Below are 46,108 nucleotides of genomic sequence, written 5' to 3' on the forward strand. Positions count from 1 at the left end.
GGCTGCCCCGGGCCGCCGCTGACGGCCGGCCTGCCGCCGGGCTGACGGTGCCGGTCCGCCGGGCGATCCCGGGTCAGCCGCTGATCCGCCGCACCATCACCGTGTTGTCCTTACGGGTGCACGGTTCACCGTCCGGACTGGTCTGCGGGCGTTCGTACTCCGCGCAGCGCAGCACCTCCCACTCGCCGTCCGGCAGCTTCAGCTCCGCCAGCACCTCCTCGGTGGTGGGGAAGTGCACCTCGTGCGTGGGCCGTTCGGTCACGAAAGACGGCCAGTCCGCGTGGCCGACGATCAGCAGCACCCCGTCGGGCGCGACCTTCTCCGTCGCGGTGCGCAGGATGCGTTCCCTCGGCAGCTCGCCCCTGCTGTGCAGGAACTGCGCGGAGATCAGGTCGAAGGGTCCGCTGGGGAAGGTTTCGCCCAGATCGTCCCAACGCAACTCGACCCGCTCGGTGACACCGGCCTCCGCGACGTGTTCCGCCGCGCGGTCGAGCGCCACCCGGGAGATGTCGGTGCCGGTGACCCGCCAGCCGCGCTGGGCGAGCCAGATCGTGTCGGCGCCCTCGCCGCAGCCCAGGTCCAGCGCCCTGCCGGGGGGCAGGTCGGCGGCCTCGCGGACCAGTTCGTCGTTCGGGTTTCCGCTCCACATCCGCTCGTTCTCGGAGTAGCGGGCGTCCCACGCCTCCGCCTCGGTCTGGGGCTCCTGCTCGGACTGAGTGTCCTCGGTCATGCGTACTCCCTCGCGCTGCGTCGCTTGTCCTGTCCTCGGCCCTAGTGGAACCCGCATCCCGGAGCGACCGGAAACAGCGTTGCTATCTCGGCAACATGCTCTGTCGCATAGGTAAGTTTGTGGACATGTCGGGAGATCACATACGCGATCGTGGAGGCGCGAGCTCGGCTGGGAGTCATCGCCCGTGAGGTGAGCGCGACACGTGAGCCCGCTGTCATCGCGGACCACGGCAACATCATCGCGATGCCGGTCAGTCCCGCCGACGCGGCCGAGCTGGACGAGATGAGAGCTCTGGCGGCGTACCGGGAGCGGCGGGCCCGTGGTGAGTCAGCGGCTGTATCCCGTGAGGAGGCGTTTCGCCGGATCCTCGGCGATGACCCCGCATGATGTTGCATGTCGTTCGGGAGCCGGAAGCACTGTCCCAGGCCGAACGGCATGCCCAGACGGACCCTCCGGGGTGCGGCAGGTTCTCGCCGCTGTCGATCTACTCGTCAGCGAGCCCGAAGGGGGCTTTCGGCAGTGTTGACCTGTTACGCATTCACGTAGGGGCGTATCGCGTCCTGCACGAGATCACCGGGAGTCGGCGGCAGATCGGTGTGATCCATCTCGGCCGCCTGAGCTGACGGTCAGCGGTCCAGCGGACGGCCGGCAGCCCGGTCCACATCATGGACGGGGCGGACAGCGCATACGTGTTGTATCTAAGATGTACGCATGTCTTCCCCGTCCGCCACGACCGAGCCCCAGCCCGACCTCCGCCCCGCCGACGAACCGCAGGCCGCGCCCGCCAAGCAGCCGCCCGCCGCCGAGCGGGTGTACGCACACGTCAAGCAGGCCGTCCTGGAGCGCCGGTACGAGGGCGGCATGCTGCTCACCGAGGGCGAGTTGGCCGAGGCCGTCGGAGTCTCCCGTACACCCGTGCGGGAGGCGCTGCTGCGGCTCGAGGTGGAGGGACTGCTCACCCTCTACCCGAAGAAGGGCGCGCTCGTGCGGCCGGTCTCCGCGCAGGAGATCGCCGACGTGGTGGAGACCCGGCAGCTCGTCGAGGACCACGCCGTGCGGAAAGCCGCCGCGCACGTCCCGGCCGGACTGCCCGACCGGCTGGAGGAGATCCTCGCCGAACAGCGCGCCATGGCCGAGGCCGGCGACCTGACTCGGATGGCGGTCAGCGACCGCTGCTTCCACGCCGAGATCGTACGAGCCACCGGCAACGCCATCCTCGTACGCCTCTACGACCAACTGCGCGACAGGCAGTTGCGGATGGGTGTCGCCGTCATGCACGCCCATCCGGAGCGGGTCGCCAAGAACATCACCGAGCACGCCGCCATCCTCGACGCCATCCGCGCGGGCGACGCCGAGGCCGCGGCCGCCGCGGTGCGCCGACACGTCGGTCGGGTACGGGACCTCGTGCGCGGTGATCTGCCGTGAGCGGTATACGCGCCGGTGGTGGCTCCGCCACCGCCGAGGGCGAGTCCGGGCTGGGCGGCGGCCGTGCCGTGCTGGTGTGGAGCATCGGGGTCGCCGTCTACTTCGTCGCGATCACCTTCCGTACGAGCCTGGGCGTCGCCGGAATCGACGCCGTCGAGCGCTTCGAGGTCAACGCCTCCGCGCTGTCCACCTTCTCGCTGCTCCAACTGCTCGTCTACGCCGGCATGCAGATCCCCGTCGGCCTGCTCGTCGACCGGCTGGGCACCAAGAAGGTGCTGGCGCTCGGCGCGACGCTCTTCACCCTCGGGCAGTTCGGCTTCGCGCTCGCCGAGTCGTACCCGCTGGCGCTGGCCTGTCGCGCCCTGCTCGGCTGCGGCGACGCGATGACCTTCATCAGCGTGCTGCGCCTCGGCACCCGCTGGTTCCCCGCCCGGCGCGGCCCGTTGGTCGCCCAACTGGCCGGGTTGGTCGGGATGGCGGGCAACCTGGTGACCACGCTGCTGTTCGCCCGCCTGCTCAGCTCCCTCGGCTGGACCCCCGCCTTCGCCGGCAGCGCGCTGGCCGGCGTGCTGGTGCTCGTGCTCCTGCTGCTCTTCCTCCGGGACCACCCCGAGGGCCACGCCCCCGAGCCACCGCCCCGGATGGGCCGGGCCTACGTACGCCGGCAGATCCTGGAGGCCTGGCGGGAGCCGGGCACCCGGCTGGGCATGTGGGTGCACTTCACGACGCAGTTCCCCGGCATGGTGTTCCTGCTGCTGTGGGGCATGCCGTATCTGGTGGACGCGCAGGGCATGTCCCGCGGGCACGCGGGGGAGTTGCTGACCCTGGTGGTCCTCTCGCACATGGCGATCGGGCTGGTCTACGGGCAGATCATCGCCCGGCACCGGGCCGCCCGCGGCCCGATCGTGCTGGGCACCGTCGCGGCTAGCGCCACCGTCTGGACCGCCGTGCTGGCCTGGCCCGGACACGCGCCGCTGTGGCTGCTCCTGCTGCTGTGCGGGTCACTCGGCGCCTGCGGTCCCGCCTCCATGATCGGCTTCGACTACTCCCGGCCGGCCAATCCGCCGGAACGGCAGGGCACCGCCTCCGGCATCGTCAACATGGGCGGCTTCACCGCCTCCATGACCACCATGCTGACCGTCGGCGTGCTGCTCGACCTGACCGGGGACAACTACCGGATCGCCTTCACCGTGATCTTCGTGATCCAACTGCTGGGCGTCAGCCAGATCCTGCGGCTGCGCCCTCGCGCGCACCGGCGGGAGGACGAACGGGTCGTCGCCAGCCGGGTGGAGACGGTGCACGTGCCGGCCTGACGCCGTACGGGCGGTGCGGTGTCGGTCGTACGGCCGGCCCCCGCCGCCCCCGCGGCCCGTGCTGCCCCTGTGGCCCCGCCGTCCCCGCGGCCCGTGGGCGCCGCTGGTGGCGTACGAACCGCGCGGCACCGGCACCCCCACACAGCTAGCACGGGCTACGGCACCACCGAGAAGGCGCGCAGGATCGCCTCGCCCAACTCGCCGTCGCCCTCCACCTTGACCCGCTCGCTCACCGCGTCCGGCCGCACCCGGCCGCAGGCCAGCCGTACGTACGTGTCCCAGTCCAACGACAGCGTGACCACCGGGCCGAGGGAGGGGCTGCCGTCCACCGAGCCCCTGCCCTCCTGGTCCACCCGGACCGTGCGCAGGAACTCCACCGGCCCGCTCACGTCGAGCACCACCGCCGAACCCTTCGGCGCCCGCGCCCCCTTGGCGACCACCTTCGGGAGGCCCTCCACCAGCACGTCCCGAGCCACCAGCGCTCCCGGGGAGTCGAGATTGCCCGGGGCACGCAGCGCTCGACGGATGTCCTGCTCGTGCACCCAGACGTCGAACGCCCGCAGCAGCAGCTGCCGTTCCAGCGTGATGTCGTCCTCCCCGGGGAGCACGTGCCGCGCCTCGGCGTCCGGCTGCCGCTTCTCGTTCCGCAGCTGCCGCCCGCGCCGGATGATGGTGTACTCGAGTTCGCTGGTCATCTCCGGCCCGGTGTGGTGCCGGCGCACGTCCACCTGGATCTCCATGTGGCGGCTGTACTCGTCCTTGACGTGATAGATGTCGCTCGGCAGCGTGTGGATGGGACGCGGGTCACCCAGCAGCTCGCACTCGATCCCGATGACGTGCGAGACGACATCCCGGACCGACCACCCGGGGCAGTCGGTCGCGCGGTTCCACTCGCCCTCGGAAAGCGGGCTCACCAGCTCGGATATGGATTCGATGGACTGCTTCCAGGCATCGACGTAGGGCTGAAGGCTTGGGTGGTCGGACACTGGACCCCTCGGCAGTACGGTCGTTCGGCGGGCTGGCTGCTCTCAAGTTACGTGGCGTACGGGCGCCCTGGCAGTGGTTTCACAGGACGATGCTATGTCCTTCGGATCCTGGGACCCACCGGATGGTGGTACGGTTCGCGCCGCTTCGTCGAATCCGCGCAACTCGTGGGCGACCGACCCGCTTTCCGGCCGCTTCCCAGAGCGCCGGCGCCGGCGGCCGGGAGCCGTTACTCGCCTCCGCCGTCCTTCCCGTCCGCCTCATCCTCGGAGCGCTCCATCAGCCGGTCCACGCACACCGCCACCGCGATCAGCACCGCCGGGTCCGAGTCCTCCCGCTCGACCTGCACGGCGTACGTGTCCCGCAGCCGGAACCACTTGCGCGAGACCCGGGCCAGCCGCTCGCCCTCGTACTCGATGTCGTACTCCTTGCCGACCAGGTCACCGCGGATCTCCAACTCCTCGCCGGTGGCCAGCTCCGCGCGGTAGACCGTGCGCATCGGGGTGAAACGCTTCTCCCGTACGGTCACCATCACCTTGCCGTCCCGCTCCACCCGCATGGTGTCCCGCAGGCTGATGGCCTTCTTCCGGATGACCGCGAGGACGTTGCCCGCTCGGTCCTTCAGCTCGAAGGTCTCGCGCAGACGCAGGGCCTTGCCGTCGATGAGGTAGGCGCGTTCGCCGTTCTCGTCCTCCACCCAGAAGTCGTCGCCGATGCCGAACACCCGTTCCCGGACCAGATAGCGCATACTCATGCCCGCAGCCCTTCCCCGGCCGGGCCCTGTTCTCACCGGGGCGGGACCGACGGCGACCGCGTGGTTCGGCGGACGGGCGGCGGCATGGAGTCGGTGATACGGCCCGTCGCGTCTTCCTCTTGAGGCGCTCAGTTCCGTGGCGTGATGTTCGCGTTGAGGCGGAAGAGGTTCGCCGGGTCGTACGTCGCTTTGACGCTGGTGAGCCGTTCGTAGTTGGCCCCGTAGCCCTGGCGCAGGAGCTGCTCGCCCTCCTCGAGAAAGCCGGGGAAGTTGAGGTAGACGCCGCCGGTGGAGAACGAGGCCAGATCAGCGGCGGTGTTCCGCGCCCAGGCCGTGTTCGCGTCCGAGCCGCTTGGTTCCTCCCAGTTTCCTTCGATTCCGAGCAGGTAGGACGCGCCGCGGTTGGCGAAGGCGGTATCCCGCTCACCCACAGCTGCCATCGCGCCCCCCTGATACCAGACGTCGATGGTGGAGGCGGGGGACGGTGCCGTGGCGACATGTGAGGTCAGCTGCTCGATCAGTTCGTCGCTGAGCCGGGGCACGTTCACGGACTTCCAGTAGTAGTGCCAGCCGTCCGGGTAGTCGTCGTTCAGGACGGTCTGCGCCGCGACGTACGTGGTGACGCCGCTGAAGTCACAGATCGGTTCGGCGACTCGGCGAAGCGGTAGCAGGGCTTGCTCCCCTTCAGTCGGATCACCGGGGAACAGCGCCAACAGCGCCACGAAGGGCTCTCCGTGCGATTCCGGCGGGAAGTCCGCGGTTTGCGGAATCCGGCCGAGCACCGCGACCGGGCCCGCCTGCTCGGGCGCCTCGGACACGTACTGTTCGCCGGCTCGCAGCACGGCCTCGGCACGGTCCACGGGATGGAACACGAAGCAGAAGTACACCTCCGGCCCCACGGGATGCAGGCGGTACTCGAAGGAGGTCACGACGCCGAAGTTGCCACCACCGCCGCGTATCGCCCAGAAGAGGTCAGCGTGCTCGCTCTCGCTGGCGGTGAGCACCGTCCCAGCGGCTGTGACCACCCGCGCCGATATGAGATTGTCGCAGCTCAGCCCGTACTTGCGGCGGAGCCAGCCGATGCCTCCGGACAACGTGAGACCGGCGATGCCCGTAGCGGAGACCACCCCCATGGGGGTGGCGAGCCCGTGGCGTTGCGTCGCCTGGTCGAGGTCGGCGAGTGTGCAACCGCCCTGTGCGCGCGCAGTACGCCTCGCAGGAGCCACGTCCACGCCCGTCATCCGCGACAGGTCGATCACCAGCCCGCCGTCGCAGACGGCGTGGCCGGCCACGCCGTGGCCGCCTCCGCGCACCGCGAGCGGCAGTCCGTGGTCGCGGGAGAAGTTCACCGCGGCGACCACGTCCTCCTCGCTGGCGCACCGCACCAGCAGCGCGGGATGTCGGTCGACGACACCGTTCCAGAGTTTCCGGGCCGGTTCGTAGCCCGGGTCCCGGGGCCGGATGAGCTGTCCGCGCAACCTCGTGGCCAACTCGTCCTCGATCGAGCTGGGAACCTCGATTCCCCTGCCGTGTCGGCTCTCCTCCAGGACCGGTGTGCTGTCGCGAGGACCGTGTCGCACGTTCATGGCGATCGCCTCCCACACTCCAGCGTCACACTTGACGGAAAGAGGCGCCACCGACGGCGGCGCCCCCTGAACGTGCCGTGCGCACATGTTCGCTTCGTGTGTCGAGAAGCCTGTCACCGGGCTACACGAACCGGGACGTGCGGAGGCGTCGACCGGAAGTCGCGGACCGTATCCGTCCTCATCGGGCTCTACCTTGTGACCATGGACACCACGACCAACGCACCCGTCGACTGGAACGCCGAACTGCGCGACCAGCTCGAGTGGCACTGGGCCAACCAACTCCGCCCGCGACTCGACGGGTTGACCGACGACGAGTACTTCTGGGAGCCGGTCGCCGAATGCTGGAACCTCCGCCCGCGTGGTGAGAGCGACGCGCCGATCAGCGTCGGCGGCGGCGCGTACACGATCGACTACGGCTTTCCGGAGCCGACGCCCGTGCCGGTGACCACCATCGCCTGGCGGCTCGGCCACCTGGTGGTCGGCGTGTTCGGCGCGCGGAACGCCGCGCACTTCGGCGGGCCGCCCATGGACTACGAGAGCCATGTCTACGCGGGCACGGCGGCGGAAGCCCTGGAGCAGCTGGATCAGGGGTACGCCCGATGGATCGAGGGGGTGCGCGGGCTCGGGGAGAGCGGGCTGGCGAGGCAGTGCGGCGAGGTGGGCCCGTTCTCGGAGCGTACGATGGCCGCGCTCGTGCTGCATATCCACCGCGAGATCGTGCACCACGGAGCCGAGATCGCCCTGCTGCGGGATCTGTACCTGCGGGAGTGAGCGCGCGCCCGTGTCACGGGGAGCCGACGAGCGCGTCGGGTGCCGGGACCTGACCGGATACGTCCGCCGTTGGGCGGCGCCGCGCGGGTGTGTTCCCGGCGTGGACGCCGCGCCGTACGCTTCCGGGTTGTCCCCGCCGTCGGCCGTGACGGGTCACAGGTCCGGGCGGTACTCCATCTCCCGCTCGTCGGCCACGCTGTGCGTGTGCACGAAGCCGGCCTTGCGGTAGAAGGCTTCGGCGCGTTCGTTGTTCCGGTGTACGAGCAGCCGCACCCGGCTCACGCCCTCCTCGGCCATCGCCCAGCCGACGGCGGCCCGGACCAGATCCCGCGCCACAGTGCCACCCCGGGCCTCGGCGCGTACGAAGACCGCGACGAGATGCGCCTGGCGCCGCTCGACGCGCTGTCCCATGAAGTCCTGTGTGCCGGCTTCCTCCAGGATGACGGTCGCCGTGCCCGCCCAGTCGCCCGTCGGCTTCTCGGCCACGAACTGGCGGTTGGGGCCGCGCTCGGATCCGTTGGCGGTGCGTTCCCGCCAGTACGCCTCCGGCCGAGCCAGGGCCCGTTCGTGGGTCTCCATGAAGGCGACGGAGGCCATCGGGTCCGTCAGCGAGGCCAGGCGCAGCTCCCTCGCGGCCGGCCACTCGTCCGCCCGCACCGGCCTGATCAGACAGTCGCCGCTGGTGCCGTTCTCGTCGTTCGTGCCGCTCATGCCGCTCATGGTTCGGTCCGTGAGGCGCCCGCGCAACCGGATTGCGACGCGCACGGCGGGTCTCGCCGAGGTCGGAGAGGCGGTGCCTAGTCCACACACCCCAGTCTCTCCCCGCGCATCCGCGCGAGGTCCACGCAGTCGTGCAGACACTCCGTCAACCGACGGGTGGTGAACCGTAGTTCCCGCGCGGTGAGCGTGGTTTCCTCGGTGAGCAGGTGTCGGGTGAGCCACAGCACCTGCTCCGCGTTCCCGAGCATGCTGGCCTCGACGGTGTCGGCCATGGTGGACAGCAGTCCGCTCGGATCGTCGGTGCTGAGGTACGCGGGCTTGCCGCTGTCCGTACGCCACGGGAGCCGGCGGAGGCCGGCGAGGGCTTGGGGGGCTTCGCTCAAGGGGCACGCTCCATCGTGTCGTGGGACCCGGGGTCTTCGCGGTGTCGCGTCGCCGGGGCGCCTTGACACAAGCATACCGAAGTCTACCGAAGTATGCTCAAGATGCGAAGAATGCCGAGGCGTACTGAACTCGTGTGCATGAGCATCGATCGGACCCGGGCCATGTGGCCACAGATCGCCACCGCGATCACCGGGCGCATCAAGGACGGGACCTATCCACCGGGCAGCAAGATCCCGAGTGTGGTGCAGCTCGCCGCCGAGTTCGACGTCGTGAACAGCACCGCACAGCGCGCCATGGAAGCCGTGCGTGCGGAGGGCCTGACCCGCTCGGAGGCTGGCATGGGCACCTTCGTGCTGACGCCGGAGGAACGGGACCGCTGACCGTACGCGCTGCCGCACCACCCGAGCCCGGACACCGACCGGGCTCGCGCCCGTACGAGCCGTGACTACAGCCGCAGCAGGCCGGCGGCCGTCGGGCGGAAGCCGCAGCGCTGGTAGAAGCCCTCCAGCCGTGGCTCGTAGTCGACGTGTAGCCACCGCGCCCCGCGCGCCCGCGCCTCCTCGGCCCCGGCGCGTACCAGCCGTACGCCCAGGCCACGGCGGCGAGCGTCCGGACGTACCGTCGTGTCCAGCACGAAGGCGTGCGCGCCCCCGTCGGTGGCGAGGTTGACGAAGCCGACCAGCTGGTTCCCCCGATGCGCCGCGACCCAGGCGAGGCTGTGGGACAACACGGGGGCGAAGGAGGTCGGTTGGTGCTCCGGCCAGGACGCCTCGAACAGCGCGTTGAGTTCGTGATCCGTCAGCTCCGGACACACGGTCAGCACCGTGTCGTCCGCCGGCGCCGCCGTATCCTTCGCCATGCCGAGCAGTCTGCCCCGTATACGCGGGGATCCGATACCACGGGTAGGCTCGCCGGATTCCGTTCAGCCACAGCCCGCAAGGACGTCTGACCCGATGACCTCCACCACGGCCGCCGAGATGCTCGAACTCTTCGGCGAGGAGCACCTGGTACGCCCCGATCCGTCGGCCTCCGTCACGAAGGGCGCCGACGAGGAGGACGCCCGACTCCTCGCCGACGTTGGCCTGCCCGTCGAGCTGGACATCGTCTTCTCGCTGGAGGTGGAGGGTGACCCGAGGATCTTCCGGGCGCTGCTCGGCATCCCGGTCGGGCTGGACGAGCCGCTGGACGCGCTGATCCTCGGTGGACCCACCGGGGAGCCGCAATTGCGGTACGTCCTCGACCTGCGGCGCGGCCGCGTCATGCTGCTCGCCTTCGAGGAGAGCGGGCCGCAGGCCGAGGTCATCAACTCCACGCTGCGGGACTTCCTGGACTTCCTCAGCCACTACGCCCGGCACCGACAGCGGTTGGCCGCCGACATGCAGCGGGACGCCGCTCCGGAGGTGGAACGACTGGCGGCTCGGATGCGGGAGCAGGACCCATTGGCCTTCCGCACGGAGGACGGCCTGTGGCCGGTCGTCCTGGACGCCCTCGCCCCGTAGCGGCACCAAGCTGTGGCTCGACGCCGTGCCCGTGGCTACTCCCACACCGGCCGTGCGTCCTTCCACAGGGCGGCGACATGCCCCGCGAAGCGGTCGTACAGGCCGTCCTCCGCCTGTCGGCGCAAACGCAGCATCGGAGAGTCGTGCCCGAGCAGCGATGACAGGTGCGGTGTCACCAGCGCCTCGTCGTCGAAGAGGAACACGGACAGCGCGATATGGCGGTCGCTGAACCGAGCCCGCACTCCGTCGACTTCCCGTAGTCTCTACAACGCGTCCAGGGTGACGCCGATACGGGTGGAAACGGTCAGGGTGACGTCTTCGATTTCCTCCCGTTGCCGGGTGACCGACGATTCCGGATCACCTACGAGGACGTGCACCTCGCAGCCGTTCTCGGCTTTGCGTTGGAGACGTTCGACCAGGCGGGGTTGTTCCTGCCACAGGAAGTAGTTCGTGTATCCGGCGAAGACGATGCGACGCTCGGCCGCATCGATCAGCCGTGACCACACGGGGGACGGACATGCGTTGCGGTAGGGGTAGGCGTCGAGGATCTCGCGTTCGGGTCCGGTCTTCACGGAAGAGCGCACAGCCTTTGGCCACAACACCGTTTCGCTGACTCCTAGCACTTCGGCGACGTCGGCACTGGTCCGAGGATGCGGGATCTTGAGTGGGTCCGTGAGCCAACGCTCGACCGTCTTCCTGGTCACACCCACTCTAGTTGCCAAGCCACCGGTACCAAGCTGGGCACTGCGCATAGCATCGCTCAACGCGGTGTTCAAGAGTTCTCCATAGGACGTTTGGGCTTTTTGGAACGCTACCGTGAGATGCGATCTGTGTACCTTCGGTGCCTGCGAAAACCTCGTGAGGGTGACCGATCGTGCTGGCATGACTTCACATTCTCAGCACGCCAGGACAGCCCGATCTGCCGACCCTCAGGCGGCTCTACCTTCTTGATCGGTTTGATCGAGCCATTCGTAGGGTTGGGTCGCCCAGGGGTGCTGGGTGTGGCTATCAGGCGGCTGCCGTCTCGTGGCATACGACGCTTCGCCGCCCGGCACCCCACGACGACTCGGCCGCCGATTAGGAAGTGCGAGCAAGTCGCTGTGTAGAGCAATGCCGGCGAGGTCGTCCGTGGCATGAACAGCACGAACACGTACGTCAGGAGCGCGATGAGCCGGATATGGGCGGGGATCGACAGCGGTAAGGGACACCATCACGGCCTCGCCCTGGACGCGGACGGCAAGACGCTGCTGTCGCGGCGGGTGGCCAACGACGAACCCGAGCTGCTGAAGCTGATCGGCAACGTTCTGGACCTGGCCGACGGCCGCGAGGTCACCTGGGCCATCGACATGACCGGCGGGGAACCCGCGCTGCTGCTGGCCTTGCTGGTCAGCCACGGCCAGCAGGTCCTCTACATGCCCGGCCGTCTGGTGAACCGGGCCCCCGACGGCTACCGCGGCGAAGGTAAGACAGACGCCCGCGACGCCTACGTCATCGCCGACCAGGCGAGGATGCGCCGCGACCTGCGGCCCATCCGCCCCGGTGACGAGGCCGCCGTCGAACTCAAGCTGCTGACCGGACGTCGGTCCGACCTGGTCGAGGACCGCACCCGCGTCGTCAACCGCCTGCGCGGCACCCTGCTGAGCATGTTCCCGGCCCTGGAACGGGCTCTGGATGTGACGAATACCGGTCCGCTCAAGTTGCTGACGGGTTACCAGACCCCAGCTGCGATCCGCCGAATCGGGAGCACCCGGCTGACCACATGGCTCGCCAACCGCAAAGTCCGCAACGCGAGAGCCCTGGCCGAAGCGGCCGTCGAAGCCGCCGAGCGCCAGCACACCGCTGTCCCCGGGGAGAAGACCATCGCGAAGCTGGTCCACACCCTGGCCGAGGAGGTGATGGCCCTCAACGAGCGGATCGCCGAAATGGACAAGCTCATCGAGGGCCGGTTTCGCGAGCACGAGCTCGCCGACATCGTCCTGAGCGTCCCCGGCATCGGGGCGACCCTCGGTGCCGAGTTCCTCGCCACCATCGGCGGCGGCCTGGACGAGTTCGATTCCCCGGACGCCCTGGCCGCCTTCGCCGGCGTCGCCCCCGCACCTCGCGACTCGGGCAAGGTCAGCGGCAACCTCCACCGGCCGATCACCTACCACCGGAGACTCCAGCGTGTCTTCTACACCTCCGCGCTGGTCAGCGTCCGCTACGACCCAAACTCGCGGAAGTTCTACGACCGCAAACGCGCCGAAGGGAAGAAGCACGTCCAGGCCGTGCTCGCCCTCGCCCGCCGACGCGTCAACGTCATCTGGGCCCTGATCCGTGACGGTCGGTGCTATCAAGTCACACCTCCGGTGACCACAGCCGCTTGACAACAGCATTAGGAAGCGTCGCCAGCCAGAGTGACGTCCTCTCCGGACGGCCGGCTCATCACGATCTCGGACCCTGACCCGGAGCAGGCGGCGATGCTAGCCGACGCGAAGCACGTCTGGTCGCTCGCACAGGCCACGCTGCTGCTCGATCCCGACGATGTGTCGGTCGGCGAGTTGCGCGGGACGTTGAGGTTTGTCGCTGAGGCATTGCACAACGTCATCGGGTTCGTGGAACCAGTAGCCCCGAGGGCGTCTGGCAGGCTGGACGTATGACCCACCGAACCCGGGTGCGTGCCCCTGAGCTGCGCGGACGTGGCTGGTTGAACACTGGCGGCGAGGAGCTGTCGCTCGCCGAGCTGCGTGGCCGTGTGGTGTTGCTCGACTTTTGGACCTTCTGCTGTGTCAATTGTCTGCACGTGCTGGACGAGTTGCGGGAGCTGGAGGAGCGGCACGCGGACAGCCTGGTGATCATCGGGGTGCACTCGCCGAAGTTCGCGCACGAGGCCGAGCCGGAGGCCGTGATGGACGCCGTCGAGCGGTACGGCGTGCGGCATCCCGTGCTGGACGACCCGGAGTTGGCCACCTGGAAGCAGTACGCCGTACGCGCCTGGCCCACCCTCGTGGTCATCGACCCGGAGGGCTACGTCGTCGCCCAGCACGCCGGCGAGGGTCACGCGCACGCGCTGGAGACGGTGGTCACCGAGCTGGAGGCGGAGCACGCGGCGAAGGGCACGCTGCGGCGCGGCGACGGGCCGTACGTACCGCCCGAGCCGGTCGCCGGCGACCTCCGCTTCCCCGGCAAGGTGCTGTGGCTGCCGGGGCCGGAGCCGGGGCCGGGATCGGATGCCGGTGGGCGCTTCCTGGTCAGCGACACCACCCGGCACCAGTTGGTCGAGCTGGCGGCGGACGGCGTGACCGTGCTGCGCCGGATCGGCGAGGGCGTACGCGGACTGCGCGACGGCCCGCCGGAGGAGGCCCGGTTCAGCGAGCCACAGGGCCTGGCGCTGCTGCCGGACGGCGGCGTGGCGGTGGCGGACACCGTCAACCACGCGCTGCGTCGCTACGACCCGGACACCGGCGCCGTGAGCACCCTGGCGGGCACCGGCGCGCAGTGGTGGCAGGGCTCGGCCACGAGCGGACCGGCGCGCGAGGTGGCGCTGTCCTCGCCGTGGGACGTGGCGTGGTTCGCCGGACGGCTGTGGATCGCGATGGCCGGCGTGCACCAACTGTGGGCGTACGACCCGACGGACGGTTCCCACGTCACCGCCGGCGGCACGGTCGCCGCGGTGGCCGGCACCACCAACGAGGGGCTGGTGGACGGCCCCGCCGCCGAGGCGTGGTTCGCGCAGCCCTCCGGGCTGGCGGCGACCGAGGACCGGCTGTGGATCGCCGACTCCGAGACCTCCGCGCTGCGTTGGATGGACCGGGACGGGACGGTGCGTACGGCGGTCGGCAGCGGACTGTTCGACTTCGGGCACCGGGACGGGGACGCCGAATCCGCTCTGTTCCAGCATCCCTTGGGGGTGACCGCGCTGCCGGACGGCTCGGTCGCGATCGCGGACACGTACAACCACGCGTTGCGCCGTTACGACCCCGCCACGCACCAGGTCAGTACGCTGGCCACGGACCTGCGCGAACCCTCCGGCGCGGTGCTGGCGGGAGACACACGAGAGCCGGCCGGTGGGGCGGAGGAGCTGCTCGTCGTGGAGTCCACGCGGCACCAACTAACCCGGCTGCGGCTGCCGGAGGAGGCCGTACGTGTCGCGGAGGTGGCGCACCGTACGCAGCGCGCGGCCACCGAGGTGGCGCCCGGCGAGCTGCGGCTCGAGGTGGTGTTCCAGCCGCCGGCCGGGCAGAAGCTGGACGAACGGTACGGGCCGGCGACCCGCCTGCTGGTCAGCGCCAGCCCGCCGGAGCTGCTGGCCGAGGGTGCGGGCGAGGGCACGGAGCTGAGCCGGCCGCTCGTCCTGGCGGACGGGGTGGCGGAGGGCGTGCTGCACGTCTCGGCGATGGCGGCGTCCTGTGATGACGCGCCGGAGGTGGAGTATCCGGCCTGCCATGTGCACCAGCAGGACTGGGGCGTGCCGGTGCGGGTGAGTGAAGGGGGCGCGGCCAGGCTGCCGTTGGTGTTGGCGGGCCTGGACGGCTGACCGGCTGGTCGGCCACCGACGCTGGTCGCTGACCGCCCGCCCGGCACTGATCGGTCGACCGACACCGGGCACTCGCCCGGCGGGATCGGCTGATTCGCGAGGTGATGTGATCCCCGTGCGCATACGTCAGGCGAACTGAGTCTCCGGTGCTGAACTGCCCTGTCTCACTCGGCCTCCTCACTCGGCCTCCTCACTCGGTCTCGTCTCGCCAGCGAGAACCGGAACATGTCCGGTGAGACGGGGCAGGACGGCACCGTCCAGGGAGCGGCCCGGCTAGTCGGTCAGGAACGCCGTCAGGGCGTTCGCCAGCAGGTACGGGTCGTCCGCGCCGCACAGCTCCCGCGCGGAGTGCATGGACAGGATCGGGACGCCGATGTCCACCGTTGTGATGCCGTGCCGTGCGGCGGTGATCGGGCCGATGGTGGTGCCGCACGGCATGGCGTTGCTGGAGACGAAGTGCTGCCAGGGCACGCCCGCCCGCTCGCAGGCACCCGCGAAGATCGCGCGGCCGGGACCCTCGGTGGCGTACCGCTGGTTGACGTTGGTCTTCAGGATCGGCCCGCCGTTCGGCATCGGGCGGTGGCCCGGCTCGTGCCGCTCGGGGTAGTTGGGGTGCACGGCGTGGCCGGTGTCGGAGGACAGGCAGACGGTGCCGGCGTACGCCCGCGCCCGGTCCTCGTGCGTGCCCCCGCGGGCGTACACCGAGCGGTCCAACACCCGGCCCAGCAGCGGGCCGTCCGCTCCGGTGTCGGTCTGGCTGCCGTTCTCCTCGTGGTCGAAGGCCGCCAGCACCGGCACCGCGCCCAGGTCCGCGCGCTCGGCCGCCGCCAGCAGCGCGGCGACGCCCGCGTGCACCGACAGCAGGTTGTCCATGCGCGGGCCGGCGACGAGTTCGCGCTCCCGGCCCAGATAGGCCGGCGGCTCGACGCTGTGCGTCATCAGGTCCCAGCCGGTTACCTCGCCGGGCCGGACGCCGCTCTCCTCGGCGAGGAACGCGATGAGTTCGCCCTCGCTGGGCTTGCCGAGGCCCCAGATCGGCGTCATGTGCTGCTGCTTGTCGAGCTTCAGCCCCTCGTTGACCTGGCGGTCCAGATGGATGGCGAGCTGTGGCACGCGCAGCAGCGGGCGGTCGACGTGCACCAGCCGGCTGGAGCCGTCCCGCAGGGAGAGCCGGCCGGCCAGGCCCAGGTCGCGGTCCAGCCAGGAGTTCAGCAGCGGCCCGCCATACAGCTCCACGGCCACCTGTCGCCAGCCGCTGGAGCCGGTGTCCGGGATCGGCTTGACCCGGAGGTTCGGGGAGTCGGTGTGCGCGCCGGCGATCCGGAACGATGCTTCCGGACCGGCGGCCTCCGGGACGTACCAGGCGATCAGGGTGCCGCCTCGCACGACGAACCGCCCGCCCGCGCCGCCGTCCCACGCCTCGGTCTCCGAGAGCCGCCGGAAGCCGGCCCGCTCGAGGGACTCCGCCGCGCTCGCCGCCGCGTGATACGGCGTGGGTGCGGAGGCCAGGAAGGACAGCAGACCGTCGGTGTGGGCGCGGTCGAACGGAGCCGTGGCGTTGGTGGTCATGGCGGTCAGCATACGGACGATCTCCCCGCCGTGGGTGGCCGGATCGAGGTCTGTGGATAACTCTGCCAGCCGGCCCGCTGGTTGGCGGGTGGGTGCGCCGATACCGGCACACAGGCGAGGGCCGTGCTCCCCCGACCGGGAGCACGGCCCTCCGCCGTCACGGCCTCAGAACGCCGCTCGGAACGCCGCTCAGAACGCCGCTTCGTCCAGGTCCATCACCGAGGAGTCGACGGACTCGGCCAACGAGCGCTGCACGGCCAGCCCCGGCAGGACGTTCGCCGCGAAGAACCTCGCCGCCGCGATCTTGCCCTCGTAGAACGCCTTGTCCTTCGCGGTCGCCTGCGGCAGCTTCTCGGCCGCGACGGCCGCGCCGCGCAGCAGGAGGTAGCCGATCACGACGTCGCCGGAGGACAGCAGGAAGCGGGTGGTGTTCAGGCCGACCTTGTAGATGGACGTGACGTCCTGCTCGGTGGCGGCCAGGTCGGTCAGCATCGCGCCGACGATGGCCTCCAGGTCCGCCGCGGCCCGGGAGAGCTGGTCGCGGGACGTGGACAACTCCTCGCCGCCCTTCGCCTCCGCGAGGAACTTCTTGATCTCCTCGGACAGCGCGGTCATGGCCTGGCCCTGGTCCCGCACGACCTTGCGGAAGAAGAAGTCCTGGCCCTGGATCGCGGTGGTGCCCTCGTAGAGGGTGTCGATCTTGGCGTCCCGGATGTACTGCTCGATCGGGTACTCCTGGAGGTACCCGGAGCCGCCGAGGGTCTGGAGCGACTGGGCCAACTGCTCGTACGACCTCTCCGAGCCGTAGCCCTTCACGATCGGCAGCAGCAGGTCGTTGAGCCGGTGCTCGGCGGAGGCGTCCTCGCCGGCGTGTTCCTTGAGCAGGATCTCGTCCTGCACGGAGGCGGTGTAGAGCACCAGCGAGCGCATGCCCTCGGCGTACGCCTTCTGCGTCAGCAGCGAGCGGCGTACGTCCGGGTGCCGGGTGATGGCGACGCGGGGCGCGGTCTTGTCGGTGAACTGCGCCAGGTCCGCGCCCTGCACCCGATCCCTGGCGTATTCCAGGGCGTTGAGGTAGCCGGTGGAGAGGGTGGCGATGGCCTTGGTGCCGACCATCATCCGGGCGAACTCGATGATCTTGAACATCTGGCGGATGCCGTCGTGCTTCTCGCCCAGCAGCCAGCCCTTGGCCGGGGCGTTGGCGCCGAAGGTCAACTCGCAGGTGTTGGAGACCTTGAGACCCATCTTGTGCTCGACGTTGGTGGCGTAGACGCCGTTGCGCTCGCCCAACTCGCCGGTGTCCCAGTCGAAGTCGTACTTCGGCACGATGAACAGGCTCAGGCCCTTGGTGCCGGGGCCGTGGCCCTCTGGGCGGGCGAGGACGAAGTGCACGATGTTGTCGGAGAGGTCGTGCTCGCCGGAGGTGATGAAGCGCTTCACACCCTCGATGTGCCAGCTGCCGTCGCTCTGCCGGACCGCGCTGGCGCGGCCGGCGCCCACGTCCGAGCCCGCGTCCGGCTCGGTCAGCACCATCGTGGAGCCCCACTGCCGCTCGGTCATCAGTCCGGCGATCTTGTGCTGCTCGTCGGTGCCCTCCTCGTGCAGTACCCCGGCGAAGGCCGGACCGGAGGCGTACATCCAGATCGCCGGGTTGGCGCCCAGGATGCTCTCGGCGAAGCCCCACAGCAGCGAGCGCGGCGAGGTGGTACCGCCGATCTCCTCGGGGATGCCGATCCGCCACCACTCGGCGTCCATGTACGCCTGGTAGCTCTTCTTGAACGAGGCCGGTACGGGCGCGGTGCTGGTGTCGGGGTCGAAGACGGGCGGGTTGCGGTCCCCGTCCTCGTAGGACTGGGAGAGCTCGTTCTCGGCGAGTTTGGTGATCTCGCTGAGCACGCTCTTGGCGGTCTCGACGTCCATCTCCGCGAACGGTCCGGTGCCGTACACCGCGTCCCGGCCGAGCACCTCGAAGAGGTTGAACTCGATGTCGCGCAGATTCGACTTGTAGTGGCCCATGGCGACGGCTCCGTATTGACTCGTTCCTACCGGCAAGTATCAATCATGATGCTACCGGTCGGTAATAAGACGCAAGCCCTCATGACCCATGTGTGACTGGTTACTCTTGCCCGCATGTACGGCTATGACCAGAACGCGTCTCCGGGGCACGGGCGCCATCACGCTGGACAGCGACAGGACGCGCAACAGCAGCACGTCGGTCATCAGGCCGGTCAGCAGCAGGCCGGTCAGCATCAGGCCGGTCAGCAGTACGCTGCCCGGCACGCGCAGCACGCCCGGCACGCGGGCGGTCAGCAGGCCGGCCAGCACGCACAGCACGCCGGCCAGCACGCCGGCCAGCACGCGGGTCAACAGCCGTACGCCGGCCAGCAGTACGCCCAGCAGTACGGGAGCCAGCAGTACGCCCAGCAGCAGTACGGCCAGCAGTACGCCGATCCGTACGCCAGCCCGGGACCGGCGTACGAGGAGCAGCCCCCGCCGCCGTACGGCCAGGAGCCGCTCTATCCCGAGCCCTCCCCGCCCACGCTCACCGACGCCGTGCGCGGATTCACCACCGGCGCGATGGGCAGCGAGGAGTTCCAGGGGCTCTTCTCCGCCTCCAAGGTCTACTGCCCGCGCGGGGACACCCCCGGCTTCCTCGCGCTGCACGACACCCAGCAGCCGGTGATCCCGATGTTCAGCACCCTCAAGGAGCTGCGCCGGTACGCCGGCAAGGAGTCGAAGTACTTCGTGATCACCGGTGCCGAGGTGCTGGACCTGCTGCCCTCCGGATACGGTTTCGTGCTGGACATGGAGGGCGAGCACCGGGTCGTCTTCGACGCGAAGGCGGTGGAGGAGATGGTCGACTACGCGATGCGGCGGATGTACGGCTGAGTCGTACCGTCGAGGGCGTACGGGCTGACGAGGGCGTATGGGCTGAGGGGTGCCGCTGGTCGTGGAGGGTCCGGGAACCCAGGGGAACCGCCACCCGTTCCCCTGGTCAGAGCCCGCCGATTCAGGCCGGGCCTGTCAGGTTTCCCCGTCCGTGCTGGCGGGGACGTAGACCGGGCGTGTGGGACTCCCCCCCAGTCCCGCCGCCCTTCGGAGGGGCGTGGCACCTCTATCCCCCGTGAGGTGCCGCGTCCCTCGCCTTGTCGCGCGTCTCGCCCCCGGAGTCGACGGGTCGGGTTTCCGCGTCGGATGCGCTCTCCGCGCTGTGGGCGCTGTTCGTGTCGTCCGCGCTGTGCGTACGGCCCATGTCGTACGCGCCCTCCAGGCCCTCCAGGCTCTCCAGGCCCTCCGTGTCGGCCGCGCCCGCCAGCCCGCTCATGTCGTACGGGTCCTCCGCGCCCCCGATGCCCTCGGGGCCCTCCCGCAGGTGGAACCAGATGCACTTGCCGTCCCCGCGCGGCTCCACGCCCCAGTCCCCCGCGAGCGAGTCCAGCAGCATCAACCCACGCCCAGATGAGGCCAGTTCGCCGGGGGAGCGCCGGTGCGGCAGCTCCTCGCTGCCGTCCGCGACCTCGACCTGGAGCAGCCGGCCCTCCGGTGGGCCGCTGACCTGAAGGATGAGCAGGGCATCGTTGTCGGTGTGCACCAGGACGTTGGTCAGCATCTCGGACAGCAGCAGCACAGCGGTGTCGAGCTGTCCCTGGTTCGCCCAGTCGTGCATCAGGCTCCGCAACTGGTTCCTGGACTCGGCGATCCGCTCTGGTTCCGCCTGCGCGACGGTCAGCACCGTACGGCGCACGGCGTGCCGTTCCGGGCACTTCCCGGGGCCGGTGCTGGCCCGACGCAGCAGCAACAACGCGATGTCGTCCCCGCGCCGGTCGGCAAGCGGGCCCGGCCGATGGTGCGAGGCGGGTCCGTGTACGGCGTGCAGCAGCGCGTCCGCCAGGGCCTCCAGGTCCTGGCCGCTCCCCACGTCCGCCGAGGCACCGTCCGCCGTTGCCTCGGAATCAGTTGCCTCGGAATCAGTTGCCCCGGAATCCGTTGCCCCGGAGCCCGTCGCGCTGGGCTGGGCCGCGCAGACCTCCGCCAGCCGGGCCCAGCCGGAGTCGGCGTCGTGCCCGCCGGTCTCGATCAGCCCGTCCGTACACAACAGCAGCGTCTCGCCGGGCTCCAGCAGCAGCCGCGTCCCCGGGTAGTCGGCGGCCGGGTCCACGCCGAGGGGCGGGCCACCGGCGGTCGAGCGGACGAGCAGCGGGGCGTCCGGCATCCGGGTCGCCGGTTCGGGGTGACCGGCTCGCGCGATGTCCAGGGTGCCGGAGGCGGGGTCCACCTCGAGGTAGAGACAGGTGGCGAAGCGTGGTTCGGACTCCGCGTCGGACGTGCCGGACGTGCCGGACGTGCGGGACGTGCGGGACGTGCCGGACGGGTCTGATGCGCCTGACGTGCCGCCCGGTCCGTCCGCCCGCGTCTCGGCGGCGCCGTTCAGTTCCGCGAGGAACCGGGAGGCGCGGGCGAGCACCGCGTCCGGACGGTGCCCCTCGGCGGCGTACGCGCGCAACGCCACCCGCAGCTGCGACATCAGGCCGGCGGCCCGCACGTCGTGGCCCTGCACGTCGCCGATCACCAGCGCCGTACGCCCGGACGGCAGCGGGATCACGTCGTACCAGTCGCCACCGACCTGCAGGCCGCCGCCGGTCGGTACGTACCGGGCGGCCAGCTCCAGGCCATCGGCGTCGGGCCGGGACACCGGGCGCAGGGTCTGTTGCAGGCCGGCGGCCAACTCCCGTTCGCTCTCGTGCTCCTGGGCGCGCTCGAGGGCCTGCGCAAGCATCCGGGCGACGGTGGAGAGGACGGCCCGTTCGTCCGGGGTGAAGGAGACCGGCTGAGAGAAGGCGGCGAGCCACGCGCCGATGGTGCGCCCGGCGACGATCAGCGGGAGGAAGGCCCAGGACTGTCGCTCGAAGCCCGCGGCCAGCGGCCAGGTGGTGGGGAAACGGTGCCGGTAGTCCGCCGGGCTCGGCAGGTAGACCGCCCGGCCCGTACGCACCACCTGGGCCGCTGGATAGTCCGTCTCCAGCGGCATGTCCACGAAGGGGCCCTCGTCGCCGGGCGCCTGTCCGTGATGACCGATAACCGACAGCCGCGCGCCGTCCGTGCCGAAGACCGCGAACCCGTCGGGGGTGAAGCCGGGCATGGCCAGGGCCGCCGCCACCCGCAGCACCTCCGCCGTGGAGCGGGCCTCGGCCAGCGCGCGTCCAGCGTCCAACAGGAACGCCTCGCGGGAGCGCCGCCAGTCGCCGGTGACCGGGGTCTGCACCGGAGCGGCGGCCGTACGCGTACGCGGAGGGTGCGTCGCTGGCCGCGCGTCCCGTGCCGGAGGGGCCTGGGCGGGCTGCTGCGCATGTGCGGGCTGCTGCGCACGGCCGGACCGCCGCGACTGCCCGGCGTCCGTGGCGGAGGGCTCGTGGGGTGTGCTCGGGGGCTGCTGCGGTACCTCCGAGATGACCCCGACGAGGTCGTGCGGCTGCCCGCCGCCCGTCCGTCGGGCGGCGGGTGTCCCGTGTCCCGCCGTACGGTCCGCCGGCTCCTCGTCGGCCGGGACGGCGCGCAACCGGATGCGTACGGTCCGCAGGACGGCGCCGTCCTCCGTGACGATCCGCACCATCGCCTCGGCGAGCAGGCCCTCGGCCAGGGCGAGGGTGGCGATGTCCGCCAGCTCGACGTAGTCGACGACGTGGATGCGCTCCCGGAGGGCCTCCTCCGGGAGGCGGAACGTGCCGTCGTGCTCGCTCGGCGGCCTCGAGATCCCGAACAGTCGAGCCGCGCTCTCGTCCAGGGTGATCGTGCCGGAGTCGTCGTTCCATCGCCAGACGCCGGCGCCCAGAGCCGCCAGTACGTCATCCGTGCGCATTGCCCCACTTTATGCATGTATGGGAAATCGAGGCGAGTGCGGGTAAGAGCGTCCGGCGGTGGGCGAGTGGGAGAAGGAGGGTGTCGAGGCCCAAGTCCGGCAAGGCGGAGCAGGGAGGCAGCCGGAGGCGCTGTCGACCGACGACAACGCAGCCGGGCGCCGGGCATCGGCGACCGACGCCGCTCACCTACCGCCGGACGCTCTAAGCCCGGGACGGTAGGCTGAGGGGCCGTGGACTCCGCCCGTGTGGCGGAAGCCCGCCCGCCCCCACGCCCGACGACTTGGATGAATGATGCACCGGTACCGGTCCCACACCTGCGGCGAGCTGCGTTCCACCGACGTCGGACAGGACGTCCGGCTGAGCGGCTGGTTGCACAATCGGCGGAACCTGGGCGGCATCCTCTTCATCGATCTGCGCGACCACTACGGCGTCGTGCAGCTGCTCGTACGGCCCGAGCGCGCCGACGTGCACGAGCGACTGAGCGCGCTGTCGAAGGAGAGCACGCTGCGGGTGGACGGCCGGGTCGTGGCCCGGGGCGCGGACAACGTCAACCCGGAGCTGGCCACCGGCGACATCGAGGTCGAGGTCGCCGAGGTGGAGGTGCTGGGCGAGGCCGGCGCGCTGCCGTTCACGATCAACGCCGAGGACGGGGTGAACGAGGAGCGGCGGTTGGAGCACCGCTTCCTGGACCTGCGCCGGGAGCGTATGCACCGGAACGTCATGCTGCGTTCCGCCGTCGTCGCCGCCATCCGCCGCCGGATGACCGACGAGGGCTTCAACGAGATCAACACCCCGATCCTGTCCGCCACCTCGCCGGAGGGCGCCCGCGACTTCCTGGTGCCCTCCCGGCTGCACGCCGGCAAGTTCTACGCGCTGCCGCAGGCCCCGCAGCAGTTCAAGCAGCTCCTGATGATCGCCGGCTTCGACCGGTACTTCCAGATCGCCCCCTGCTTCCGGGACGAGGACGCCCGCGCGGACCGCTCGCCGGGGGAGTTCTACCAGCTCGACATGGAGATGAGCTTCGTCGAGCAGGAGGACGTCTTCCAGGTCATCGAGCAGGTCATGACGGGCGTCTTCGAGGAGTTCGGCAACGGCCGGCACGTCACCTCGCCGTTCCCGCGCATCCCCTACCGCGAGGCGATGCTGAAGTACGGCTCGGACAAGCCCGACCTGCGGGCCGAGCTGGAGCTGGTGGACGTCTCCGGGATCTTCGCGGGCAGCGGCTTCAAGGCGTTCGCGGACAAGCACGTACGCGCCCTGGCGGTGCCGGACACCGAGGACCAGTCGCGCAGGTTCTTCGACCAGATGGGCGAGTTCGCCGTCGAGCAGGGTGCCAAGGGCCTGGCCTGGGTACGGGTCGGCGACGACGGTCAACTGACCGGACCGATCGCCAAGTTCCTGACCGAGGCGGACGTGTCGGCGCTCACGGCCGCGCTGGACGCCAAGCCGGGCACGGCGGTCTTCTTCGGCGCCGGCGAGTTCGACGAGGTCTCCCGGATCATGGGCGCGGTGCGGGTCGAAGTCGCCCGGCGGACCGGCAAGTTCGTCCAAGACGCCTTCCGGTTCTGCTGGATCGTGGACTTCCCGATGTACGAGAAGGACGAGGAGACCGGCGAGATCGGCTTCTCGCACAACCCCTTCTCGATGCCCCAGGGTGGCCTGGAGGCGCTGCGTACGAAGGACCCGCTGGACGTGCTGGCCTGGCAGTACGACATCGTGTGCAACGGCGTCGAGCTGTCCTCCGGGGCGATCCGGAACCACGAACCGGAGATCATGTTCGAGGCGTTCGGTATCGCGGGATACGACCGCGAGACCGTCGAGCGGGAGTTCGGCGGCATGCTGCGCGCTCTCCGCTTCGGCGCTCCGCCGCACGGCGGCATCGCGCCCGGCGTGGACCGGATCGTGATGCTGCTGGCGGACGAGCCGAACATCCGGGAGACGATCGCCTTCCCGCTCAACGGGAACGCGCAGGACCTTTTGATGGGCGCGCCGAACGAGGTCGGCGAGGCCCGGCTGCGTGAGCTGCACCTCGCGTTGCGCAAGCCGGCGCCGGCGAAGCAGCGGTCCGGCACGGCTGGTTCCAGCGAGGACAGCGAGACCAGCAAGGACAGCGAGACCAGCGAGGCAGGCGCCCGCGAGTAGGGATCCGAGCGGTGGCCGGCCGGGTCGTGACCCGGCCCCGAGCGCGGCACCGGGGGCGGTCGTAGCGAGTTCCGACTCGTCCGACCGCCCTCGTCGTACGCGCCCCTCGTCGTACGCGCCGCGCGTGCCGCTCGGCCGCGCCGGCCGGTGATTCAACGGGCGTTCATACGGCCGTCGCCCTCCGGTGTCCCGGCACCCATAGCGTCCGGACCGGCGAAGCCCGAACACCCGGAGGGGACCATGCGCAAACCGCTGCCGCTGATCGGCTCGAACGGCTCGAACGGCCAGACCGGCTCCCACCCGGGCGGCAGGTCCGCGCTCACCTGCCGCTACCGCTGCGGTGACGCCTGCTTCCACGAGGTGCCGAACACCAGCGACAACGCGTACCTCGGCGAGGTGATCTCCGGCACGCTCTCCCGCCGCACGCTGTTGGCCGCCGGCGCGGTCGCCACCGCCACCGCGGCCACCAGCGCCAGCGTGCTCGGTCAGGCGCCCCCGGCGGCGGCCGTACCAGCCGGCGGACCCGGTGGTCGGCACGGTCAGCCGGGCGGAAGGCCCGCGCGCGGGCTGCGTTTCGAGCCGGTGCGGCCCAACACCGAGGACGCCGTGGTCGTACCGGAGGGCTACGCGCAGGAGGTGCTGATCCGCTGGGGTGACCCGGTGCTGGCCGGCGCGCCCGCGTTCGACCCCGAGCGGCAGACGGCACGGGCCCAGGCCGGCCAGTTCGGCTACAACTGCGACTACATCGCGAGCCTGGAGCTGCCCGGCGAGCGGGACCGGCGGCTGCTGGTGGTGAACCACGAGTACACCACCGAGGTCATGATGTTCCCCGGCTACGACGCCGACCGGCCCACGCGGGAACAGGTGGAGGTGGCCTGGGCGGCACACGGGCTGACCGTGCTGGTGACCGAGGAGCAGCGCGGCGGCCGGTTGACGGCGCTGTCCCGGCACCGGCTGAACCGTCGGATCACCGGCACCACCCCGGTGGAGCTGACCGGCCCGGCCGCCGGCGGCGAGCTGCTGCGCACGTCCGCCGACCCGGAGGGCCGTACGGTCCTGGGCACGCTGAACAACTGCGGTGGCGGTACCACCCCCTGGGGCACGGTGCTGTCCGGCGAGGAGAACTTCAACCAGTACTTCGCGAACGCCGCCCGGGTCGACGACCCGGCGACCCGGAAGCGCCTCGCCCGGTACGGCCTGACCGGGGAGGCGTCCGAGCGCAAGTGGGAGCGGTTCGACGAGCGCTTCGACCTGGCGAAGGAGCCGAACGAGGCGAACCGCTTCGGCTGGGTCGTCGAGATCGATCCGTACGACCCGGAGTCCACGCCGCGCAAGCGGACCGCGCTCGGCCGGTTCAAGCACGAGGCGGCGGAGCCGCGGCTGACCCGGGACGGCCGCGCGGTGCTCTACATGGGTGACGACGAACGCTTCGACTACCTCTACAAGTTCGTCTCCAAGGAGGCCATGCGGCGCGGCGGACGCCCGGCTGACCGGGAGCACAACGGGCGGCTGCTGGACGAGGGCACGCTGTACGTCGCCCGGGTCACCGGGGACAGCCCCGCCGACCAGATCACCGGGGACGGCGCACTGCCCGAGGACGGCGAGTTCGACGGCTCGGGCCAATGGCTCCCACTGGCCTCCGGGGACCGTTCGTACGTCGAGGGCATGACCGCGGAGGAGGTGTACGTCTTCACCCGGATCGCGGCCGACCGGGCGGGCGCCACCAAGATGGACCGGCCAGAGGATGTCGAACCGAGCCCGCGTACCGGCCGGGTCTACGTCGCGTTGACGAACAACACCGACCGGGGCGCGAAGGAGAAGGCGCCCGTAGACGAGGCGAACCCGCGCAGGGGCAATAAGCACGGCCAGGTGCTGGAGTTGGTCGAGCGGCACGACGATCCGGCCGCCACCCGCTTCGGCTGGCGGCTGTTCCTGGTCTGCGGCGATCCGGAGGACCCCTCGACGTACTTCGCGGGCTTCCCCAAGGAGCGGGTCAGTCCGATCTCCTGCCCGGACAACATCGCCTTCGACCCGTACGGCAACCTGTGGCTGGCCACCGACGGAAACGAACTGGGCAGCAACGACGGCCTGTTCGGGGTCGCGGTGCGCGGTCGCCGGGAGGGTGAGGTGCGGCAGTTCCTGACGGTGCCGACGGGCGGCGAGGTGTGCGGGCCGGTCGTGCGGGAGCGGCAGGTGCTGGTGGCGGTGCAGCACCCGGGCGAGGTGGACGGGGCGAGCGCCGACGACCCGGTGTCCAGCTGGCCGGACGGGCCGGGAAAGGCCGTACGACCCGCGGTGGTGACCGTACGGGCCGAGGACGGGGGGCGGATCGGCGCGTAGCCGCGCTGGTGCCGCCGGCCGGTACGGGGCGGCGGCACCAGCGCGCACGCGTGCGGGGTCTTCCGGCAACTCCACGGCGGGGTCGGGGAGTTGCGCGGCACGGGCGAGGTGCGTGTCGGAGGCGCGTGCGAGGATGTTCCGCCTCCCCGGGAGAAACCCGCGGGCGGTAGGAAGCGTTCATGGGGGAACGGATGCGTGGAAGATTGGCCGTGGCGTCGCTGGCTGGCACGGCGGTGTTGCTGACGGGCTGTTCCGAGGACGGAAAGGCGAGCGGCGGCGACTCCGCCGGCGGGGGCGGGGACAGCGCCATGGTCACCGTCGAGTACGAGGTGACGGGGGATTCACCGGCGAGTGTCTACAGCCCCGGCGTCAAGTCCGAGTCGTACACCGGCACCAAGAGCGGCGACGGTCAGTCGGACCTCGAGGCCGAGGGGGTCACCACGCCGTGGTCGAAGAAGTTCGAGGTGAGGCCGGGGAGGTCACTGACCCTGCAGGTGTCCTCGGAGGAGCCGCGGAAGGAGATCGGCTGCCGGATACTCGTCAACGGGAAGGTGGTGGACGAGCGGACGAAGCGGAATGATCCCGGCTCCACCCTCAACACCACCTGTAGCGGCACGACCCCCCGGTGACGGGGACGCCCCGGCCGGTCGGCGTACCCACTCGGGACAGGGGCGCGCTCGTCCGGCACGGGAGGAGCGCGCCCGACCGGCGTACGGCGTCGGGTGCGCGGCTGCCGTGCCCTAGGAGTGCGCGAGCACGGCCCGCACGGTCTTGCCGCCGGCGGGGTGCGGTGTGACGTCGAGTCTTCGGGTGAGGCAGCGCACCAGGGCGATGCCTCTGCCGCCCTCGGCTTCCTGACTCGCGGACCGCGCGGTGGGCTGGCCGGGGCCGTCGTCGTGCACCTCGATGGTGACACCGCCCGCGGCGGCCGTGCTCAGCCGCAGCCGGCAGCGGCTGTCGCCGTGCCGGGTGGCGTTCGTGACCAGTTCGGAGACGACGAGCGCGGCCTCGTCCCGCCATCGCTCGGCCTCCGGGGGAGTCCACGATCCGGCCAGGAAGCCGGTGGTCAGGCGTCGTGCCCAGCGGGCGGAGAGATCCTCCTGCGGCAGGGCGTACTCGACTCGCGCGGTACGACGCACAGCACGGCTGTCCGCTCCCATGTGGCTCCCCCTCCGTATGGAAATCGCTGCTCGCACGCAGCGCCGCAACAGGTCATTCCCGCTCGGTCGTTCGCCAATCGTGCTCGGCGGCGAGTGTCAAGTCACAACCGGGCACTTTGACCGTGTGAGGGATCACTTCCGGAGCAGAGGCGCGTGCCGGGGGCGCGCGTCGGAGCTCGTGCGCACGTCGGAGGTTGGCTTCCCGGGCCGTACGGCCGCCCGAGCGGGTCCGGGGCGTACGGCCGCCCGCCCGGGCCGTCCCCCGACTGGCGGTCCCGGCTGGCCGCTCGGGAAGCGTGCCCCCCGCTCCGCTGCCATGCTGATTCCGGCTGAGCCAGTGTGACCGTACGGGCGTCAGCCGAGCTGGGTCCGTACGCGCCCCCACGCACCCGACACCCAGGAGCACCGGCATGCTCACCACCAGCTATGTCCCCGGCGTCCCGATCTGGCTCGATCTGGCCGCCCGGGACATCGACGGAGCGGCGGAGTTCTACCGTGCGCTGTTCGGCTGGGACTTCGCTCCACAGGGCGCCGAGGCGGGCGGGTACGGCCTGCTGCGGCTGGACGGCGGGAACGTCGCGGGCGTCGGTCCGCTGAGCGCGGAGGACGCGGAGCCCTCCTGGGAGGTGTACTTCCACAGCCACGACGTGGAGGAGACCGCGTCGGTCGTCGAACAGGCCGGCGGTGGGGTGCGGTTCGCACCCTTCGACGTCTTCGCGCTGGGCCGGATGGCCGGGTTCACCGATCCGACCGGGGCGCACTTCTCCGTCTGGCAGCCGGGTGAGAACCGCGGCCTGGACGCGGTGGGCGATCCGTACACGCTGTGCTGGACCGAGCTGTACACCACGGACGCGGCGGAGGCCCGGCAGTTCTATGGCTCGGTGTTCGGCTGGGAGCTGTGGGACACGACGGTCGGGAACGGCACGACGTACACCCTGGTCGCGCGCACCGGCGGGGAGCGGGGCGACACGCATGGCGGCATCATGCAGCTGCCCGAGGGGCAGCTGCGGGCCGGCTCCCGCTGGTATCCGTACTTCGAGGTGCCGGACTGTGACGCGACCCTGGCCACCGGAACGGCACACGGCGCGTCCGTGATCGTGCCGGCGACGGACATGCCCGGGGTGGGGCGGATGGCGGCGTTGAAGGACCCGGCCGGTGCCGCGTTCGCGGTGGTCACCAGCGAGTGACCCGCCCTGGCCGAGCCGCGGGGCCGGTGCGCGGATGAGCGGCGCGGTGCGGGCAGCCTCGGCGCGCCCGCGCCTCAACCGTCCAGGAACACCGGGAAGTTGCGCAGGTCGTTCTGCGTGAGGACCGGTTGGTTCACGATCTCCTCCACCGGCACCGCGAACCGCAGGCGCGGGAAACGCTCGAAGAGCGCCGGCAGCGCGATGCCCGCCTCCACCCGGGAGAGCGCCGCGCCCGGGCAGATGTGCGGGCCGTGGCCGAAGGAGATGTGCCGGACCGGCGTGGGCCGGGTGATGTCGAAGGTGTCCGCGTTGGCGCCGTGTTGCCGCTCGTCCCAGCCGATGGCCCGGTAGGACATCACCACGCCGTCGCCCTTCGGGATGACGCCGTCGCCCACCTCGATGTCCTCGCTGGCGAATCGCATCAGCAGATGCGTCGCCGGGGTGTCCCAGCGCAACGCCTCCTCGATCACGGCGTCCCAGCTCACCTCGCCGTCCAGCACCAGTCGCAACTGCTCGGGATGGGTGAGCAGGGCGCGTACGGAGTTGAGTATCAGGCTGATGGTGGTCTCGTGACCGGCCGCCACCATCGCCTGGAGGTTCCCGGCCACCTCGGTCTCGGTCAGCGGCTCGCCGCCCTGGTCCGCCTGGATCAGCGCGCTGGTCAGGTCGTCGGTCGGACGGGCGGTCTTCTCCCGCACCATGTCCAGGTACAGCGCGTCCAACTCCTCGATCACCGCGTGGCGCTCCTCCTGCGGTGTCTGAGTCGAGAAGAAGGCCTTGTACAGCCGGTGCAGCCGCGGATGCAGCTGGGGATCGACGCCCATCAGCACGCTGATCACCGACATCGGCAGCGGCAGCGCGAAGACCGACTTGAGGTCCACCTGCCCGCCCTCGGCGCCCCGCGTCGCGACCTCGTCCAGCAGCTGGTGGGTGATCTGCTCGATGACCGGACGGAGTTCCTCCAGTCGCCGGGGCGTGATCGCCTGCGCGGTCTTGGTACGCAGCCGCCGGTGCTCCGCCCCGTCCACGGTGAACATCGAACGGCCCGAGTCGATCATGCCGATCAGTGGCCACTCCCGGGTCACCTCACCGGTCTGCCAGAGTGTCCACTGGTTGATGTCCTTGACCAGCCGGGTGTCCGTCAGCAGCCGCCGCGCCTCAGCGTGCTGGGTGATGGTCCAGGCGCGCACGCCGAGCATCTCCACCCGCACCAGCGGCCCGGCCGCGCGCAGCTGCCGGGTCTCCTCGTCCAGCCGTCGCACCAACGGGTCCAGTACGAGCGGCCACTGGCCGTCCGCGGTCTCCATCCCCTGCGGTCCCTCCGCCGTGAGGAGGCCGCCAGAGTGCCGTCCCGGCGCCGCGCTCGGCTCGTACGGGCAGGTCATCAGCGGCCTCCAACGGGTGGGTTGGGCGAGAACTGGACGGGCAGCACGGTCATGCCGCGCAGGAACGCGGACGGTCGACGGGCGAGGGTCTGGGCGGACACGGCGAGGTCGACGTCCGGCAGCCGGTCCAGCAGCACCTCGATCCCCGTACGCGAGATGGACTCGGCTATCTCCTGCGCCTGGAAGGGGCAGCCGAACTCACCGTGACTGAAGGAGAAGTGGGCGTTGTTGCCGTTCCGGAAGCCGTCCGACGCGCCGGCGGAGACGTGCACCTCGGGATCGCTGTTCGCCCCGGCCAGGCCGAGGAGCAGCATGTCGCCGGCGGCGATCCGGTAGCCGCCCAGCGTGGTGTCCCGGGCGGCCCAGCGGCCGGCGAGGATCTGGGTGGGGGTGTCCTCCCACAACACCTCGTTCATCGCTTCCGGCACGCTGTGCCGGCCGCCGGACAGCGAGGCGGCGAACCGCTCGTCGGTGAGCATCAGGCGCACCGAGTTGCCGATCCAGTCGGCCGTCGGCAGGTGGCCGGCGGCCAGCAGCGCTTGCAGGTCGAGCTGGTACTCCTCGTCCGTGAACGTCTCGGGGTAGGCCAGCATCCGGGAGGTGACGTCGGCCCCGGGGGCCGTACGCTTCTCCTCCACGAGTCGGGCGAGCCGGTCACCGAAGTACTGGAAGGCCTCCAGCGCGTCCACCCCGCCGTCCGCGAGCGCGGTGATCGCGCGGGTCATCGCCGGGGCGTCGGCGTCCGGCAGCCCGAGCAGCCGGGAGAGCACGAGGATCGGGAGCGGCTTGGCGTACTCCGCGATGATGTCGGCCTCGCCGCGCTGGCAGAAGGCGTCGATCAGCCCGTCCGCCAACTCCTCGCACTGCTTGTCCAGTTCCAGCTGGCTGACGCCTTCGAGGGCGGACTGGACCATGGCCACGTGCCGCTGGTGCTCGGCACCCACCGTGTAGTAGATGCCGGGCTGCCGGCCGTTCACCATCGGGCGCAGCGGCCAGTCCTCGGGCAGCGTGTCCCACTGGTTCCACAGGCCGGAGTCCCGGGGGAAGAGCCGTGGCTCGGCGGTGACGTGGTACATCTCGCGGTAGCCGATCACCAGCCAGGCTGGTACGTCACCGGGCAGCAGGACGGGGACCACCGGTCCGTGCTCGCGGCGGATGTCCCGGTACAACTGGGCCGGGTCGGTGTGGAACCGGGGCCCACTCAGCGGTACGGCCCCCTTGGCCGCGTGCGCCGGGCAGCCGGGCGGCGGCCCTGGGCTCGAGTCTCGGGCGGGCGTGGTCACGTTGATTCCTCCCCTTCGCGGGTAGCGGGCGCACGTACACGGTCGGCGTGCTCGTCAGCTACTCCCTCGCCGGGGACGGGTCGGGTGGTGGCGGTCACGGTGATCCTTGTGGACGACTCGCGTGGTCAGGGCGGCGTGTTCAAACAAGATGTGTTGGCCAATCGGGGGCCACTCTAGGCCAGTTGTGCTGTCACGGAGAGCATGCGGACCGATCTGATCCGTGCGAATCCGCTCATTGACGATCGCCCGGCCCCTCGCGTACGGAGTTCCGTACGGTCGGTCCGTACGGCACGGCACCGTGCGGCTGGCTGGCTCGGCTCGGCTCGGCTCGGCTCGTCCGGGCCCGGTCCCGTGGCGGGCGGGCCGGGATACCCTGACGCGGCGGCCGGGCGCCGGCGTACCGGTACGGTGCGAGGCGGGATGGCGCGAACGAGACGGGAGACGCTTGTCGATGAGTGACGGACTGTTCGCCTCCGGGGAGTCGGCCTCCCCTCCGCAGATCGACCACACGGTGGCCCACTCCGCGCGGATGTGGAACTACTGGCTGGGCGGTCGCGACTTCTACGACGTGGACCGGCAGGCGGGCGACCACATCCGGGCGCTCCATCCGGACATCCTGGACTACGCCCGCGCGGACCGCGCCTTCCTGGGCCGCGCGGTACGGTATCTCGCCGAGGAAGCCGGCATTTGGCAGTTCCTGGACATCGGCACGGGGTTGCCCTCCGCCGACAACACCCACGAGGTCGCGCAGCGCGTCACCGCCAACGCCCGGGTGGTCTACGTCGACAACGACCCGCTGGTGCTCGCGCACGCCCGTGCGCTGCTGACCAGCACGGTCTCCGGGAGTACCGACTATCTGGACGCGGACCTGCACGACCCGGCCGGCATCCTGCGACAGGCGGCGGCCACGCTGGACTTCGACCAGCCGGTCGCCGTGATGCTGCTGGGCATCGCGATGTTCGTGAACGAGGACGACCAGGCGTCGGCGATCGTGCGGGAGTTGATGGACGCCGTACCCTCGGGCAGCCATCTCGCGCTGTCGCACACCATCACCGGCCCCGGGCTGGACGACGTGGACGACGCGGTGCGCTTCTGGAACTCGGTCGGCACCCCGAAACTCACCCAGCGCACGCCCGAGCAGGTGGCGCGCTTTTTCGACGGCCTGGATCTCCTGGAGCCCGGCGTCGTCTCGTGTTCGCGCTGGCGGCCGGAAGCCACGCCGTGGGGCGAGCCCGAAGAGGTGGCGTTCTACTGCGGGGTGGCGCGGAAGCCGTAGCCGGCGGGGCGGGAGCACGGCGTGGCCGCGCTGCTGTGGCCGGCGTGACGGGTCGCCTCGTGTGGCCCCGTTGCCCGAACGGGCCGGGACCGGCGGGGCGACAATCGCCGCAACGCGTGTCGCCCCGCTGACCCCGGCCCCTCGCTCGGCCCTCCCTCCACCTCGCCGTGGCAGGCGTCGAGGGGACCGTCGTACGTCCCTCAGAGCCGGTGCACCGTCCGGCCGTCGCCCCAGTTGTCGATGGCCTTCTGGTCGGCGAAGGCCAGTGCCCGGAGCATGTTGCCGCCGTCGCTGGCGTCCACGGTCTTGCGCAGCCGGTGGTTGTACGCCTCCGGCAGCTTCGTGGTGCCGGCCTCGATGGTGTCGCCGTAGAACGGCTCGAAGGCGACGCCCGCGAAACCGGCGTGCCGCAGCAGCATGGGAAGGGTGTCGGCGGAGTAGAACATCAGGTGGTTCTTGGTGAAGCCGTTCCAGCCCGCCCCGTCCCGCTTGAGCAGCAGCGAGTTCGCGTTGACGCTGAGGAGCAGCAGCACTCCGCCGGGCCCTAGGAGGTTCCGGAAGGTGGTGAAGTCCTCGATGGGGCGCGGCAGGTGTGCTAGCACCGACCACAGCGTCACCACGTCGAAGCCGCCGGCGGAGATCTCCGGGATGTCCTCGGGTGCTCCGTGGTAGGCGGTGGCCGAGGAGAGTCGCTGGTTGGCCTGCTCGACGGAGTCCGGTGAGAGGTCGACACCGCAGGCGTCGAATCCCCGCTCCTCGGCCAGTTCCAGGAAGTAGCCGGCGCCACAGCCGAAGTCGAGCAGCCGCCGCTTGTTCCCCTCGGTGAAGACCGGGGAGAAGGAGTCCATGGTCAGGCGGTAGCGGCGCTGTCGCTTCTCGGCGTAGTCACCCGTCAGGAAGCTGCTGTAGTTCTTGGCGTAGAGGTCGCCCAGCCGCTCCGGGAGGATGTTGGGGTTGCGGTAGAGGAAGCCGCAGGAGGGGCAGTGCACCACGCGGTAGGACCACGCCCACTTGCCGTCCTTCTTCTTCTTGCTCCGGGGCCGGACGATCGGCTGCTGCCGCGTCTCGCCGCACATGTGGCAGCTGACGAACTCCTCGATGGGGCCCAACTTGGCGCGCGCCTGGTACTCCTCCATGGACATCACCGGGAAGCTCTGCAGGCGGGAGCGCCACTGCAACTCCCTGGCCAACCGTTCGCCGGGCCGTACGTACGGCAGCTGGGTCTCGGGGACCTTGTCGAAACGTGAGCCGTAAGCGGCGCGGCTGATCGCTCGTTTGGCTGACAACATACGCACCTTTCCGAGGGGGGCTTTCCGGTCAGACTGTCACCAAACCCTCAGATCACTCAAGCATCATTGTGCTGGAATCGTGTTCTCAGGGCGGCTTTGCTGTGATGATTTCGGGGCAGCGGCCGGGTGGATCACCGCTCGCTGTCATCCGTGCGCGATACGCACCGGTACGCGTCCGGACTATCCGCGCGTTCCCCTGCCCGTACGTCCCCGTGCCCCCACGTCCCGGCGCCCGTGCCCGTACGTGCACGGGCGAGCCGTACGTGCCGCGGCGGCCCGGAGGCCGTCCTGCCGCCGCGGCACGGTCGCCGTGTCGGTCAGCGCGCGAACGCCTGGGCGAGGTTGCGCAGTTCGGGCGCCCCGAGGTTCTTCGGCCCGAACGACCGTGCCTCGGTGGTCACTCCCTCGTCCCCGCCGCGCAGCACCCAGGCGGCGCCGACGCCGGCGTTCTCGTTGGGCGCGCCGACCGCCACGTCCGCGTGGCCGTCGTTGTCCGCGTCCAGCATCCGCGTCGAGTCCCCGAAGCGGTCCTTCGCCTCGTGCTTGCCGGGGACCTCGGGAGTCGCCTGGTCCACGACCTGCGCGCCGTCGCCGGACAGACCGCCCTCGCCGCCCCGCAGCAGCACCATGGTGCCGGCCGCCTTCCTGCCCTGCGCGGTCTCGCCGGGGGAGCCCACGGCGATGTCCGCGTATCCGTCGCCGTTCACGTCACCCGCGTCCAGTGCCTCGCCGAACTCGTCCCCCTGTTCCTTCTTGCCGGGGACTCCCTCGGTGTCCTGGTCGATCACCGGGCCTGGCTCCTCGACGTTCGGGCCGCTGCTCGAACCGTAGAAGACCCGCACCGAGTTGGGCGGCTGGCTGGCGGCGTTCTGGGGGTGCGGGGACATCACGAGGTCGGCGTAGCCGTCCTTGTCGACGTCGCCGAGGGCGCCGGTCCTGCCGGCGGGCAGCCTGGTGTCGGTCGCCCGCAGTCCCTCCTCCGTTCCCTGGTAGAACTGCGCCGGGTGCGCGTTGTTCTCGTAGCGACTGAACCGGACCAGGTCGTCCTTGCCGTCTCCGGTCATGTCGCCGGCGACGGTGTCGGCGGTGAAGTCGTTCGCCTCCGGAGCGGGGCCTAGTTTGGCGGGCACGCCCTCGCGGCTGAACGGGCCGAGCGCCAGCCCCTCCTGCTGGCCGCTCTCCAGGAAGAGGTCGGCCTTGCCGTCCCCGTTGAAGTCACCGCCGGTCAGGTCGTCGCCGTTGCCGCCGTCGTTGACGTAGACGCCGCCGTGCAGCCCCTTGTCAGAGCCCCACATCAGGATGGCGCCGCCGTCGTACTCGTCATGGTTCTTCTTCTCGACCCGTACGGCCAGGTCGGTGTAGCCGTCCCCGTCCAGGTCGCGGGCGACCGCCTCGGCGCCGAAGCGCGCGTTGGCCTGGGCGATGCCCGGCACGTCCTCGTCCTGCTGGCTGATCACCTGGCGCTGCTCCGGGTCGGTGCCGTCCGCCGAGCCGTAGGTCACCGCCACGTAGCCGGCGTTGGACTCCCCGGACACCTCGCTCTTCGGGGCGGTGGAGACCAGGTCGGCGTGGCCGTCCTTGTTGAAGTCGGCCTTCGGAGCGATCCCGACCGGCTTGGCCACGGTGGAGTCGCCGCCGTCGGCCGCCGTCCCGGCGCCGCTGTCGCCCATGGCGCCCCAGGCCACCGGGGCGGCGGCCACGGCCGCGGCGGCGACGGCCGTCGCGATGGTCGTACGGACTGTCCTCTTGCGCACGGAATTCATCTCCCGATTCGGGTGGGGGGTAGCGGAGGCCGTTGTCGATGTCCCGGAGGGTCGGCCCGGTAGTGCGTACACGGCCTCGGATGCCTGTAGGACTTGCGTGGCGGGGCGGCGGTTGTACGCCGCCGCCGTCGGTTTTGCCGTACACCCGCGGTGGCGCCCGGTGGCGCCCGTACGTACGGGGAAAAGCGCAGGGCAGAAGGGGAGTTGGCAGGTTTGTGAAAATCACGTGGCGGGAAACTGTTTGCCGCGTGGATCACCTCCATACCGGCGGCGAGCACAACGTCGCGACGGGACCAGCCCCGCGGGCGAGGGGAGCACGCGTTCGGTGCGTGTGACCACGTGGTGATGGCGGGACCAGCAGCGGGCGTGGGGAAGCACACCCTGCTCGTGGCCTGGGCGGGCGTCACACGGAGAACCTTCCGCAGCCGCGGGTAGCGACTCCGTCGAGATGTGCACGCGCGGCTGACGAGGGGACGCAACTTTCGAGGCCGACTCCGCTTGCCCGGGCGTGCGTCGGGGCGCCCGCTGTGCTCAGACCGCCGGGCCGGAGGCGATCGTCTCGGCGTGGTCGAGCAGTTCGGTGACGCTCGTCGCCGTCTGCTGCAGGTCGATGAACACCTCGTCGACGCCGGCCGCCTGGACCTCCACCAGGTAGTCGACGAGCTGCGCCACCGTGCCGTGGCCGGGCTTGGCCTCCGCTGGGGTCGGCTCGTCGGTCAGCCGTGCGTTGATACGGAGCGCGCGGCGCAGGGCCTGTGGGTCCCGCCCGGCGTGCACCGCCGAGTCGACGGCCCGCTGCCACAGCTCGTTGAGCCGGGTGATCGGCATCGCCACCGGGAGCCAGCCGTCCGCGCGTCGCCCGAGGCGTTCCATCGTGGCGGGCGAGTAGCCGCCCAAGAGTACGGGCGGGCGCGGCCGTTGCACGGGCTTGGGCGAGATCGCCGAAGGCGGCACGGACCAGCGTTCGCCGCTGTGCTCGACCCGGTCCGTCGTCCAGATCGCGTCGACCACGTCCAGCCACTCCTCCAGCCGTGCTCCCCGCCGCTGCCACGGCACACCGGCGGCCTCGTACTCGTCGCGCGACCAGCCGAGTCCGATGCCCACGTCGAGCCGGCCGCCGCTGATCACGTCGAGCGTCGTCAGGGTGCGTGCCAGCAGTACGGGCGGGTGCCACAGGGCGTTGAGCGTGCTGGTGCCCAGCCGGACGTGCTCGGTGGCCTCGGCCGCGACGGTCAGCACGGTGAGCGGGTCGAGGAAGGTGTCGTACGCCGAGGGCATCGCCCCCTTGCTGCCGGGATACGCGTCCTGGGGTCGTATAGGCGACAGGATGCGGTCGCCGGTCCAGAGACTCTGGTAGCCGAGTTCCTCGGCGGCGCGCGCGACCGTACGGATGGCCTCGGGCCGGGCGAACGGTCCGTACTGCGATATGGCGAGGCCCATGCGCATGGGGGTCAATTCTCCGATGGGGGATGGCTGGTGGCTTGGCGGCTGCGGTATACGGTAACTCCGCCCGCGCGTCTGGCCGCGGCCACCCGGCTAGTTGTCACGCGCACAACCTCGGCTTCGGCCACGCGTATCGCGCTCTCAGCGCGGACGGCCCCGCCCAGCCAGGCCGACCTGGCGGCCCAACTGGGCACCGACCAGGGCGGGACCGATCACATCAGCCAGGTCACCAACGTGCTCAACAACAACCTCGGCACGAGCTGGTACGAGACCAAGGAGATGCCGAACGACCCGCCCACACAGCCCGGAAGGACCTGCTGTGGCGCGACATCGTGCTCGACATCAGCAACAACTACCCGCTGGTCACCAACATCTTCGCGCCTCCCGGTAACCGCCTCCCGGCTACCCGCCGGGCCAGACGATCTACCATTACTTCACCGTCATCGGCGATGACGACGTCAACCGGACCGTCCGCATCGCCGACCCCGCCTCCTTCGGTGGTAGCCACATCTACTGACTCTCCTTCGACCAACTCGCCTCGCTCGTCCCCCGAAGGGTTACGCGGCCTGAGCCGTCACCTGGCCGGCCGTTGAACCCGCAGTCTGGCCCGGTGGCGCGTACGGCGCGTAAGGCGCGTACGGGCCAACCCGAGCCGGCCACCTCCGCTGATCACCCGGACGACCTCGCTCACCCGTCGACCCGGCCCATCCCATCGACCCAGCGGGTCGGACACCCCAGCGGGCCAGAGGCGGGGCTTCGTGCGCGCCCCGCGCGTGGGCGGCACGGGACGCGGATCCCGTCGGGGGCGTGCGCTCGACGGAGTGCGCCGGGCGGCACATATAGGCTTCCGGGTATGAGCAGCAACGGTCGGGTGCGCGACACCTCGGTCCAGTCGGTGGATCGGGCGGTGTCGATTCTCCAGGTGCTGGCCGCGCGGGGGCCGTCCGGCATCACCGGGATCGCCCAGTCTCTGGAGATCAACAAGTCCACCGTGTTCCGTCTGCTGGCCACCCTCGAGGCGCGTGGGCTGGTCGAGCAGGACAGCGAGCGAGGGCGGTACCGCATCGGCTACACCGTGGTCGAACTGGCTGGTGGGGCGACCAAGGGGAACGACCTGTCGCTGTTGAGCCGCCCCGTCTGTCAGGAGCTGGCCGCGGCCACCGGGGAGACGGTGAACCTGGCGGTCCATGACGGCGAGGCGGTGATCAGTATCGACCAGGTGATCAGCAGCGCGGCCATCACCAGCATCGACTGGGTCGGCAAGCGTACGCCGATGCACGCCACATCGGCGGGCAAGGTCTTCTTGGCGAACATGCCCCAAGACGAGGCCGACGAGATCCTCGCGCAGCCATTGGAGCGGTTCACGCCGCACACGGTCACGGACCCGGCGCGTCTGCGGGAGGAGTTGGAGTCCGTGCGCGCGCGGGGTTACAGCGCCATCAGCGAGGAGCATGAGATCGGACTGGCCGCCCTCTCTGCCCCCGTGCGTTCGCTGAACGGCGAGGTGGTGGCGACGGTGACGCTCTCCGGGCCGACGTTCCGCATCGACACGCGTACGGTCGCGGGGCTCGCCGAGCAGCTCGTCGCTGCCGGCGATCGGATCTCCTGGCGCAAGGGCTATATCAGGCGCGGTTGACCGCTCTCCTCCGGGGGTTGACGGCGTGGGCGCGCGGGGCCCACAGTTGTTTCGCATCGTGTTTATGTTTCGCAATGCGAAACCGTGTGTCGATCTTCTCTCGTTGAGTCCGGCCCGTACCACAGCGTCGTCAGTCCGCCACGGAGCTTCCCTAGGAGCGGTTGTGCGTACTCAGACCACGAACATCGATCCCCTGCTCCAGCCTTTCCAGCTCAAGCACCTGACCCTGCCCAACCGAGTGGTCAGCACTTCCCATGAACCGGCGTTCGGCCAGGACGGGCTCCCCGGTGACCGTTACCGCGCCTACCACCTGGAGAAGGCGCGTGGCGGGGTCGGTCTGACGATGATCGGCGGATCGGCCGTTGTCTCCCCGGACAGTCCGCCGGCGTTCGGCAATCTGCTGCTGTACCGGGACGACATCGTCCCGTGGTTGCGCAGGCTGGCAGACGAGGTGCACGAGGCCGGAGCGGCCGTCATGTGCCAGGTCACCCACCTCGGCCGCCGTACCAGCAACTACTCCGGCGACTGGCTGCCGGTGGTGGCCGCCTCTCCGCTGCGCGAGCCCGCGCACCGGGCGTTTCCCAAGACCGCCGAGCCGTGGGACCTGGACCGGGTCGTCGCCGACTACGCCGCCGCGGCGCGGCGTTGCCGGGACGCCGGCCTCGACGGCATCGAGTTGCAGTGCTACGGGCACTTCCTGGACGGTTTCCTGTCCCCCGCGACGAACCATCGGGAGGACGAGCTCGGCGGCGACCTGGAGCGTCGGATGGTCGTCCCGCTCCGGGTCATCCGGGCGGTGCGCGCGGCCGTCGGGCCGGACTTCCTCGTGGGTGCGCGGATGGCGCTCGACGAGGACCTTCCGCACGGCCTGACCTTCGACGAGGCACTGGTGGCGGCCCGGCGGTTCAGCGCCGCGGGCATCGACTTCGTCAGCGCCATCCACGGCACTATCGAGAGCGACGCCTCCCTGGCCCGGACCATCCCCTCGATGGGCACGCCGCTGGGACCCTTCCTGGAGTTCACCGGGGAGGTACGTCGGGCGCTCGACCTGCCCGTGATGCACGCGGCCCGGATCGCCGACCCGGCCACCGCGCGGCACGCCCTACGAGAGGGGCTGCTGGACCTGGTCGGCATGACCCGGGCGCAGATCGCCGACCCACATCTGGTCGCCAAGATCCGCTCCGGCCGGGAGGACCGTATCCGGCCCTGTGTCGGCGCGAGTTACTGCCTGGACGCGATCTACGACTCCGGGGACACCAAGTGTGTCCACAACCCCGCTACCGGACGCGAACTCCGGATTCCGCACACGATTCCCCCGTCCGTGGGGCGTCGCCGCGCGGCGGTGGTGGTCGGGGCCGGCCCGGCCGGGCTCGAAGCCGCCCGGGTCCTGGGCGAACGCGGCCACCACGTCGTGCTGTTCGAGGCCGCCGACGAACCCGGCGGACAGGTGCGGCTCGCCGCGTCGAACCCCCGCCGCCGTGACCTGCTCGGCGTCGTCGACTGGCGAGTCACCGAGTGCCGGCACCACGACGTCGACCTGCGGTTGGGCACCTACGCCGAAGCCCGGGACGTGCTCGCCGAACACCCCGACCTGGTCATCATCGCCTCCGGCGGGATGCCCAACCGGTCCTTCCTGCCCGTCGGCGCCGACCTGGTCGCCGACACCTGGGACGTCGCCTCCGGAGCGTTGCGCCCGCACGACGGCAGCGAGGTGCTCGTCTACGACGACCACGGGGGCTACCCGGCGATGGACGCCGTGGAGCTCCTCGCCCCGACCGGTGCCCGGCTGTGCTACGTGACCCCGGAACGCACCCTGGCCCCCGACGTCGGCAGCATGAACTCCCCGGCCTACCTGCGGACCTTCGCCGAGCACGAGGTCGACACCGTGCTCGCCCAGCGGTTGCGCGCGGTGCGCCGAACCGGGGACGGCCGACTCGCCGTGACACTCCACAGCGAGTACGCGGGGACCGAGATCGAACGGATCGTCGACCACGTGGTGGTCGAGCACGGCACCCTTCCGAACGACGAGCTGTACACCGACCTGCTGCCCGCGTCCCGCAACCACGGCGAGGTCGACCACCGCGCCCTGCTGGCGCACGAGGAACAGACCGTCCTGCGCAACGACGCCGGCCGGTACCAGCTGTTCCGTATCGGTGACGCGGTCACCAGCCGCAACATCCACGCCGCCGTCTACGACGCCCTGCGGTTGTGCCTGCCGGTCTGACGAGCGATCGGAGAGACCAGATGACCACACGCGCCCCCGCCACGAGCGCCCCCGCCACACGCGCCCCCGCCACGAGCGCCGCCGACCTCGTTCACCAGCGCGTCGTCGGCCACAGCCTCGACGCCCCCTTCTACGTCAGTGAGGAGTTCCTCGCACTCGACATCGCGGCCGTCTTCGCCCGCAGTTGGATCTTCGTCGCCGCCGAGGCCGAACTCCCCGAACCCGGCGACTACGTCACGGTCACCATCGGGCCGTACTCGGTCATCCTGGTCCGCGACGATGAGGAGGACGTACGGGCCTTCCACAACGTGTGCCGACACCGTGGCGCGCGCCTGCTCCACGAGCCACACGGCTCGGTGGGCAACATCGTCTGCGGCTACCACCACTGGACGTACGGCGTGGACGGCACGCTGCTGCACGCCGAATCACAGTCGCCCGACTTCGACCCCACCTGCTTCGGCCTGCGCACCGTGCACGTACGCACCCTCGCCGGCCTCGTCTTCGTCTCCCTCGCCGCCCGACCACCCGCCGACTTCGACGAGGTGGCCGACCGGGTTGAGCCGTACCTCGCACCGCACAACCTGCGGCGGGCGAAGGTGGCGCGGCAGATCGACCTCGTCGAGGAGGCCAACTGGAAGCTCACCATGGAGAACAACCGGGAGTGCTACCACTGCGCCGGCCACCCGGAACTCCAACGCTGCTACTTCCCGCTCTACAACTTCACGGCCGACGAGGTCCCGCCGGCGCTGCGTGCGACCTACGAGCGCTTCCTGGCGGCCGACGCGGACGCCCGCGCGACGTACGAGTCACTGGGCCTGCCCTACGAAACCATTGAGGAACTCGACACCCGCCCCACCGGCTTCCGCGTCCAGCGTGAACCGCTCGACCTGGCCGGCGAGTCCTTCACGACGGACGGCCGGGTCGCGGTCCGGCGCCTGCTCGCCGACTTCCCCACGGCGCGTCTCGGCCACCTGGGGCTCCACACGCAACCCAACGCCTGGTTCCACCTCGCGTCCGATCACGCCGTCACCTTCGCCGTCCTCCCGCTCGCGCCGGACCGCACCCTCGTCCGGACCACCTGGCTGGTGCACGCCGACGCCGTGGAGGGCGTCGACTACGACCCCGACACCCTGACGCGGGTGTGGAACACCACCAACGAGCAGGACGCCGTGCTCGTCGCCCGCGCCCAGCGGGGCATCAGCAGCCCTGCCTACCTGCCGGGCCCCTACAGCCCGACCGAGTCCCAGGTCGAGGACTTCGTCAACTGGTACATCACCCGGCTGAAGGAACACCTGGAGGGCTGATGACGATGACGACAGCCACGATGCCGGCCGGCCCCCTGCCCGCCTGGTGTGACGGGACGCTGGTGTGCACTCGCGTCGACGACGTCACCGCCGACGTCCGGACCTTCGTCCTCGAACCCACCGAACCCCGACTGTTCCGGCACGAGGCCGGCCAGTACCTCACCCTCCTCCTCGACATCGACGGACGGCCCGTGGAGCGCTGCTACACCATCGCCTCCCCACCGACCCGCCCCGACGTCGTGGCGATCACCGTCAAACGCGTCTCCGGCGGACTGGTCTCCAACTGGCTCCACGACCACCTGACCCCCGGCACCACCGTGCGGGCGCGAGGCCCGCTCGGTGAGTTCTCCACCGCCCGGCATCCCGCGCCGAAGTACCTCTTCCTGTCGGCGGGCAGCGGCGTGACCCCCGTGATGTCGATGACCCGGACGCTCTACGACCTGGCCCGTCCCGTGGACGTGGTGTTCCTCCACAGCGCCCGCACCTTCGAGGACATCATCTTCCGTCAGGAACTCGCCTTCATGACCGCCACCACGCCCCAACTCCGGGTGGCGCACGTCCTCGACGACCGTGGCGAGCGCCTGAATCCGGAACTGATCCGGGAACACGCTCCCGACCTCCTCGAACGGGAGGTCTTCGCCTGCGGGCCGGACGGCTACATGCGGGACGTACGGCGCATGCTCGCCACGGCCGGCCTCGACATGGCCCACTACCACGAGGAGAGCTTCAGCTTCCCCACCTCGGACGTGGCCCTGGCCGCGCCCGCCGGCCAGCACGAGTACGAGCGCGCGCCCGACTCGGGACAGGGCTTCAGCGTCGAGTTCACCCGCAGCGGGCGCACCATCGACTGCGACGCGGACAGCACCGTCCTGGCCGCGGCGGCCAGCGCGGGCATCAGCCTGCCGGCCTCGTGCGGCCAGGGCATGTGCGGAACCTGCAAGACCACGCTGCTCGCCGGTTCCGTCGACATGCCGCACAAGGGCGGCATCCGACCCCGCGAGATCGCGGATCACAAGATCCTGCTGTGCTGCTCGAAACCCCTGGACGACCTGGTGATAGACGCCTGACGGCACAACTCGACGGGGTGACCCGCTGTTCCGTTTCAAGGGTGCGTTCGTCGCTCACCGGGAGAACATCTCCGCCGGCACCATCTCGTCATCCTGCCGACCCTGCTCGCGTTCCTCTTCCTCCAGCGGTACATCGACAACGACTTCGCCCGGGGGCGACGAAGTGAGCCGGCCCGCGATCCGCCGGGGTGCCGAGTGTGCGGCACGCGCCACCCCGGGAGATCAGGCCGCGCCGTGCAGCCGGCGGTGCAGCTCGCGTACCTGCTGGGCGAGGTCTTGGTACGGGCCCTCCACGCGGACTCCCGGCGCGACGTCCTGGATCGGCAGTGGCCGTACGGGCGCCGCCGCGACCCCCAGTTCCTCCAGCCAGGTGGTCAGTTGAGCGGAGGAGGAGGCGTAGACGATACGGCCCAGGCCCACCCAGGCGTGTGCCGCCGCGCACATGGGGCAGTGCTCGCCGGAGGTGAAGACGGTCGCACCGGCCCGCTCGTCCGGAGTCAGGTGTTCCACGGCCCAGCGGGCCAGCGCGAACTCCGGGTGGCGGGTGCGGTCACCGTCGGCCACCCGGTTGCGGTCCTCGGCCAGGACCGTCCCGTCCGCGGCGACGAGCAGCGAGCCGAAGGGTTCGTCGCCGGCCTCCAGTGCCTCGGTGGCCAGTGCCACACAGCGGCGCAGATGCCGCGTCTCGACCTCTTCCACCGTGATGCCTCCAGAGCCTGAGTTCCCGAACTCGACCGACCGGCCTGGTCACGCACTCTACCGCCGTACCGCCCCGCCCACTCGCGGCCCGCTCACCACACGAGGGCGACGCCCGCGAGCAGGAGCGTCAGCAGGACGAGGAGGCAACCGCCGCTCGTCGGGGCCGCGTTCTTCCCGCTCACCTCGGCGCGCACTCTGCGCATGTCCTCCTGTTGCGGCGGACATCCCGGCCTCGGGGTGTCGTCCTGGCGGTACAGACGACAGGGCAGGCCCGTCATGAACTCCGGGTCGTACCCCCATCCGCACATGGTGCATTTCGGGTCTCGCTTCGCTGGCCCTAACCGTTCCATGATCATCTCCTTGGCGGTGACAAGCATGCGGGAGAGAGGTTAGCCACGTACAAGATCACGCACAGCGCGTCGCGCGAATTCTCCTCGGCTCGCTGACCTGCTGGTGTCGTACGACCACCCTGCGCTGGGACGCGGTGTGCGCATCCTCACCGGTCCACGCTCTCCATGGGGCCGCCCGGTGCGGCTAGGGTGATCACGAGGTTCGAGGTGCCCCACGGCGTACGCCACGCCACGGGGAGAATCTGGGAAGCCGGTGCAAGTCCGGCACAGGGCCCGCTGCGGTAACTCAGGCACAGACCTGGGAAGTCCGAAGACCGGCCTCGATCCGACCCGGGCGCGACCGCGTCCGGGACTCATGGCAGATCGAGCGGGAGCCCCTATGCCAGTGCAGTACCCCTTTTCGGCTGTCGTCGGCTCCGACGACATGACCCTCGCCCTCGCCCTCACCGCGATCGACCCGCTCATCGGCGGCGTCCTCGTACGCGGCGAGAAGGGCACCGCGAAGACGACGACGGTGCGGGGCTTCACCGAGGTCCTGCCGCCGGTGCCGGTCTACGAGGGCGACCGGTTCTCCGTCGACCCGGGTGATCCGCACGCCGAGTCCCCCGACGGCCCGTTCGGCCCGGACACCCCGGTCGTCACCCGTCCCGCGCGGCTCGTCGAACTCCCCGCCGGTGCCGGCGACGACCGGGTCACCGGCACGCTGCACCTGGAGGGGGCGCTGCGTACGGGCGCCGTGGAGTTCGAGCCCGGTCTGCTCGCCCGCGCACACCGCGGGATGCTCTACGTCGACGAGATCAACCTGCTGCACGACCACCTCGTCGACCTGCTGCTGGACGCCGCGGCCACCGGCCGCCTCAGCGTCGAACGGGACGGGGTGTCGGTCGAGCACGCGGCGTGGTTCGCGCTCATCGGCACGATGAATCCCGAGGAGGGGGAACTCCGCCCGCAGTTGCTCGACCGGTTCGGACTCACGGTCGAGGTCGCCGCGACCCGGGAGCCGGACGTCCGGGCCGAGGTCGTACGCCGCCGCCTGGCGTTCGACGCCGACCCGGCCGGTTTCGCCGCGCGTTGGGAGACCGAGCAGCAGGCCGTACGCGAACGGCTCGCCGCCGCCCGGCGGCTGGTCGGCGGCATCGCGCTGGACGACGACACGCTGACGACCATCGCCGGGATCTGCGCCGCCTTCGACGTGGACGGCCTGCGCGCCGACCTGGTGACCGCCCGCGCCGCCGTCGCGCACGCGGCCTGGCAGGGGCGTACGCACGTCACCCGACAGGACGTACGGGCCGCGGCCCGGCTCGCGCTGCCCCATCGCCGCCGGCGTAACCCCTTCGACGAGCCGGGACTCGACGAGGAACGGCTGGACGAACTGCTCGGCCCGGACGATCCGGAGCCCGACGGCCCCGACCCGGGCGGCCCGGGCGGCGGCCCGGGCGGCGGCGCGGACACCG

General features: G+C 70.7%; 39 protein-coding genes, 2 pseudogenes and 1 riboswitch. Of the genes and pseudogenes, 21 read left to right on the forward strand and 20 right to left on the reverse strand.

Annotation, left to right across the window (positions count from 1 at the left end):
• Positions 1 to 73: 73 nt before the first annotated feature.
• A complete protein-coding gene (locus AN216_RS21600) occupies positions 74 to 730 on the reverse strand; it encodes an SAM-dependent methyltransferase (protein WP_070198383.1) in 657 nt (218 codons plus the stop codon).
• Positions 731 to 919: 189 nt separating this feature from the next.
• Between AN216_RS21600 and AN216_RS21605 the strand changes: the two genes are divergently transcribed.
• The 3 genes from AN216_RS21605 to AN216_RS21620 all read left to right on the forward strand — a co-directional run bounded on the left by AN216_RS21605 (position 920) and on the right by AN216_RS21620 (position 3,468).
• Positions 920 to 1,117, forward strand: a complete 198-nt coding sequence (locus AN216_RS21605) for a type II toxin-antitoxin system prevent-host-death family antitoxin (protein WP_244502577.1) — start codon at positions 920 to 922, stop codon at positions 1,115 to 1,117.
• 324 nt (positions 1,118 to 1,441) lie between these two features.
• Positions 1,442 to 2,155: a GntR family transcriptional regulator gene (locus tag AN216_RS21615; protein ID WP_070198386.1), complete on the forward strand. Its 714-nt coding sequence runs from the start codon at positions 1,442 to 1,444 to the stop codon at positions 2,153 to 2,155.
• Positions 2,156 to 2,160: 5 nt separating this feature from the next.
• A complete protein-coding gene (locus AN216_RS21620) occupies positions 2,161 to 3,468 on the forward strand; it encodes an MFS transporter (RefSeq protein ID WP_070198411.1) in 1,308 nt (435 codons plus the stop codon).
• A 155-nt stretch (positions 3,469 to 3,623) separates the two neighbouring features.
• Here AN216_RS21620 and AN216_RS21625 read toward each other — a convergent pair whose 3' ends face one another.
• The 3 genes from AN216_RS21625 to AN216_RS21635 all read right to left on the reverse strand — a co-directional run bounded on the left by AN216_RS21625 (position 3,624) and on the right by AN216_RS21635 (position 6,792).
• Positions 3,624 to 4,454 carry a maleylpyruvate isomerase family mycothiol-dependent enzyme gene (locus tag AN216_RS21625; RefSeq protein ID WP_070198387.1) on the reverse strand — a complete coding sequence of 277 codons (831 nt, stop codon included), beginning with the start codon at positions 4,452 to 4,454 and terminating at the stop codon, positions 3,624 to 3,626.
• A 227-nt stretch (positions 4,455 to 4,681) separates the two neighbouring features.
• A complete protein-coding gene (locus AN216_RS21630) occupies positions 4,682 to 5,200 on the reverse strand; it encodes an LURP-one-related/scramblase family protein (RefSeq protein WP_070198388.1) in 519 nt (172 codons plus the stop codon).
• Between the two features lie 134 nt (positions 5,201 to 5,334).
• Positions 5,335 to 6,792, reverse strand: coding sequence for an FAD-binding oxidoreductase (locus AN216_RS21635; protein WP_079166832.1), 1,458 nt, complete (start codon positions 6,790 to 6,792; stop codon positions 5,335 to 5,337).
• 201 nt (positions 6,793 to 6,993) lie between these two features.
• Here AN216_RS21635 and AN216_RS21640 point away from each other — a divergent pair, with 201 nt between their 5' ends.
• Positions 6,994 to 7,563: a DinB family protein gene (locus AN216_RS21640; protein ID WP_070198413.1), complete on the forward strand. Its 570-nt coding sequence runs from the start codon at positions 6,994 to 6,996 to the stop codon at positions 7,561 to 7,563.
• Between the two features lie 153 nt (positions 7,564 to 7,716).
• On the opposite strand, the gene AN216_RS21645 is transcribed toward AN216_RS21640, so the two are convergent.
• Positions 7,717 to 8,274: a GNAT family N-acetyltransferase gene (locus AN216_RS21645; RefSeq protein WP_070198414.1), complete on the reverse strand. Its 558-nt coding sequence runs from the start codon at positions 8,272 to 8,274 to the stop codon at positions 7,717 to 7,719.
• Positions 8,275 to 8,360: 86 nt separating this feature from the next.
• Positions 8,361 to 8,666 (reverse strand): hypothetical protein, encoded by a 306-nt coding sequence (locus AN216_RS21650; protein WP_070198389.1) that lies wholly within the window; start codon positions 8,664 to 8,666, stop codon positions 8,361 to 8,363.
• Between the two features lie 138 nt (positions 8,667 to 8,804).
• On the opposite strand from AN216_RS21650, the gene AN216_RS21655 reads away from it, so the two are divergent.
• Positions 8,805 to 9,047 carry a winged helix-turn-helix domain-containing protein gene (locus tag AN216_RS21655; protein ID WP_070198390.1) on the forward strand — a complete coding sequence of 81 codons (243 nt, stop codon included), beginning with the start codon at positions 8,805 to 8,807 and terminating at the stop codon, positions 9,045 to 9,047.
• 65 nt (positions 9,048 to 9,112) lie between these two features.
• Here AN216_RS21655 and AN216_RS21660 read toward each other — a convergent pair whose 3' ends face one another.
• Complete coding sequence (locus AN216_RS21660) at positions 9,113 to 9,526, reverse strand: GNAT family N-acetyltransferase (RefSeq protein ID WP_079166828.1); 414 nt, start codon at positions 9,524 to 9,526, stop codon at positions 9,113 to 9,115.
• Between the two features lie 94 nt (positions 9,527 to 9,620).
• On the opposite strand from AN216_RS21660, the gene AN216_RS21665 reads away from it, so the two are divergent.
• Positions 9,621 to 10,166 (forward strand): SUKH-4 family immunity protein, encoded by a 546-nt coding sequence (locus tag AN216_RS21665; RefSeq protein ID WP_070198391.1) that lies wholly within the window; start codon positions 9,621 to 9,623, stop codon positions 10,164 to 10,166.
• Between the two features lie 35 nt (positions 10,167 to 10,201).
• Here AN216_RS21665 and AN216_RS30910 read toward each other — a convergent pair whose 3' ends face one another.
• Positions 10,202 to 10,408, reverse strand: a complete 207-nt coding sequence (locus AN216_RS30910; RefSeq protein WP_338059275.1) for a hypothetical protein — start codon at positions 10,406 to 10,408, stop codon at positions 10,202 to 10,204.
• A 21-nt stretch (positions 10,409 to 10,429) separates the two neighbouring features.
• The gene (locus tag AN216_RS21670; protein ID WP_338059276.1) at positions 10,430 to 10,942 is read right to left on the reverse strand and encodes a phospholipase D-like domain-containing protein; all 513 of its coding nucleotides are present in this window, start codon (positions 10,940 to 10,942) and stop codon (positions 10,430 to 10,432) included.
• Between the two features lie 390 nt (positions 10,943 to 11,332).
• On the opposite strand from AN216_RS21670, the gene AN216_RS21675 reads away from it, so the two are divergent.
• Genes AN216_RS21675 through AN216_RS21685 form a run of 3 tightly spaced genes read left to right on the forward strand, consistent with a single transcriptional unit; the run spans position 11,333 to position 14,679 of the window.
• On the forward strand, positions 11,333 to 12,529 hold the full coding sequence (locus AN216_RS21675) for an IS110 family RNA-guided transposase (protein ID WP_070198392.1): 1,197 nt from the start codon (positions 11,333 to 11,335) through the stop codon (positions 12,527 to 12,529).
• A gap of 30 nt (positions 12,530 to 12,559) precedes the next feature.
• On the forward strand, positions 12,560 to 12,802 hold the full coding sequence (locus AN216_RS21680; RefSeq protein ID WP_070198393.1) for a hypothetical protein: 243 nt from the start codon (positions 12,560 to 12,562) through the stop codon (positions 12,800 to 12,802).
• On the forward strand, positions 12,799 to 14,679 hold the full coding sequence (locus AN216_RS21685) for an NHL domain-containing thioredoxin family protein (RefSeq protein ID WP_070198394.1): 1,881 nt from the start codon (positions 12,799 to 12,801) through the stop codon (positions 14,677 to 14,679). The genes AN216_RS21680 and AN216_RS21685 overlap by 4 nt, the downstream gene beginning before the upstream one ends.
• A gap of 273 nt (positions 14,680 to 14,952) precedes the next feature.
• Here AN216_RS21685 and AN216_RS21690 read toward each other — a convergent pair whose 3' ends face one another.
• Positions 14,953 to 16,248 (reverse strand): M18 family aminopeptidase, encoded by a 1,296-nt coding sequence (locus AN216_RS21690; protein WP_070198416.1) that lies wholly within the window; start codon positions 16,246 to 16,248, stop codon positions 14,953 to 14,955.
• A gap of 189 nt (positions 16,249 to 16,437) precedes the next feature.
• Positions 16,438 to 18,264, reverse strand: coding sequence for an acyl-CoA dehydrogenase (locus AN216_RS21695; RefSeq protein WP_070198395.1), 1,827 nt, complete (start codon positions 18,262 to 18,264; stop codon positions 16,438 to 16,440).
• A 384-nt stretch (positions 18,265 to 18,648) separates the two neighbouring features.
• Between AN216_RS21695 and AN216_RS21700 the strand changes: the two are divergent.
• Positions 18,649 to 19,137, forward strand: a pseudogene (locus AN216_RS21700) (SseB family protein); the annotation flags it as partial.
• 226 nt (positions 19,138 to 19,363) lie between these two features.
• On the opposite strand, the gene AN216_RS21705 reads toward AN216_RS21700, so the two are convergent.
• Positions 19,364 to 22,105: a SpoIIE family protein phosphatase gene (locus AN216_RS21705; RefSeq protein ID WP_070198396.1), complete on the reverse strand. Its 2,742-nt coding sequence runs from the start codon at positions 22,103 to 22,105 to the stop codon at positions 19,364 to 19,366.
• A gap of 292 nt (positions 22,106 to 22,397) precedes the next feature.
• Between AN216_RS21705 and aspS the strand changes: the two genes are divergently transcribed.
• The 3 genes from aspS (at position 22,398) to AN216_RS21720 (ending at position 27,217) form a co-directional block, all read left to right on the forward strand.
• Positions 22,398 to 24,248: an aspartate--tRNA ligase gene (aspS, locus tag AN216_RS21710; protein WP_070198417.1), complete on the forward strand. Its 1,851-nt coding sequence runs from the start codon at positions 22,398 to 22,400 to the stop codon at positions 24,246 to 24,248.
• A 240-nt stretch (positions 24,249 to 24,488) separates the two neighbouring features.
• Positions 24,489 to 26,588 carry a PhoX family protein gene (locus tag AN216_RS21715; RefSeq protein ID WP_070198397.1) on the forward strand — a complete coding sequence of 700 codons (2,100 nt, stop codon included), beginning with the start codon at positions 24,489 to 24,491 and terminating at the stop codon, positions 26,586 to 26,588.
• A 209-nt stretch (positions 26,589 to 26,797) separates the two neighbouring features.
• Positions 26,798 to 27,217, forward strand: a complete 420-nt coding sequence (locus AN216_RS21720) for an MmpS family transport accessory protein (protein WP_170843186.1) — start codon at positions 26,798 to 26,800, stop codon at positions 27,215 to 27,217.
• Positions 27,218 to 27,328: 111 nt separating this feature from the next.
• Here AN216_RS21720 and AN216_RS21725 read toward each other — a convergent pair whose 3' ends face one another.
• On the reverse strand, positions 27,329 to 27,748 hold the full coding sequence (locus AN216_RS21725) for an ATP-binding protein (protein WP_070198399.1): 420 nt from the start codon (positions 27,746 to 27,748) through the stop codon (positions 27,329 to 27,331).
• A 410-nt stretch (positions 27,749 to 28,158) separates the two neighbouring features.
• Here AN216_RS21725 and AN216_RS21730 point away from each other — a divergent pair, with 410 nt between their 5' ends.
• Complete coding sequence (locus AN216_RS21730) at positions 28,159 to 28,935, forward strand: VOC family protein (protein WP_070198400.1); 777 nt, start codon at positions 28,159 to 28,161, stop codon at positions 28,933 to 28,935.
• Positions 28,936 to 29,009: 74 nt separating this feature from the next.
• Here the strand turns inward: AN216_RS21730 and AN216_RS21735 are convergent, their stop codons facing one another.
• Together AN216_RS21735 and AN216_RS21740 are read right to left on the reverse strand one after the other, a co-directional pair.
• The gene (locus AN216_RS21735; protein WP_070198401.1) at positions 29,010 to 30,320 is read right to left on the reverse strand and encodes a cytochrome P450 family protein; all 1,311 of its coding nucleotides are present in this window, start codon (positions 30,318 to 30,320) and stop codon (positions 29,010 to 29,012) included.
• Entirely contained in the window at positions 30,320 to 31,603 is a 1,284-nt protein-coding gene (locus AN216_RS21740; RefSeq protein ID WP_070198402.1) for a cytochrome P450, read from the reverse strand. The genes AN216_RS21735 and AN216_RS21740 overlap by 1 nt, the downstream gene beginning before the upstream one ends.
• Positions 31,604 to 32,054: 451 nt before the next feature.
• Here AN216_RS21740 and AN216_RS21745 point away from each other — a divergent pair, with 451 nt between their 5' ends.
• Positions 32,055 to 32,879, forward strand: coding sequence for an SAM-dependent methyltransferase (locus AN216_RS21745; RefSeq protein WP_070198403.1), 825 nt, complete (start codon positions 32,055 to 32,057; stop codon positions 32,877 to 32,879).
• 200 nt (positions 32,880 to 33,079) lie between these two features.
• Here the strand turns inward: AN216_RS21745 and AN216_RS21750 are convergent, their stop codons facing one another.
• From AN216_RS21750 to AN216_RS21760, 3 genes are all read right to left on the reverse strand, one after another.
• Positions 33,080 to 34,168 carry a class I SAM-dependent methyltransferase gene (locus AN216_RS21750; protein ID WP_070198404.1) on the reverse strand — a complete coding sequence of 363 codons (1,089 nt, stop codon included), beginning with the start codon at positions 34,166 to 34,168 and terminating at the stop codon, positions 33,080 to 33,082.
• Positions 34,169 to 34,485: 317 nt separating this feature from the next.
• Entirely contained in the window at positions 34,486 to 35,922 is a 1,437-nt protein-coding gene (locus AN216_RS21755; RefSeq protein ID WP_170843187.1) for an FG-GAP and VCBS repeat-containing protein, read from the reverse strand.
• A 540-nt stretch (positions 35,923 to 36,462) separates the two neighbouring features.
• On the reverse strand, positions 36,463 to 37,377 hold the full coding sequence (locus tag AN216_RS21760; protein WP_070198406.1) for an LLM class F420-dependent oxidoreductase: 915 nt from the start codon (positions 37,375 to 37,377) through the stop codon (positions 36,463 to 36,465).
• Between the two features lie 117 nt (positions 37,378 to 37,494).
• On the opposite strand from AN216_RS21760, the pseudogene AN216_RS30385 reads away from it, so the two are divergent.
• From AN216_RS30385 to AN216_RS21780, 5 genes and pseudogenes are all read left to right on the forward strand, one after another.
• Positions 37,495 to 37,891 (forward strand): annotated as a pseudogene (locus AN216_RS30385) (C39 family peptidase); the annotation flags it as partial.
• Positions 37,892 to 38,227: 336 nt separating this feature from the next.
• Positions 38,228 to 39,010, forward strand: coding sequence for an IclR family transcriptional regulator (locus AN216_RS21765; protein WP_070198407.1), 783 nt, complete (start codon positions 38,228 to 38,230; stop codon positions 39,008 to 39,010).
• Between the two features lie 163 nt (positions 39,011 to 39,173).
• On the forward strand, positions 39,174 to 41,234 hold the full coding sequence (locus tag AN216_RS21770; protein WP_070198408.1) for an NADH:flavin oxidoreductase: 2,061 nt from the start codon (positions 39,174 to 39,176) through the stop codon (positions 41,232 to 41,234).
• Positions 41,235 to 41,254: 20 nt separating this feature from the next.
• The gene (locus AN216_RS21775) at positions 41,255 to 42,538 is read left to right on the forward strand and encodes an aromatic ring-hydroxylating oxygenase subunit alpha (RefSeq protein WP_070198409.1); all 1,284 of its coding nucleotides are present in this window, start codon (positions 41,255 to 41,257) and stop codon (positions 42,536 to 42,538) included.
• The gene (locus tag AN216_RS21780; RefSeq protein ID WP_244502578.1) at positions 42,538 to 43,605 is read left to right on the forward strand and encodes an FAD-binding oxidoreductase; all 1,068 of its coding nucleotides are present in this window, start codon (positions 42,538 to 42,540) and stop codon (positions 43,603 to 43,605) included. Before AN216_RS21775 ends, AN216_RS21780 begins: the two co-directional genes overlap by 1 nt.
• A 222-nt stretch (positions 43,606 to 43,827) precedes the next feature.
• Here AN216_RS21780 and AN216_RS21785 read toward each other — a convergent pair whose 3' ends face one another.
• Together AN216_RS21785 and AN216_RS21790 are read right to left on the reverse strand one after the other, a co-directional pair.
• Positions 43,828 to 44,310 carry a nucleoside deaminase gene (locus AN216_RS21785; RefSeq protein ID WP_070198410.1) on the reverse strand — a complete coding sequence of 161 codons (483 nt, stop codon included), beginning with the start codon at positions 44,308 to 44,310 and terminating at the stop codon, positions 43,828 to 43,830.
• Positions 44,311 to 44,396: 86 nt separating this feature from the next.
• Entirely contained in the window at positions 44,397 to 44,681 is a 285-nt protein-coding gene (locus tag AN216_RS21790) for a hypothetical protein (RefSeq protein ID WP_079166831.1), read from the reverse strand.
• Between the two features lie 161 nt (positions 44,682 to 44,842).
• A riboswitch (cobalamin riboswitch) is annotated at positions 44,843 to 44,991 on the forward strand.
• Between the two features lie 42 nt (positions 44,992 to 45,033).
• Between AN216_RS21790 and AN216_RS21795 the strand changes: the two genes are divergently transcribed.
• Positions 45,034 to 46,108 (forward strand): magnesium chelatase ATPase subunit I (locus AN216_RS21795; protein ID WP_170843188.1); only part of this gene is annotated, 1,075 nt, incomplete at its 3' end.

The sequence above is a fragment of the Streptomyces oceani genome (genome assembly GCF_001751245.1).
GTDB lineage: Bacteria > Actinomycetota > Actinomycetes > Streptomycetales > Streptomycetaceae > Streptomyces > Streptomyces oceani.

What these genes read in the sequence shown, in the direction of transcription:
- AN216_RS21765 (WP_070198407.1), top strand. Translation starts at nt 38,228, where the DNA reads ATGAGCAGCAACGGTCGGGTGCGCGACACCTCGGTCCAGTCGGTGGAT.
- AN216_RS21600 (WP_070198383.1), bottom strand. Translation starts at nt 730, where the DNA reads ATGACCGAGGACACTCAGTCCGAGCAGGAGCCCCAGACCGAGGCGGAG.
- AN216_RS21630 (WP_070198388.1), bottom strand. Translation starts at nt 5,200, where the DNA reads ATGCGCTATCTGGTCCGGGAACGGGTGTTCGGCATCGGCGACGACTTC.
- AN216_RS21665 (WP_070198391.1), top strand. Translation starts at nt 9,621, where the DNA reads ATGACCTCCACCACGGCCGCCGAGATGCTCGAACTCTTCGGCGAGGAG.
- AN216_RS21645 (WP_070198414.1), bottom strand. Translation starts at nt 8,274, where the DNA reads ATGAGCGGCACGAACGACGAGAACGGCACCAGCGGCGACTGTCTGATC.
- AN216_RS21775 (WP_070198409.1), top strand. Translation starts at nt 41,255, where the DNA reads ATGACCACACGCGCCCCCGCCACGAGCGCCCCCGCCACACGCGCCCCC.
- AN216_RS21735 (WP_070198401.1), bottom strand. Translation starts at nt 30,320, where the DNA reads ATGACCTGCCCGTACGAGCCGAGCGCGGCGCCGGGACGGCACTCTGGC.
- AN216_RS21730 (WP_070198400.1), top strand. Translation starts at nt 28,159, where the DNA reads ATGCTCACCACCAGCTATGTCCCCGGCGTCCCGATCTGGCTCGATCTG.
- AN216_RS21635 (WP_079166832.1), bottom strand. Translation starts at nt 6,792, where the DNA reads ATGAACGTGCGACACGGTCCTCGCGACAGCACACCGGTCCTGGAGGAG.
- AN216_RS21675 (WP_070198392.1), top strand. Translation starts at nt 11,333, where the DNA reads ATGAGCCGGATATGGGCGGGGATCGACAGCGGTAAGGGACACCATCAC.
- AN216_RS21690 (WP_070198416.1), bottom strand. Translation starts at nt 16,248, where the DNA reads ATGACCACCAACGCCACGGCTCCGTTCGACCGCGCCCACACCGACGGT.
- AN216_RS21660 (WP_079166828.1), bottom strand. Translation starts at nt 9,526, where the DNA reads ATGGCGAAGGATACGGCGGCGCCGGCGGACGACACGGTGCTGACCGTG.
- AN216_RS21640 (WP_070198413.1), top strand. Translation starts at nt 6,994, where the DNA reads ATGGACACCACGACCAACGCACCCGTCGACTGGAACGCCGAACTGCGC.
- AN216_RS21615 (WP_070198386.1), top strand. Translation starts at nt 1,442, where the DNA reads ATGTCTTCCCCGTCCGCCACGACCGAGCCCCAGCCCGACCTCCGCCCC.
- AN216_RS21750 (WP_070198404.1), bottom strand. Translation starts at nt 34,168, where the DNA reads ATGTTGTCAGCCAAACGAGCGATCAGCCGCGCCGCTTACGGCTCACGT.
- AN216_RS21790 (WP_079166831.1), bottom strand. Translation starts at nt 44,681, where the DNA reads ATGCTTGTCACCGCCAAGGAGATGATCATGGAACGGTTAGGGCCAGCG.
- AN216_RS21780 (WP_244502578.1), top strand. Translation starts at nt 42,538, where the DNA reads ATGACGATGACGACAGCCACGATGCCGGCCGGCCCCCTGCCCGCCTGG.
- aspS (WP_070198417.1), top strand. Translation starts at nt 22,398, where the DNA reads ATGCACCGGTACCGGTCCCACACCTGCGGCGAGCTGCGTTCCACCGAC.
- AN216_RS21760 (WP_070198406.1), bottom strand. Translation starts at nt 37,377, where the DNA reads ATGCGCATGGGCCTCGCCATATCGCAGTACGGACCGTTCGCCCGGCCC.
- AN216_RS21745 (WP_070198403.1), top strand. Translation starts at nt 32,055, where the DNA reads ATGAGTGACGGACTGTTCGCCTCCGGGGAGTCGGCCTCCCCTCCGCAG.
- AN216_RS21695 (WP_070198395.1), bottom strand. Translation starts at nt 18,264, where the DNA reads ATGGGCCACTACAAGTCGAATCTGCGCGACATCGAGTTCAACCTCTTC.
- AN216_RS21685 (WP_070198394.1), top strand. Translation starts at nt 12,799, where the DNA reads ATGACCCACCGAACCCGGGTGCGTGCCCCTGAGCTGCGCGGACGTGGC.
- AN216_RS21705 (WP_070198396.1), bottom strand. Translation starts at nt 22,105, where the DNA reads ATGCGCACGGATGACGTACTGGCGGCTCTGGGCGCCGGCGTCTGGCGA.
- AN216_RS21725 (WP_070198399.1), bottom strand. Translation starts at nt 27,748, where the DNA reads ATGGGAGCGGACAGCCGTGCTGTGCGTCGTACCGCGCGAGTCGAGTAC.
- AN216_RS21715 (WP_070198397.1), top strand. Translation starts at nt 24,489, where the DNA reads ATGCGCAAACCGCTGCCGCTGATCGGCTCGAACGGCTCGAACGGCCAG.
- AN216_RS21655 (WP_070198390.1), top strand. Translation starts at nt 8,805, where the DNA reads ATGAGCATCGATCGGACCCGGGCCATGTGGCCACAGATCGCCACCGCG.